The following is a 56,020-nucleotide window of genomic DNA, read 5'->3' as shown; positions in this document are numbered from 1 at the left end:
CGAAGACCTGGGGCAGGCCTTCCAGATCGCCGACGACCTTGGCGACCTCTTCCTCGACGCGCAGGTGGCGGGCAAGGACTGCGGCCAGGACGCGGGCAAGGCCACCTATGCGGCGATCTTCGGGCCCGAGGCGGCGGTGGCGCGCTGCCGGATGCTGCTCGCCGCGGTCGACGGCGGGCTCGATCTCGCGCGCATCGACCGGGCGGTGTTCGCACCGATGATCGACCGGCTGTTCGCGCCGGTGCTGCAGCGGGCCTCGGCGCCGACCGCCGCGCCCCCGGCGCATCCCGCGGCGCTTGGACCCCTCGGGGGCCTCGGGGCATGAGCTGGATCGCGGGCCTCGCCGTCGCGGTCGCCACCGTCGCGCTGATGGAGGCCGTCGCCTGGTGGACCCACAAGTACATCATGCACGGATGGGGCTGGGGTTGGCACAAGTCGCACCACGAGCCCCACACCGGCAAGTTCGAGCTGAACGACCTTTATGCCGTGGTCTTCGCCGCCATCGCCATCGCCCTGTTCTGGGTCGGACAGGACCACCCGCTGGCGACCTGGCTCGGGATCGGGGTCACCGGCTACGGCCTGCTGTACTTCGTGGCGCATGACGGGCTCGTCCACAAGCGCTGGCCCTTCACCTACATCCCCCGGCGCGGCTATCTCAAGCGGCTGTACCAGGCGCACCGGCTGCACCACGCGGTCGAGGGCCGCGATGGCTGCGTGAGCTTCGGCTTCATCTACGCCCCGCCGGTCCGGTCGCTGGCGGCCGAGCTGGACCGCGCGCGCGCCGCCGGGCGCAAGGTGCGCGCCCCCGGCCGGGACTAGTCCCCGCGCGGCTCAAGCCGGGCGCTGGTAGAGATTGCCGCGCGGCCGCCCGCCGGCCCCCGCGGCCCGCGCGCGCAGCACGTCCCCGACCGCAAGCGCGATCAGCGCGGCCTTCTCGCCGCCGCTGGTCGAGATCCGGCGGTCCCAGCCCGCGGGCCCGGCCGCGCGCAGCTTCTGCCCGATGGCGCGGTAGATCCGCCGCGCGGCGGCGATCGCCAGCGCGGGTCGCGCCGGCAGCACGGCGATGCCCGCCAGCGCGCTGTCGTAATAGTCGTCGGCCAGGTCCAGCAGCCGCAGCGCCACCCTGTGCAGCGCGGCGCGCTGGTCCGGATCGTCGGGCGCGGGCACGGCGATCCCCTCGGCGGCCAGCAGGTCGCGCGGCAGGTAGACACGGCCCGCGCGCGCGTCGTCGACCACGTCGCGGGCGATGTTCGTCAGCTGGAACGCCAGCCCCAGGTCCGAGGCCCGGTCAAGCGTCGCGGGATCGCCCGCCCCCATGATGCGCGCCATCATCACCCCGACGACGCCCGCGACGTGATAGCAGTAGTCCAGAAGGTCGGGCAGGGTCGCGGGCGCGGTTCCGGCCGCATCCATGGCGAACCCGTCCAGCAGCGCCTCGGGGTGGCGCGCGGGAATGTCGTGCCGGCGCGCGACCCGCCGCAGCGCCTCGAACGGGGCGGCGACGGGGGCGTCGCCGGCCAGCGCCGCGCGCGTCTCGTCGCGCAGGGCCGCGAGGCGCGCGGCCTGTCCCTCGCGATAGCGCGGGTCCTGGCCGTGGCCCAGCACCTGCCCGTCGATCACGTCGTCGCAATGCCGGCACCAGGCATACAGCATGACGCAGTCCGCGCGCATCGCCGGGGCGAAGATCCGCGCCGCCTGCGCGAAGCTTTGCGAGCCCTTCGCGATGCTCTCGCCGCTTTCGGCGACGATGCGGTCGGCGCTCATGCCGGCACCGCGGCCGCCGCCGCGATCATCAGCCCCGCCGTCGCCTCGGCCGAGCCGACGACGCCGGGAATGCCCGCGCCCGGATGGGTGCCGGCACCGACGATGTACATGTTCGACAGCCGGTCGTCGCGGTTGTGCGGGCGGAACCAGGCGCTTTGCCTCAGGATCGGCTCGATCGAGAAGGCCGAGCCGAGATGGGCGTTCAGCTCGTCGCGGAAGTCGTGCGGGGTGAAGTGGCGCACCGTCACCAGGTCGCGGCGCAGCCCCGGCATGTAGCGCGCCTCGAGATAGTCGAGGATCCGGTCGCGATAGGCGGGGCCCGCCGTGTCCCAGTCGATGTCGGCCGTGCCCAGATGCGGCACCGGCGAGAGGACGTAATAGGCGCTGTGTCCCGGCGGCGCGAGGCTGGGGTCGGTGACCGAGGGCGCGTGCAGGTACAGCGAGAAGTCGTCGGCAAGGCCGTCGGCAGTGAAGATCTCGTGGATCAGCTCGCGATAGCGCGGGCCGAACAGCACCATGTGGTGGCGCAGGTCGCGCCGCTCGCCCTTCAGGCCGAAGTAGATCACGAACAACGACATCGAATGGCGCTTGGCCGCCAGCCGGTCACCGCGCGGCGCGTCGCCCAGAAGCTTGCGGTAGGTGTGCACGACGTCGGCGTTGCTGGCCACCATGTCGAACGGGTGGCGCGCCCCCATCGCCCGGATCGCGGTCACGCGCCGGCCCTCGGTCTCGATCCCCTCGACCGGCGCCGAGAGGTGCAGCGTGCCGCCCAGTTCGCGCAACAGCGCGACCATGCCGCGGATCAGCGCGCCGGTGCCGCCGCGCGCGAACCAGACGCCGCCCTGCCGTTCGAGCGCGTGGATCAGCGCGTAGATCGACGAGGTGGCGAAGGGATTGCCGCCGACCAGCAGGCTGTGGAAGCTGAAGGCCTGCCGCAGGTGGTCGTCGCGGATGTAGTCGGCGACCTTGGCATGGACCGAGCGCCAGCTTTGCAGGCGCATCAGTTGCGGCGCCGCGCGCATCATCGAGGCGAAGGACAGGAACGGCACCGTGCCAAGCTTTTCATAGCCTTCGCGGTAGACGCTGCGCGAATAGGCGAGGAAGCGGCGATAACCCTCGACATCGGCGGGCGAAATCGCGCGGATCTGGCGGTCGATCTCGTCCTGGTCGTCGGCATAGTCGAAGACGGTGCCGTCCTCCCAGCACAGCCGGTAGAACGGGGTGACCGGCATCAGATCGACATGCTCCTCGATCCGCCGGCCCGACAGCGCCCAGAGCTTGCGCAGGCAGTCGGGATCGGTGATCACCGTGGGCCCGGCGTCGAAGGTGAAGCCCGCATCCTCGTAGACATAGGCCCGCCCGCCCGGCTTGTCGCGCTTTTCGAAGACCGTCGTGGCGATGCCCGCGCTTTGCAGCCGGATCGCGAGCGCGAGACCGCCGAGGCCCGCGCCGATCACGGCGGCGGTGCGGGGGGATGCGGCGGGGTCCTGGGTCGTGTCACGCATCGGGGGCCGGGGCCTTTCGCTCGGGTGTCCGTGGCGGGCGCGGCTCGGGCAGGCAGGTCAGCGCCCGGATCACGGGCACCGGCGGCTTGCCGACGAGGATCCGCGCCCGGTCCTGCCAGGTGGTACGTCCGGCGTAGAACCTTTGGATCAGCGGCTCGGGCAGGCGGTAGAACCGCTCCAGCACCCGCCAGCGCTCGCCCGGCCGCGCGGCGCGGAACAGCATCCGCGACAGCAGCCGATAGAACGCCTGCTCGCGCGCCGCCGCCAGCGCCTCGTCGCGCAGCGCGCGCGCGAGCGCCGGCGCCCCGTCCTGCCAGTGCGCCGCGACCGTCTCGGCGCTGCGGACGGCTTCGGGCAGCGAATAGCCCGTCACCGGGTGGAATCGCGCCGCGCGCATGCCGATCAGCGGCAGGTCGTCCGGCTGGCGCGCCCAGAAGGCCGCGGCGTCGAAGCCCATCGCGATCGGCAGCACGCCCGTCTCCTCGCGCGCGATCCGGGCCTGCCAGCCGCGGGCCGCGATCTCGGCCAGAAGCCCGGCCTGCAGGTCCGCAGGCGCCAGATCGGCGCCGTCGGCATAGCGCGTGTCCTCGATCAGCAGCCGGGTCTCGGTGAAGGGCAGCAGGTAGAGAAAGCGATAGCCATCCTGCTGCGGCACGGTCGCGTCCATGATCACCGGCCGGGTGATGCCATGCGGCGTCTCGGTCTCGATCTCGAGCCCGAGGAACTTCTGGAAGCCCAGCACCAGCGCCGGGTCCGGCGCGAAGCCGCGCGCGTCGATCGCGATCTGCGCGGCGATCCGGCGACCGTTGGTGAGGGTGACGCCGGTCGGGTCGATCGCGGCCACCTCTGCCCGAAGCCGGTTGCCGGCCCCGGTCAGCGCGGTGCCGAGGCTTTCGGGCGTGACGGAGGCATAGCCGGTCGCCAGCACGCGGTGCAGGCCGGGAAAGCGCACCTCTTGCGAGGGCCAGCGCCGGGCGACGGCGGGGGCAAGCCAGTCGCGGGCGGGGTCGGGAATGTCGCTGTCGTGGAAGGACCAGGTGTGTGCGGCCAGCGGGCGGACGGCGGGATCGATCATCAGCACCCGCGCCACGCCCTTCAGCCGCAGCGCCACCAGCGACGCGGCCAACCCGCCCCCGGCGATGATGATGTCCGCCCTGGTGAAGTCGATCATTCCCCGCACATAGCGGTGACGGGACCGAAGGCCATGGCTGCGCGGGATTATTTCCGCGCGCCGCGCGCGTCTTCGGTCGCCTCCGCGATGGCGGCGTCGATGGCGGCCAGCGCGCCGGGCAGCCCCGGCCAGCCGGTCGCGGCGTCGCGAAAGGCGCGGGCCCGCGCGCGAAAGCCCGGGTCGGCCAGCAGCCGGGCGGTCGCGGCCCGCAGCGCCGCCGCCCCGCGGCGGTGGCGGGGCAGGGCGATGCCGGTGCCGCTGCGCGCGATCCGCATCGCGACGCCGGGCTGGTCGAAGGCCAGCGGCAGCGCCAGCATCGGCACGCCGTGGCGCAGGCATTCGAGCGCGGTGTTCAGCCCGGCATGGGTGACGCAGAGATCGGCGCGCGCCAGCACCGCCTCTTGCGGAACGAAGCGGCGCACCCAGTCGGCCGCCTCGCCAAGCGCGGCCCCGCCCTCGGGCGCGCCGCCGGTCGAGACCAGCACCTGCGCCCCGGCCGCCCGGGCCGCGCGCGCGGCGCGCAGCAGAAGCCGGCGCCGGCCGCCGAACAGCGTGCCGAGCGAGACGTAGACGAGCGGGCGCGCCGGGTCCGGGCGGATGTCGTCGGGCAGCGGCGGCAACGGTCCGGGCGGGCGCAGCGGCCCCAGAAGGTGCAGCCGCCCGCCCGAGACCGGGCGGGGCGGCTCGAAGCCGGGGATGGTCTGGGCCAGCGTCGGCCGCGGCGGCAGGCAGGCTTCGAGCGTGTCCCAGGCGCCGTCGGAATGGCGTCGGATCACCCGGCGGTGCGGCCACAGCAGCAGCCGCGCGACCATCGCGCCGCCCCGCGCGCGCCGCACCCCGTCGGGGCCGGGATCGTGCGGCCAGTCGAGGAAGGGCAGCGGCAGGCCCGGTTCGGGCTCGAGCGGCAGCGCCGCGGCGACCGCGACCAGCGGCAGCCCGAGCCGGCGCGCGATCAGCGCGCCCGCGGGCTCCATCTGGTCGGCGATCACCAGGTCGAGATCGCGGGCAAGGGCGGTGCCGGCGCGGTACAGGCGGTCGGTGCGCTCGGCCCCGGACAGGATCTGGCCCAGAAACGGCAGCCGCCGCCCGAAGGCCCGCCCCCCGGGCACCGCGCGCCGCGGCGTGGGGCCGGGCAGCGCGACCCCGGGCTCGAGCAGGAATTCGGGGTGGTGGCCGCGGTCGCGCAGGCCCTGGGCCAGCGCCTCGAAGACCGCGAGGTGACTGGGCAGCGCCGGGCACACCAGACCGATGCGCCATCCGCGGACCAGGCCCGGGGTGGTCACTCGACCCGCTGCCAGGTGCCGGCGGTCCGGCAGAACACCATGATGCAGCCGCCGACCTCGAGCCGGTCGGGGCCGGTCAGCCGCAGCCGCGCGCGATAGCTGCGCCCGCTTTCGGGATCGGTGATCGTGCCCTCGGGATAGCTGCCGCCGCCGTCGCCGCGCAGGTCGCGCAGGATCTCGGCGCCAAGGTCGGGGCCGCGGGTCTCGCGCCCGGCGGCGTCGAAGGTGCGGGTGACGGTGCCGCAAAGCCGGTCGGCGCAGGGGGTGATCGTCACCTCGCCGAAGCCGCCGTCGCGGCCGGCCTGGGTGCGCCAGACCCCCGCCAGCGGATCGGCGAGGCCGGGCAGCGGCGCGATCAGCGCGACGAGAAGAAGGGGCCAGGCGCGGTGCATGGCCGACAGCTTAGGCCGGGCCGGTCGCGCGGCAAGGCCGCCGCCGGCGGCTTTGGCGGCGCCCGGCGGGCGGGGCGCGCCTGCCCGCGACCCTTGGGCAACAACCGGCCCGGAAATGCCGGGCGGCCGTTTTGTAACTTTCCGCGGCGTCCCGGGGCGGTTAACTGGCCCCGAGCGCGGCCCGGCCCGGCCGCCTGCCCGGGAACCTGCCCATGACCAGCCCTTCCGTGTCCCGTTCCAAGGGACAGACGCCCATTGCCGGAGATGCCGGCGCGATCTTCGATCTTGCGCCGGTCTCGATGTGGCTTGAGGATTTCAGCGCGGTGAAGGCGCAGTTCGACGCCTGGCGGGCCGAGGGCGTGACCAACCTGCGCGCCCATCTCATGGCCGACCCGCGACGGGTGGCGCAGTGTTCGTCGCGGATCCGGGTGCTGCGGGTCAACGACCGCACGCTCGAGCTGTTCGAGGCCGAGAGCGAGGCGCATCTGGTGGCCAATCTCGACCGGGTGTTCCGCGACGACATGCTGCTGACCCACATCGGCGAGCTGTGCCAGCTGTGGGACGGCGCGGGCGGGTTCAGCAGTGCGGCGGTGAACTACACGCTGGGCGGCCGGCGGCTGGACATCCAGCTGCGGGCGACGGTGCTGCCGGGGCACGAGACCGACCTGTCGCGCGTGCTGCTGACCGCCGAGGACGTGACCGCGCGCGAGGAGGCGCTGCGGGGCGAGCTTCTCAACCGCCAGTATGCCGAGGGGCTGTTCGAACATTCGCCGGTCTCGCTGTGGGTCGAGGATTTCAGCCGGATCCGCGAGATGCTGGAGGATCTGCGCTTCCAGGGCATCACCGACCTGCGGGTCTTCACCGACGTGCATCCCGAATTCGTGCTGGAATGCATGTCCGAGATCCGGGTGATCGAGGTGAACCGCGCGACGCTCGACATGTTCTGCGCGCCCGATGCGCCGACGCTGCTCGAGAACCTTCAGCACGTGTTCCGCGACGGGATGCAGGCGCATTTCCGCGAACAGCTGATCGAGCTGTGGAACGGCCGGCTGGTGCACAGCCGCGAGGTGCTGAACTACGCGCTCGACGGGACCGACCGCAACGCGATCATGCAGTTCTCGGTGATCCCGGGACGCGAGGCGGACTGGTCGCGGGTGCTGGTGTCGCTGACCGACATCACCGCGCGCAAGAAGGCCGAGGCCTATCTGGTCTACCTGGGCAAGCACGACGTGCTGACCGGGCTTTATAACCGGGGCCATTACATCGACATGCTGAACCGGCTGACGCGGCAGCGGATCAGCCCGGTTTCGGCCGTGGTGCTGGACATCAACGGGCTGAAGGCGGTGAACGACGACTGGGGCCACGACGCGGGCGACGCGCTGCTGCGCCGGATCGGCGAGGTGCTGAAGGAGGCCGCGGGCGAGCGCTGGCACGCGGCGCGGGTCGGCGGCGACGAGTTCGTGCTGCTGATGCCGCGCGCCGACGCGGCCGAGACCGCGACGACGCTGGCCGCGATCGCGCAGCTGGTCGAGGTCAACAACCAGTTCTACTCGGGCATGCCGATGTCGCTGTCGATGGCGGCCTCGACGCAGGGGCAGGGCGAGGCGCTCGAGGCGATGATGCGCCGCGCGGACCAGGCGATGTATGCGCAGAAGCGCGACCACTACGCCCGCGCGGCGGTTGGCGGCTGACGCGGCCCAGGGGGCTGCGCAGGTCAGGGGCCCGCGCAGTATTGCGACGGCGCGGTCGCGGCCTGGCCGGCTTCGGCCATGTAGGCGCGGAAGCCCAGCGCGTCGATGTGGATCACGCGGTAGCAGGGATTGCCCCCGGTCCAGTCCGGGGTCGCGGCGTCGACATCGGTGACGAAGCGGTGCGCGCAGGCTTGGCCCGAGCTGTAGGCGAGGCCGTCGGGCGTCATGCCCGTCATCGGAACGTGGATGTGGCCGAACACCACCTGACGCACGCCGGGCGCATGGGCGGCAAGGGCCGCGCGCATCCGCCCGTTGTCGTGCAGGCCGATGTCGCGGAAATGGCGGATGCCGTCGGGCAGCGGCGGGTGATGGACGAAGACCGTGACCGGCTGGTCGCCGGCGCCGGCCAGCGCATCGGCCAGGAAGGCCATGCGGTCGGCTCCGAAGATCCCGCCGACGACGCCCTTCTCGTGCGTGTCGAGGAAGATCAGCCGGCCCTGCGCGGTGTCGATCGCGCTTTGGACATACCCCGCGGCGTCGCAGGGATGGTCGGGGAATGCCGCGCGGAAGTTCGGGCGATGGTCGTGGTTGCCCAGCAGCAGCCGCACCGGCGCCGTGACGGGGCGCAGGATCTCGCGCAGCAGCGCATAGGCCTCGGGCTCGCCGTCGTTGCACAGATCGCCGGTGATCACGACAAGGTCGGCATCGGCGTGCCGGGCGGTGATGTCGGCGATCGCGCCGCGCAGCTGACGCTCGGGGTCGATGCCGTGGGCGGTGCGGCCCGAGGGCACGAGATGGGTGTCGGTGATCTGGATGATCTTCATGTCTGTCCTCGCAAGACGATGCGGGGGACCGGCGGCCCCCCGCATCCCGTGACCCGGAGGGGTCTTACTGCATCAGCGCGTTGGTCTCGCGGACCAGCTGGGCGAGCCCGTCCTCGGGCGTGACCTCGCCGCGCATCACCGTGCCGATGATGTCGCGCTGGGTGCGCCAGATCCGCACCGAGTCACCGCCCGGGTAGCCGGCCCAGGGCAGCGAGCGGTCGGCCTGTTTCGACGCCGTCTCGACATTCGGGTGATCGGCGTAATAGGGCGCGAGATAGGCCGCGCCGGTCGCGTTCTTGTTGGTGGGCAGGTAGCCGGTGATGCGCACGATCACGTCCTGCGCCTCGGGCCCGGTGATCCACTTGAGGTAGGCCCAGGCGGCGTCCTGCTTGGCCGGGTCCTGCGTCAGCATCACGGCCGAGTTGCCGCCCGTCGGCACGCCGCCCTTCGCCTTGTCGTCGAGCGGGAAGGTCGCGGTGGCCAGCGGGAAGCGATCGCCCACCAGCCCCTCGATCGTCTGCACATGCGCCGGGGTCGAGACCATGAACCCGGTCTTGCCGGCGCCGAACTGCTGGCGAGCCTGGTCCCAGTCCAGCGTCGGCGCGCCGGCCTCCTCGGCCATCTGGCGGATCATCTTCATCGCGTTCAGGCCGATCTCGTTGTCGAAGGCGACCTTGCCCGTCGCCGCGTCGACGAGCGTGCCGCCCTGTTCGAAGATCAGCGCCTGCCACAGCCAGTCGTCGGGCCATCCCGAGATGTCATAGGCCATGCCGGCGATGTCGGGGTGCATCGCGTGGATCTTGGCGCCCAGCGCGATCAGTGCCGGCATCGTGTCGGGCATGTTCGCGGGATCGCCGCCGGCCTCGGTCACGAGATCGGCGTTGATGTAGAGGATCGGCGACGAGGCGTTGACCGGCAGGCCCCATTGCCGGCCGTCGATCTGGCCCAGCGCGGCCATGTTCGGCGTGTAGTTCGCATCGAGGAACGCCTGCCCGCCGTCCTTCTCGATGAAGGGGCCGAGATCGGTGATCTGGCCGCGCGGCTCCAGCGTGTGGACAAGCTCGGCCGTCAGGTTGTAGCCCGAGAAGTAGACGTCCGGCAGCTCGCCCGTCACCGCGGCGCGCAGCACCTGGGCCTGGCCCTCGGTGTAGTTGGCGGCGGGCGCGAGGAAGTTGATCTTCACGCCCGGGTTGGCCTTCTCGAACGCCTCGGCCAGCGGCTGGTGGAATTTGGTGAAGCCCGGCATGTTGTAAAGGACGTTCAGCGTGACGTCCGCGGCGAAGGCCGGGGCCGACAGCGCGGTCAGCGACAGGCCGGCGGCAAGGCCGGCCAGGATCGTGCGGCGGTTGGGGTGCATCGTGATCTCCGGAAACGGGGGGAAGGGGGACGGCGTCACTTGACGCCGGTCATGGTGATGCCCGCGACGAACTGCTTGCGGGCGGCAAGGAAGCACAGGACGATCGGGGCGGTGATCAGCGTGGCGCCGGCCATGAGCGCCCCGTAGTTCGCGCCGGTCTCGGCATCCGAGAAGAACAGCATCCCCAGCGGCGGCGGCGCGAGCTCGGTCCTCGTGACCACGATCATCGGCCAGTAGAGGTCGTTCCAGTGCGCCACGACCGAGAAGACCGCGAAGGCCGCGAGCGAGGGGAGCGAGCCGCGCAGCACCAGCCGCCAGCAGATTTCGAGTTCCGAGAAGCCGTCGAGCCGCGCGGCCTCGATGATCTCGTCGGGATAGGAGCGGAACGACTGGTGGAAGAGGAAGATCGCGAAGACCGACAGCAGGAACGGCGCCATCATCGCGAAATAGGTGTTGAGAAGCTGCGCCTTGGCGAGGCCGACGAACAGCGGCAGCGCCAGCGCCTGCATCGGCACGCAGAGCGCGGCGATCACCAGCGACAGCATCAGCCGCCGCCCCGGAAAGCGCAGCTTGGCCAGCGCATAGGCCGCCGGGACCGCCGTCAGCACCTGCACGATCAGGATGCCGCCGCAGACGATCACGCCGTTGAGCATGAACCGCGCCATCGGCACCGAGGTCGCGGCCTGGGTGAAATTCTCGATCCCCGCGAAGTGCTTCGGGACCGGCCAGAGCGATATGTCGAAGATCTCGGACGGCGAGCGGATCGCGGTCAGGATCATCCAGTAGAACGGCAGCAGCATGACCAGGGCGCCAAGGCCCAGCACAAGGTGGGGCAGCCAGCGGCGGGGCGAGAGGGCCGACATCAGTAGTGCACCTTCTTTTCCAGGTGCAGCGTCTGCCCGATCGACAGGACCAGCACGATCGCGAGGAAGATCAGCGTCAGCGCCGCGGCATAGCCGGTGTTGGAATAGTCGAAGCCCTCGAGATAGAGCGCATAGAGCAGCGTCTCGGACCCGGCGCGGCCCTTGGTCAGGACGGCCACCGTCTCGAACACCTTGAAGGCCGAGATCGAGGTGGTGACGGCCACGAACATCGTCGTCGGGCCCAGCATCGGCCAGGTGACCGTCAGGAAGCGGTCGACCGGGTGACGCGCGCCGTCAAGGCGCGCGGCCTCGGTCAGGTCCTTCGGGATCGCGGTCAGGCCGGCCAGGAACAGCACCATGTTGAAGCCGATGATCTGCCAGGTGCCGATCAGCGCCAGCGTCGGGATCAGCAGCGCGGGCGTTCCAAGGAACGACACCGGCGCCGCCCCCAGCCAGGTGATCGCGGCATTCACCGGCCCAAGGGTGGGGTGCAGCAGGAATTGCCAGACCGTCGCCATCGCGACCAGCGTGGCGGTGACGGGCAGGAAATACGCGATCTCCCACAGGGCGCGGCTGCGGCGGGTGCCGTGAACCAGCAGGGCCGCTCCCAGCGACAGGAAGATGCCGCAGGGGATGACGATCGCGGCATAAAGCGCGGTATTGCCAAGCGCGCGCAGGAAGACCGGGTCGCGGAAGGCCGCGGCGAAGTTCTTCAGGCCGACGAAGCTCCAGCGGAGCGCGCCCAGCTGGTAGTCGGTGACCGAGAAGCCGGCGAGCATCACCAGCGGCAGCAGGTAGATCACCACCAGCAGGACCGCGGCCGGCGCGGCAAAGGCCAGACCGCGGCGGATCATGCGCCGGGCCCGGGCGTCTCGCCGCGGTGCGGCATGGGGAATGGCGGCGGGAAATGCTGCGGTCATGCTGCGACCCCGGCGGCGCTGCGCAGCATTTTTCTGCACCCATCGGCATCGAAGAGATGCGCATGCTGCGCGGCGAAACCCAGCCTGACCCGCGCGCCGGCCGCCGGCGCGGGGCCGGCCGAGACCGGCTGGCGCAGGGTCGCGGTCAGGTCGGTGGCCGCGAGGATCGCGCAGGTGACAAAGCGGTCCGCGCCATGGGTCTCGCTGCGCAGGACCCGCGCGTCGAAGCCCGGCGCATCGCTTGCGGCAGCGATGCGCAGATCCTCGGCCCGCAGTCCCAGCGTCGCCGGACCCGGGCCCGGCGCGCGCAGCATCAGCGCCTGGCCGAAGGCCGAGAGATCGCCGCCGGCATCGGCCTCGACCGGGATCAGGTTGATCGTGGGCGCGCCGATGAAGCGGGCGACGGTGAGGTTGACGGGGGCGCGGTACAGCTCGTCCGGCGTGCCAAGCTGCTCGATCCGGCCGTCCGACATCAGCGCGATCCGGTCCGACATCGTCATCGCCTCGACCTGATCATGGGTGACATAGACGAAGGTGGCGCCCAGCCGCCGGTGCAGCGCGGCAAGCTCGTCGCGCATGTGCGCGCGCAGCTTGGCATCCAGGTTCGACAGCGGCTCGTCCATCAGGAAGGCCGCCGGCTGGCGCACCAGCGCCCGCGCCAGCGCCACCCGCTGCCGCTGGCCGCCCGACAGCTGCGCCGGCCGCCGGTCGAGCAGCGTCGCGATCTGCAGGGTCTCGGCCGCCTCTTCGACCGCGGCCGCGATGCGCGCGCGCAGGGCAGGCGGCGTCAGCAGCCGCCCGATCAGCGGCAGCCGCTGCGCCAGCCGCAGCTCGCGCATCCGCAGCGGGGTGGCGATGTTCTCGCGCACCGTCATGTGCGGGTAGAGCGCGTAGGACTGGAACACCATCGCGAGGTTCCGGTCGGTCGGATCGACCCCGGTCACGTCGGTGCCGCCGATCGCGACCTGGCCGCGGTCGGCGGTCTCGAGCCCGGCGATGATGCGCAGAAGCGTGGACTTGCCACAGCCCGACATGCCGACCAGCGACAGGAACTCGCCGGGCCGGATCGCGAGGTCGATGCCCTTGAGGACCTCGGTCGAGCCGAAGCCCTTGCCGATTCCGGACAGGGTCAGGGAATGTGGCGCCATCGATCGCTCCGTCGTCTCGTTCTGGCCGGAGCGTTTGCCCGCGAATGATCTCGGGCAGATCACGGTTTCCAGAAGGTTTCATGACGGGCGGGACGGCGCGGTCGCCCGCGCCGGGCGGGCGCCGTCGCGCGGACTGGACAAGACGCGGCGACTGCGGCGCCGTCAGCTGCGGCGCGGTACGCAGGGGGGCGGATCCGGGCAGGCGCCCGGACCGCACTGCCCCCGCCGGCGAGGGGGCGCCGGCCGTCAGACGTTTTCGGAAATCGCGATCTCGAACGGGACGATGTGCTGGATCGGCGGCCCGCCGGGGTGTTCCAGCGCGTCGACCATGGCCGAGACGGTGCGGTCGACCAGCCCCAGCGCCGGATGCGACAGCACCACGTCGACGGTGCCGTCCAGCAGCGCCGGGCGGATCGCGTCCGTCAGCTCGGTCCCGATCACCACCACATCCCGGCGGTCGCGCTTGCGGATCGCGGCGATGACGCCGTCGAGCCCGCCGCCGGCCACCATCAGCCCGGCAAGCTTCGGTTCGGCCGCCAGCAGCTCCAGCGTCAGCTGATAGGCGCGCTTGTCCTCTTCCATCGTGTGGCGGCTCGGCAGCACCTCGTGCGGCGCGCCGCTGTCGGCGAGGTACTGGCGAAAGCTCATCTCGTGCGCCTGCTGGCACAGGTAGCGGCCCGATCCGACCAGCATGCCGACGCGCCCGCCCTCGGGCCGCAGGCGCTGCATGAACCAGCCCGCCGTGCGGCCAAGCTGCCAGTCGCTCGCGCCGAGGAACCCGGTGCGCTGCGGGGCCGAGATGTCCGACATCAGCGAGAACACCGGCACGCCGGCCCGCGTCAGGTCCGACACGGCGAGGTTGACCAGCGGGTGGTCGACGAGGACCGCGGCGATCGCGTGGACCTCGCGCCCGAGCGCGCGCAGCGCCACGGCCGCCTCCTCGGGGTCGATGCTCTCGAGATAGCGCAGCACCGCGCGCCCGCGCATCAGCGACGAGGCCGCGGTCGCGCGCGACAGCCCTTCGCCGAGCTGGGCGTAGAGATTGCGCTCGCGCGCGTTCAGAAGGAAGCCCAGCGTGCGTTCCGGCGCATCCTCGGTCAGCTTGCCCCGGATCGCGCCGGTGGCGTGAAAGCCGATCCTCTCGGCGGTCTCGAGGACGTGTTCGACCGTCAGCCGCTTCACCGGACCGCGGCCGCTGAGAATCCTGTCGATGGTCGAGACGCTGACACCGGCGGCTTCCGCAAGGTCGGAGATGGTCTTTCGGCGTGCCATGAGGTCCTGATACGGTCAAATTGAGTGAACGACTGACGTATAATGACATGATCCGCCACTCGCCGTCGTGCGAGCTATTGCCGCATCCGGCCGGACCTCCTAACCGGATCGCATGCAGTGCCATACCGGATCAGTTTCGTGTTTGAGGCGGGCCGTTCCGGCCGGGCATCTTGCTGACCGCCACTCGACCTCGGCGCCGCCCTGAGCGGCCCCCGCGTCCCGGCAGACCACCACCACCCAATCCTCCCCTCCCCGATATCCAGACTGCGGTGCCGCCGCGGACCGATGGCGCATGCCCGGTTGCCGGCGGCTCCCTCTCCAGAAGGACCTCCCCATGAACCGAAGAGAGGCGCTCTTTTCGCTTGGCGCCGCGGCGACGGCGAGCGCGACGCTCGTCACCGCCGGCAAGGCCCAGGCCGAAGTGATCAAGGGCATTCCGGCCGCGACCGGGATCAGCCCCGATCACCTTCCCTCGCCCGTGCGCCGCGGCGGCGGCTTCCAGGTGCTGACGCGCGACACCGACCGCCAGACGCTGGCGGCGGTGTTCGACCGGCTGATCCCGTCGGATGCCAACGGCCCCTCGGCCACCGAGGCCGGCTGCATCGACTTCCTCGACGCGCAGCTCGCAGGCCCGTTCGGTTCGGGCGCGGCGCTGTATCTGGAAGGCCCGCTGAACCAGGAAAATGACGAGGCGATGATGGGTCAGCCTCAATTTCTTGCAACGCCGCGCGAGCGCTATGAAAGCGGTCTCGCGGCGCTGGAGGCCTATGCGCAGTCGACCGACGGCGTCGCCTTCGCGATCCTCTCGCCGAACCGGATCGACGAGATCCTGACCGGCCTCGAGGCCGGCGAGATCGAGCTGCCCGACGGCGTGAACGGCCAGGCCTTCTTCGAGCTGATGCTGCAGAACGCCCGCGAGGGCTATCTGGCCGACCCGCTCTATGGCGGCAACAAGGACATGGCCGGCTGGAAGATGATGGGCTTTCCGGGCGCGCGCTACGACTTCCGTCCCTACATCGAGCGCCGCGGCGAGGATCTGGGCCTGACCCCCGTCAGCCTGATCCCGAACGACTGACCCATAGGAGTATCTGACATGACAATCGAACGCCCGAGGGCGGATGTGGTCATCGTGGGTCTGGGCTGGGCCGGATCGGTGATGGCCGAGGAACTGACGCGCGCCGGCCTCGAGGTCGTCGCGATCGAGCGCGGCAAGTGGCGCGACACCTCGACGGACTTCCCGCCGGCGATCGCCGCGGACGAACTGCGCTGGCACACGCGCCGCGGCATGCTGCAGCCGATGAGCGTCGAGACGACGACCTTCCGCAACCGCGTCGGCCAGACCGCCGCGCCGGTGCGCAGCTGGTCGGCCTTCCAGTACGGCTGGGAAGTCGGCGGGGCCGGCACCCACTGGGCCGGCATGTCCTGGCGCTTCCTGCCCTGGGACTTCCAGGCCGCGACGATGACGCGCGAACGCTATGGCGCGGCCAAGCTCGAGGGCCTGCAGGTGCAGGACTGGGGCGTGACCTACGAGGAGATGGAGCCCTATTACGACCGCTTCGAGCGGATCGCGGGCACCTCGGGCGCGGCCGGCAACCTGAACGGCGAGAGCCGCGCGGCGGGCAACATCTTCGAGGGGCCGCGCAAGCGCGACTATCCGACGCCGCCGCTGAAGGACACCCACTGGATGGCGACCTACCGCCAGACCGTGAGCGACATGGGCTATCACCCGTTCACGGTGCCCGCGGGCAACCTGAGCCAGGCCTATGTCAACCCGCTCGGCGTCGCGATGGGGCCCTGCACCTACTGCGGCTTCTGCGACTTCCACGGCTGCGGCAACTTCTCGAAATCCTCGCCGCAGGCTTGCATCCTGCCGGTGCTGATGCGGCGTCCGAACTTCACCGTCCTGACCGAGACCGAGGTGCTGCACGCCGTCAAGCATGACGACGGCAAGACCGCCAAGGGCGTGAAGTTCGTCACCAAGGATGGCGAAGAGGGCTTCCAGCCCGCCGACGTCGTCTGCATCACCGCCTACCAGATGGACAACGTCCGCCAGATGCTGCTGGGCGGGATCGGCACCCCCTACGACCCGCGCACGGGCGAGGGCACCGTGGGGCGCAACTACTCGTACCAGACCTGCTCGTCCGTGACCGGGTTCTTCCCGGGCCAGAAGATGAACCCGTTCATCGGCGCCGGCGCGCTGGCGGTGCAGATCGACGACTTCAACGGCGACAACTTCGACCACTCCGACCTCGACTTCATCGGCGGCGCGGGGATCATGGGCTTCTCGACCAACGGACGGCCGATCCAGAACATGAACGGTCTGCGCAAGGGCACCAAGCGCTGGGGCTCGGAGTGGAAGTCCGCGATCGGGCGCGACTACCAGGAAGCGGCGACGATCTTCTGCCAGGGCACGTCGATGCCGGTGCGCGACGCCTACATCGACCTCGATCCGACCTACAAGGATCGCCACGGCCAGCCGCTGATGCGCCTGACCTTCGACTGGAACCGCAACGACATCGCGATGACCAAGTTCACCACCGACCGGGCGCTGGAGATCATGCGCGAGGCCGGCGGCGAGGACATCATGATCGACAACCAGTCCGAGAAAAGCTGGAACCCCTACATGCAGCACTCGAGCCACACGATCGGTGGCGCGGTGATGGGGGCCGATCCGACCACCTCGGCGCTGAACCCGTTCCTGCAAAGCTGGGAGGTGCACAACGTCTTCGTCGTCGGCGCCTCGGCCTTCCCGAACAACGGTGGCTACAACCCGACCCTGACCGTGGGCGCCCTGGCCGTGCGGGCGGCGCAGGCGATCCACCAGACCTACGTGAACAACCCCGGCGCGCTGGTGGAGGGCTGAGACCATGGCCAACTGGAACAAGATCGGGCTCGGCCTTGGCGCCGTGGCCATCGTCGCCGTCGCGGCGGCGGGCACCTGGGCCTATACCACGCTCAACACCGGGCGCTCGGGCGTGGCCGATGACAAGGTCGCCCTCGCCGACCTAAGCGATGCCGATCCCGAGGCGGTCGCCCGCGGCGAATACGTGATGCGCAGCGGCGACTGCGTCGCCTGCCACACCGGCCAGGGCGCGGGCAATGCCGGCGCCTTCGCCGGCGGCTACGAGATCCACACGCCCTTCGGGACGCTCGTGGCCTCGAACATCACCCCCGACCGCGACACCGGCATCGGGTCGTGGACCGAGCGCGACTTCTTCGACGCGCTCCGCCACGGCCGGGGCGGGGACGGCATGCTCTACCCGGCGATGCCCTACACCGCCTATGCCAAGCTCAGCGATCAGGACATGCACGACCTGTGGGCCTACATGTCCACGGTCACGCCGGTGAAGAACGCGGTCGACGAGACCGCCGGCATGCCCTTCCCCTATAACATCCGGCTCGCCATGGCCGGGTGGAACATGCTGTTCTTCGACAACTCCGGCTTCGAACCCGTCGCCGGCGAGACCGAGGAATGGAACCGCGGCAAGTACCTTGTCGACGGGGCCGGCCACTGCTCGTCCTGCCACACCTCGCGCAACGGGCTGGGGGCGGAGATCGCCGCCACCTACCTGCAGGGCGCGGTGATCGACGGCTGGTTCGCGCCGGAACTCACCTCGAACCCGCACGTGGGTCTCGGCGGAAGCTCGGCCGAGGACGTGGCGCGCTATCTGACCACCGGCTCGGACGGCGTGGCCTTCGCCGCCGGCCCGATGGCCGAGGCCGTCGAGAACTCGACCCAGTACCTGACGCCGGAAGATGCCAAGGCGATCGGCACCTACCTCGTGTCGCTGCCCGGGTCGTCCAATCGCAAGCCGCAGCCAATGGGCGACGGCCCGGCGATGCAGCAGGCGGCGCTGGCCTACGAGGTCAACTGCTCGGCCTGCCACGGCCTGCAGGGCGAGGGGATCGAGGCGCTGGCCCCGGCCTTCGCCGGAAATCACGCGATCCAGTCCGACAACGTGACCTCGATCGCGGCGGCGGTGCTGCGCGGCGCCCGCGCCGTGCACACCGAGACGCTGCCGACCGCGGGCGGGATGCCGGCCTTCGGCTGGAAGTTCGACGACGCGCAGGTCGCGGGGCTTCTGGACTACATCCGCAACAGCTGGGGCAATGCCGCCGCCCCGGTGAATGCCGCGGACGTGGCCCGGATCCGCGCCGAGATGGGCGTCGACGCGAAGATCGCGACGAACTGATCCGCGCCCGGAGCCGAAAACAGGGATGCCGCCGCGAGCGATCGCGGCGGCATCTTCCGTTTCAGGGCCCCCTTCGCGCCGGCATCCTGCCCCCGGGAGGAACTGGGCAGGATGCCGGCAGGGCTGACGCCGGGGAGGGCTCGGCGGTCAGAGGTGGCGAACGTGGTCGGCGGCGACGAAGCGCCACTTGCGCAGCGGGCCGGCCATCACGTTCAGATAGTACATCTCGAACCCATGCGGGGCGCCGCAGGGATGGTGGCCGCGCGGCACGCAGACCACGTCGCCGTCATGCACCGCCATCGTCTCGTTCAGCTGCAGATCGTCGGTATAGACGCGCTGGATGCCGAAGCCGTCGGCGGGGTTCAGGCGGTGATAGTAGGTCTCCTCGAGATAGGTGATCCGCGGGAAGTCGTCCTCGTCATGGCGGTGGCTCGGGTAGGACGACCAGTTGCCGGCCGGGGTGAAGACCTCGGTCACCAGCAGGCTGTCGCAGTAATCCTCGTTTTCCATGGCGATGTTGTTGATGAAGCGGGTGTTCGGCCCCTCTCCGCGCTGGGTCAGGGTGATGCCCTCGGGTCCGATCCGGCGGGGCGCGTGGCCGCCGTGGCCGGGGGCCGAGCAGACGGCGATCGTGCAGTCGGTCGTCGCCGTCGCCTGCCAGTCGCTGCCGTCGGGCAGATACAGGCAATGCGGCGGCGTCTTCTCGAACACCGACATCCGGTCGCCGAGCACGCCCCAGTCCTGCCCGGCACCGGTGAGCGCGGCCTTGCCCTCGACCATCACCAGGATCACCTCGCGCGCCCCGGTCGTCTCGGCCACCGTCTCGCCCGCGCGCAGGCGATAGAGCGAGAAGCCGACGAAGCGCCAGCCGGCCGAGGCGGGGGTGATCTCGTGCACCTTGCCATGGGTGCCGAAGGGGCGGTGAAGAAGCGGGCTCATCGAAGCCTCCTGCAAGTGTCGTCCGGGGGCGGCGGCGAGGTCTGCCCCGCCGCCGCCGGTCGGTTGAAGACGGTCAGTTGAAGACGCGCTGGGTCGCGTGCATCGCGCCGTAGCGGGCGCGCGCGGCCTCGAGCCGGTCGGGCCCGCCCACCTGCGGCACCGCCACGTCCCACCAGTGCCCGCCCGCGTCGGTGCCCGGCACCGCGGTGGTGTCGATCACGATGACCGAGGGGATGTCGCGCGACCGCGCCGCCACGATCTTGGCCTCGAGATCGGCGATGTCGGTGGCCTTCTCGGCATGGGCCCCCATCGAGCCGGCATGGGCGACGAAGTCGATCTCGGGCTGCACCTCGACGAGGCTGTCCTTGTACATGTTGTTGAACTCGGCGCCGCCGCATTCGATCTGCAGCCGGTTGATGCAGCCGTAGCCGCGGTTGTCGGTCAGCACGATGGTGAAGGGCACGCGCCGCATCACCGCCGTCGCCAGTTCCGAGTTCGCCATCATGTAGCTGCCGTCGCCGACGAAGCAGATCACCTCTTTCTCGGGGGCGGCAAGCTTGATGCCCATCGCGCCCGCGACCTCGTAGCCCATGCAGGAGAAGCCGTATTCCATGTGGTAGCCGCCCCGGGCCGCCTGCCACAGCACCTGCAGCGCCCCCGGCATGGTGCCGGCCGCGCACATCGCGACGCTCGCCTCGGTCGAGACGCGCTGCACCGCGCCGATCACCTGCGCGTCGGTCGGCAGACCCTTCATCCCCGGACGGGCGGTCACCGCGCGCACGCGGTCGTGCCAGCCGTCGCGCGCGGCGGCGTCATGCCAGTCGAAGCGCAGATCGCCCAAGGCCGCGCCAAGCTTCTCCAGCACCACCTTCGCGTCGCCCACGCAGGGGATCGCGCCGTGCTTCATCGCGTCGTAGCCCGCGAGGTTGACCGAGATCAGCTTGCGGTCGGCGGCGGCGAAGACCGTCCAGCTGCCGGTGGTGAAATCCTGGAACCGGGTGCCGACGCCCAGGATCAGGTCGGCCTCGGCCGCCAGCCCGTTCGCGCAGGCCGAGCCGGTGACGCCGGGCGAGCCGAAGTTCAGCGGATCGGTCCACGACAGCCCGCCCTTGCCGGCCTGCGTTTCCACGAAGGGGATGTTGTGGCGGGTGGCGAAGGCCTGCAGCACGTCCTCGGCGCCCGAGTAGAGCACGCCGCCGCCCGAGACGATCAGCGGGCGTTTCGCGGCCCGGATCGCGGCCACAAGGTCGTCCAGTTCGCGCGGGTCGGGCTCGGGGCGGCGGATGCGCCAGACCTTGGGCTCGAAGAAGGCCTCTGGATAGTCGAAGGCCTCGGCCTGCACGTCCTGGCAGAAGGCGAGGCAGACGGGCCCGCAATTCGCCGGGTCGGTCATCGTGGCCATGGCGCGCGGCAGGCAGGTCAGCAGGTGTTCCGGCCGGGTGATGCGGTCGAAATAGCGCACCACCGGGCGGAAGCAGTCGTTGGCGCTGATCGTGCCGTCGTCGAAATCCTCGATCTGCTGCAGCACCGGGTCGGGGCGGCGGTTGGCGAAGACATCGCCGCAGATCATCAGGAGCGGCAGGCGGTTCACATGCGCAAGCGCCGCCGCCGTCACCAGGTTGGTGGACCCCGGCCCGATCGACGAGGTCACCGCATGGGCGCGGGTGCGCTTCTTCGTCTTGGCATAGGCGATGGCGGCATGGGCCATGGTCTGCTCGTTCTGGCCGCGCCAGGTCGGCAGCACGTCCTGGTAGCGGTGCAGCGCCTCGCCCACGCCCGCCACGTTGCCATGCCCGAAGATGGCCCAGACGCCCTCGATGAAGCGCTCGCCCTCTTCGGTCATCTGCACCGAGAGCCATTTCACCATCGCCTGAGCGGCCGTCAGCCGGATCGTTGCGGTCATCGTCTTCCTCCCGGACCCCGCGGGGCCCCAATCAACTGTCGTCGTTCAGGCGGCGGCACGGGCGGCGCTGGCGCGCGCCCCGTCCCAGACCGCGCAGAGCCGGGCAAACCGCTCGGCCATCTGCGCGACCGCGGCCTCGTCGGTCATCGCGCCCGCCATCCAGGCCCGCGCCGCATCGCCGAAGATCGTGCGGCCCACGGCAAAGCCGCGCACCAGCGGCTGGCGGGCGGCCAGCGCGAAGCTTTCGGCCAGCTCCGCCTCGGGCGCGTCGAGGCCCAGGACCACGATCCCGCGGGTGTTGGGGTCGTTCTCCTCGATCGCGGCGACGGCGGCGGCCCAGGCGGCCTCGGTGCGGAACGGTTCGAGCTTCCACCAGTCGGGATAGATGCCGGCCGCATAGAACTGCCGGATCAGGGTCGCGGTGGTGGTCTCGTCGACCGGGCCCACCTTCGAGGGGATGATTTCCAGCAGGAATTCTAGGTTGTTGCGCCGCGCGGCGGTCCAAAGTTGCAGCACCTTCGCCTCTTGCGCGGCGCGGGTCTCGGCGTCGTCGTCGGGGTGGCAGAAGACCAGAAGCTTCACCACATCCTCGCGCGCCCATTCCTTCAGCGACCCGCAGTCGGAGCCAAGCTCGGGTTCCAGCGCGATCGGGCGCGAGCCCGGCCATTCCGTCGGCCGCCCGATCCAGAGGCCCGAGCCCGAGGCCGCATGCAGCGCCGCGCGGCCGATGCGGTTGTCGCACAGGATCCCATAGCCGGGCCGGCCGCCCTGGACCTTCAGCGCCGCCTCGAGGCAGAGCGACTTGAACGCGCCACCCTTGGCCAGCGTGTACCCCGGCATCTCCTCCAGCTGCAGGCGGTGGTCGAAGGCGAAGGTGCGCAGCGTCGTCCAGTCGCCGCCATGCGAGAAGGTGCGGTTCGAGACCCAGTGCACCTGCTCAAGTTCGGGGTCGTTGCGCAGGTCGGGGCGCTGCACGCCGCGGGCGAAGAAGAACTTCAGTTCCTCCCAGCTGGGATAGGCGGGGGTGCAGCCGTGACGGCTGACCGCGAAGGCACCGCAGGCATTGGCGTATTTCAGCGCGACCGGCCAGGCCTCGCCATCAAGCCAGCCCTTCAGCAGGCCCGACATGAAGCCGTCGCCCGCGCCCAGCACGTTGAAGACCTCGATCGGGAAGCCGGGGCCGGTCTGGCCGTCGTCGAGGCTGTCCGGGATCGCGCCCTCGAAGGCCACGGCGCCCATCGGGCCGCGCTTGCACACCAGCGTCGCGCCCGAAACGGCGCGCACCGCGCGCAGCGCCGCGATCGTGTCGGTCGAGCCGCCGGCGATGTGGAACTCCTCTTCGGTGCCGACGATCAGGTCGAAGAGCGGCAGCGTCTCTTGCAGCGAAGCGGTGACGCGGGCGCTTTCGACGAAGCGGCTCTCGCCGTCGCCATGGCCGGCGACGCCCCAGAGGTTCGGGCGGTAGTCGATGTCGAGCGCGGTCTGCCCGCCCGAGGCCTTCGCGATCGCGAGCGCCTTCAGCACGGCCGCGCGGGGGCCGGGGTGGCTGAGGTGGGTGCCGGTGGCCACGACGGCGCGGGCCGAGGCGACGAAGCCCTCGTCGATGTCGGCCTCGCACAGCGCCATGTCGGCGCAATTCTCGCGGTAGAAGATCAGCGGGAACTGCGACTGATCACGGATGCCCAGGATCACCAGCGCGGTCAGCCGCTCGGGGTCGGTCGTCACGCCGCGCACGTCGACGCCGTGGCGCACCAGCTCCTCGCGGATGAAGCGGCCCATGTGCTCGTCGCCGACGCGGGTGATCAGCGCCGACTTCATCCCCAGCCGCGCGGTGCCGCAGGCCATGTTGGTGGGCGAGCCGCCGATGTACTTGTCGAACGATCCCATGTCCTCGAGCCGGCCGCCGATCTGCGCGCCGTAAAGGTCGACGCCCGCGCGGCCGATGGTGATCACGTCCAGTGTCTTCGTCATGGGATCCTCCCCGGGGTCTTCGGCTTGCCGGCCCGATCCGGGCGGCGGGTCAGTGGTCAGGCGGTGGCGGCGTTGACCGTCTCGAAGGTCAGGCTGCGGTGGAACTGCTCGTGGAAGGCGATGAAGGCCGTGGTGTGCGCCTGCTCCATGTGGACGGCATGCGCGGCCTCGTCGCGCCAGCTCTCGACGAAGACCAGCCGGTCGGGATCGTCGGTGCAGGTGTAGAAGTCGTAGGCGAGGCAGCCCGGCTCGGCCCGGGTCGCGGCCTGCGCCGCGGGCGCGCGCTCGAGGATGCGGGCGCGGGTGCCGGGCTGGCAGTCGATGGTGATGATGAACTTGTACATCTCAGGCCTCCTCGATCTCGGTCAGCGCGACGCGGCGGCGCTCGGTGGCGCTGATCCGCGCGGCGTCCAGCACGGCAAGCGTCGCGATCGCCTCGTCGGTGGTCACGGGCGGGGGGGTGCCGTCGCGCAGCGCGGCGGCGAAGCCCTCGTAATAGGCGTGGTAGGCCCCGGCCTCGGACGGCACGCGGATCCGGCCGTCGGCGGTCGAGAGCGTGCCCCAGCAGGTCTCGGGTTCGCGGCCCCAGCCGGCGGGGTCGTCGGCGGGCCGCGCCCCGGCGAAGATCGCCTGCGCCTGCACGTCGCTCGATTGCGCGACGTAGGACCCGGCCGCGCCGTAGAGCCGCAGTTCCCGGCAGTGCAGGCGGTTGAGCTTGCTGGCCGCGATATGGCTGTGCGCGCCCGAGGCATGCAGGATCGTCAGGGTGAAGCCCGCATCCGTCCGCCCCTCGGGCAGATCCACCATGTCGAGCTGCGCATCGACCGACACCGCCGGCCCCATCAGCCACAGCGCCTGGTCGACGACATGCGCGCCGAGGTCGCGCAGGAGCCCCCCGGTCGGCCCGGCCTCGAGCGTCGCCGGATCGTCGAAGTCCATCCGGCTGTGCAGCCGCCAGGGGGTGCCCGCCGCGCCCGCGTCCATCAGCCGGCGCAGGGTGCGGATGTCCGCGTCCCAGCGCCGGTTGTGATAGACGCCAAGCAGGACGCCCGCTTCCGCCGCCGCCGCCGCCAGCGACCGCCCGGCGGCGGCCGAGGGGGCGAAGGGCTTGTCGGCGATCACCGCCACGCCCGCCGCCAGCGCCTCGCGCACCAGCGCGTCACGGGTCTGCGGCGGGGTGGTGATCGTCACCGCGTCGCAGGTCCCTGCGGCCAGCATCTCGGTCAGGCTGGAAAAGACCGCGGTGCCGGGCAGGTCGGCGCGGACCGCGGCCACGGTCGCGGGGGCCCGCGCGACGACGCCTGCCAGCGTCACCCCGCGCGCGGCCTGGATGAACGGCACGTGGAAATGCCGCCCTCCCGTCCCGTAACCGACGACCCCGATGCGCATCCCCCGACCCCCTTCAGCGAATGATCGTCGCCTTGAGGGCGTCGATCGAGGACTGGATGCCGGCCTCGGTGGACATGGTGAAATCCTCCATCTCCAGCGAAACCCAGCCGTCGTAGCCCATCATGCCCACGACCGAGAAGAACTCCTTCCACCACTGCAGGTCGTGGCCGGCGCCGACGGCGACGTAGTTCCAGGACCGGTTGGCGACGTCGGTGACCTCCTTCAGTTCCAGCAGGCCGTTGACGTCGGCGAGGCCGCGTTCGATCCGCGTGTCCTTGCCGTGGACATGGTGGATGGCGGGGCCGAGCGCGCGGGCGACCGCGATCGGGCAGGCGCCCTTCCAGAACAGGTGCGAGGGGTCGAGGTTCATGCCGACCATCGGGCCGACCTCGTTGCGCAGCCGGAACAGCGTTTCCGGGTTCCAGACCAGCATGGCCGAGAAGTTTTCCAACGCGATCTTCTCGACGCCCGAAGCGGTCGCATGGGCCACGAGGTCGTGCCACAGCGGGAAGGCGCGGTCTTCCCACTGGTAGCGGTCGCGCTCGGGCATCTCGGCGGGCCAGGACTTGGTGTAGACCAGCCAGTTCGGCACCGTGTCGCCGGGCGCGGCCTCGGGCAGGCCCGACATGGTGACGATCTTGGTCACGCCGATCTCGCCGGCAAGGCGGATCGTGTCCTCCATCTCCTTGCGGTGGCGCGTGCCCATCGCGCCCGGGTCCAGCGGGTTGGCCGAGCAGTTCAGTGCCGCGATCTTGAGGCCCCGGGCCTCGATCTCGGCCAAGCGCGACTTGAGAAGCGCCTTGTCGGCCAGCAGCGTCTCGGCCCGGAAATGCGGGGCCGGCGACCAGCCGCCGCCGGTCATCTCGATGCCCTCGACGCCGAGCGCCACGCATTTGTCGAGCATCTCGGTGAAGGGCAGGGCGCCCATCACGTCGGTGCAGATCGAAAGTTTCATCGTCCCGGTCTCCGATCAGGCGGCCTTGCGGACCGGCGCGGCGTAAAGCGCCGGCTTGTCGCGCATGGCGATGGGTTCACGCGCGCCGCTGGCGACCGCGCGCAGTGCCGCGTCGCCCACGAGCGTCGCGGCATAGCCGTCCCAGGTGGACGGTCCGGTCGCGGTGCCGGCGCCCGCCGCGACGATCCATTCGCGGAATTCTTGGTCGTAGGCCTCGATGAAGCGCTCGCGCCAGTCCTCGGGGATCGCCTGGCGGATGCCATGGGCGTCGGTCACGACGGTCGCGGGGCGGTTCGGCAGCGCGGCGATGCCCTTCTCGCACGAGGCCTCGCCGCGGATGTCGTAGCCGTAGGCGATATTGACCGAGATCTCGACATCGACGATCGCGCCGCCGGCCATGTGCAGCATCACCAGATGCGGGTCGCGCAGCTCGCCACCCTGACGCGACCGGCGCGGCAGGCGGACTTCCACGGCGGCGATCTCGTCGTCGAGAAGCCAGCGCGAGATGTCCGCGTCATGCACCAGCGTGTCGTTGAGCGGCATGTCCGAGGTGTAGAGCCCCGCGGGCACGCTCGCGTTGCGGTGCACCGACTTGTAGATCAGCGGTGCCCCCAGCGTGCCGCCGTCCAGCACCGCCTTCAGCCGGCGATAGTCGGCATCGAAGCGGCGCATGAAGCCCACCTGCACCAGCCGCCGCCCGAAGGCGACCTCGGCGTCGATCACGCGCAGCGCGGCCTCGGCCGAGGTGACCAGCGGCTTCTCGCAGAACACCGGCTTGCCGGCGGCGATGCAGTCCAGCAGCTGTTCCTCGTGCGCGGGGCCCCACGAGCAGATCACCACCGCGTCCACCTTGTCCGAGCGGATCAGCTCGGCCGGGGTGGCGAAGACCGTCGCGCCCTTCGGAGCGGCGGCGGTGGCACGGGCGGCGTCGATGTCGGTCACGCCCGTGACGGCGACGCCCGACAGCACCTGCGTCAGGCGGCGGATGTGGTCCTGACCGATCATGCCGGTCCCGATTACTCCGACGTTCAAAGTCATGTGTCCGACCTCACTTGAAATGCTTGTCGAGATAGCGCTGGATCTCCGAGCGCATGAACTTGCCCGAGGCGTCCATCCGGTCTTCCCAGGCGAAGACGCAGGCGGTCATGATCCCGTCGAAGCCGATCTCGGCGAGGGTGCCGAAGAAGTCGTCCCACGGGACCTCGCCCTGGCCGATGTCGAGATGCTGGTGGATGCGGGCCTGGGTGCCGGGCGGGTTCAGGATGTAGCGCAGGCCCGAGCTGGCCTTGTGGTTGAACGTGTCGGCCACGTGGACATGGGCCAGCACGTCGGCGCATTCGCGCAGCATCGCCTTGGTGTCGTCGCCGAAGTAGTAGGTGTGCGGCGCGCAGTACAGGAACTTGACGTTCTTCGAGTTCACCGTGCGGATGATGTCGACCGCCGGCTGCAGCTGCTCGACCCAGTCCTCGGGGTGGGGCTCGATGTGCAGCATGATGCCCTCGCGCTCGACGATCGGCACCAGCTCTTCCATCGAGCGCCACCAGGCGTCCTCGCAGGTCTCGATCATGCTGCCGGTGTGGCAGCAGTAGCAGCCGCCCTTGTCCGGGTGCGGGCCGCGGCCGAATTCCGAGTTCATCGTGTCGACGCCCAGTTCGACCGCGATCTCGATCGCGCGCTTCCAGTGGCGCACGGCCGCCTGGCGCTCGGCCTCGTCGTTCGAGGCCCAGCGGTACATCGGCAAGAGCGACGAGATGCCCACGTTGGCGTCCGACAGCGCCTTCTTGAAGCTCTTCACCCGTTCGGGGAAGACGCGCGGCGCCTTGAACCATTCGAGGAAGTCGGCGCGGGGGCTGAGCTCGATCCACTCGTAGCCAAGCTCGGCCACCTTCGAGGGCAGCTGTTCAAGGCTCAGGTGTCGGTGCATGAACGGGTCGAGTGCGATCTTCATGGTCTTTGGTCCTCCTCCCGGAAGGATGCGTCGTCCGGTCCGGTGGCCGCGCGGGGCGCACCGGGGGTCTGTCTTCGGCGGTGGCGACCGTCAGGCGACGGTGGCGCGCGAGGCCGATTGCGGCGGGTGGCCGTCGTGGGTCTGCATGTAGCCCTCCATCGCGGCATCGAGATCGGCGAGCGCCTCGCCACCGGCCATGAGGTCGGTGATCTCCTCGCGGCTCTTCTCGCCGCGGCGGAAGTTGGCGGCGACGGCCCCGCGGATCAGCACCGCGAACTGGTCGCCCACGGCCATCGCATGGGTCACCTGGTGGGTGATGAAGATCACCGCGATGCCGCGCTTCTTGGCCTCGAGCACGATGCGCAGCACGTGGCTGGCCTGCTTGACGCCAAGCGCCGCCGTCGGCTCGTCGAGGATCAGCACGCGCGCACCGAAGTGCACCGCGCGGGCGATCGCCAGCGACTGGCGCTCGCCGCCCGAAAGGCCGCCGATCAGCCGGTCGCCGTCGTCGATCCGGGTGATGCCGAATTCCTGCACCGCGCGCACCGCGGTCTCGTTCGCGGTCTTGCGGTCGAAGACCTTGAAGGGGCCGATGCGCTTGGTCGGCTCGCAGCCGACGAAGAAGCTGCGCCCGATGGTCATCAGCGGGAAGGTGCCGCCGAACTGGTGCACCGTGGCGATGCCGCGGTCGGCCGCGTCCTTGGGCTTGGCGAAGGCCACGGCCTCGCCATCCATCAGCATCGCGCCGGAGGTCGGCCTGTGCACGCCGGCGAGCGTCTTGATCAGCGTCGACTTGCCGGCGCCGTTGTCGCCCAGCAGGCACAGCACTTCGCCGGCGCGGACCGAAAGGTTGATGTCGTGCAGAACGTCGATCGGCCCGAAGGACTTGTTGACGTTGCGAAGTTCCAGAACCGGTGCGGTCATGGGATGATCCTCACGCTTTGGAAGGGCGCTTGCGGCGCGGTGCGTAATCCAGCGCCAGCGAGCGGAAGCTGTTGTTCATCAGCACGGCGAACAGAAGCGTGGCGCCGATGATCAGGCTCGACCAGTTGCGGTCGATCTGGGTGAAGTAGATGCCCTGGCTCACGATGGCGAAGGTCAGGGTGCCGACGAAGATCCCGGTGATGGATCCGAAGCCGCCGGTCAGCAGCACACCCCCCACCACCACCGAGACGATGGCGTTGAAGATGTAGTTCATCCCGCCCGAGACCTGGGCCGAGTTGAACAGGATCGCGCCGCACATCCCCACGAAGGTCGCCGCCGTGGCCGACAGGACGAACAGCCAGATCGTCATCTTCGTGGTGGGGATCCCGGCGTTGCGGGCGCTGACCTTGTCGCCGCCCATGGCGAACAGCCAGTTGCCGAAGCGCGAGTGGTGCACGACAGCCCAGGCGATGACGGTGATCGCCAGCCACCAGATGATGATCACCTGGAACGAGCCGCCGATCAGTTGGCCGAAGATCGTCTTGGCCCAGACCGGCGCCGCGAGCGGCACCGAGGCCTTGCCCGTGAGCAGCACCGAAGCCGACAGCACGATCCCCTGCATCGCGACCAGCGTCGCCAGCGTGATGATCAGCGAGGGCACCGAGGTGCGCACGGTCAGGATCCCGTTCACCAGCCCGACGCAGACGCCGAGGCCGAGGGTGGCGAGGATGCCGATCTCGATCGGCAGGCCGTAGTGGCCCGACAGGATCGAGATCGTCATCGACCCGGCCGGGATCATCGCGCCGATCGAGATGTCGAGTTCGCCCGCGATCATCAGCAGCCCGACCGGGATCGCGACGATGCCGAGGTTGGCGGCGAAGTTCACCCAGCTGGCGGCGCCGAACAGCGTGCCGAGGTCGACGCCACCGAAGACCACGAAGAACGCCACCACCGCGACCAGGCTGAACAGGGCCCCGGCCTCGGGGCGCCTGAGAATGCTTCCGACGAGGAGGTCGTACATCGTCTCAGCCTTTCTTCTTGGTGTAGGACAGCGCGAGCTGGCGGAAGGTGTCGTTCATCAGCACCGCCAGCAGCAGCAGCGCCCCGATGATGACCGAGCCGAGGTTCGGGTCGAAGCTGGTGAAGTAGATGCCCTGGTTGACCATCGCGAAGGTGATGGTGCCCAGCACGATCCCCGCCACCGACCCGAAGCCGCCGGTCAGCAGCACCCCGCCGATGACCACGCACATGATCGAGTTGAAGATGAAGGCCTGCCCGCCCTGGACCTGCGCGCTCTGGTAGACCATCGCCTGGCTGATGCCGACGAAGGCCGCGGCCCCGCCCGAGAGCATGAACAGCTTGACCGTCAGCGGCGCGGTCGGGATGCCGGCGTTGCGGGCGCTGACCTTGTCGCCGCCCATGGCATAGATCCAGTTGCCGAAGGGGGTGAAGTGCAGCAGGAACCCGATCACCAGCGCAAAGCCCAGCCACCAGAAGATGGTCACCTGGAACATGCCGCCGATGAAGGTGCCCATCGCCGCCTTCCAGAACGGTCCCGGCACCACGTTGGTCGAGGTCGAGCCGGTCAGCGCCACCGACAGGCCCAGCGTCAGGCCCATCACCGCGAACATCGTCGCGATGGTCACGATCAGCGACGGCAGCCCGGTGCGCAGCACCAGCGCCGCGTTCACCGCGCCCACGGCCAGGCCCACGCCCAGCGCGGCGGCGATGCCGACGATCTCGGGCAGGCCGTAATAGCCGCACAGGATCGCGAAGGTGAGCGAGGCCGCGGGGATCACCGCGCCGACCGACAGGTCCAGCTCGCCGGCGATCATCAGCAGGCCGATCGGGATCGCGACGATGCCGATCTCCGCCGCGACGTTGAGCCAGCTCGCGAAGCCCGCGGGCGAGACGAAGATCGCGCCCGAGGCGATGGTGAACAGGCAGAACACTGCCAGAAGCCCGAGGACCGAGCCCGTTTCCGGGCGGCGGATCAGCGCCCCCAGCGACCGGGCCGGGGCGGGGCTGCCGCCGTTCGCGACGGCGGGTTGGGTAGGTGTGACGGCGACCATGCGTCCTCCCTGAAGCAGCGTTTCGCGTGTGGTGTGTCGTGGGGATCGCCCGCGCCGCCGCGGGGCGGGCGATCCGGTCACGCCAGGCCGGTGCGGCTCAGCGCGTGCCGGCCTTCACGCCGGCGATCGTGGCATCGACGTTGGAGCTGTCGATGATGCCGGGGCCGGTCAGGATCTCGCGCGTCGGCACGCTCAGACCGTGATTGACGCGCGCGTTCAGGATCGACACCGCGAGATAGCCCTGCAGGTAGCCCTGCTGGTCGACGGCGCAGGCCATCGTGCCGTCCTTGATGGCGTTCAGCACGGTCTCGTTGAAGTTGATGCCGCAGACGGCGACCTTGCCGGTCTTGCCGGCCTGCTGGATCCCCGACAGCGCCGACACCGAGTCGCCGTCGCCGACCGCGAAGATCGCGGTGATCTCGGGGTGTTGCAGCAGGTGCGCCCGCACCGCCTGCGCCACCGCCGTGGCCGAGCCGAACGAGGTCGCCGGCAGCGGCAGGACCGAACCCTCGCCGCCCGCGGCGGTGATGCCCTCGACGAAGCCCGCGCAGAACTGCTCGACATTGGCGGCGCCGGGCAGGGTGTTGACGCAGACGCCCTTGGTGTTGCCAAGCTTGGCCAGATGCTCGCCGCCCGCGGCGCCGGCCTTGCGGTCGTCCGACCCGACGTAGTTCATCGCGCCCAGCCGGTCCGCCGCGGCCAGACCGCCGGCGTTGTAGATCACCAGCGGGATGTTCTTGGCGACCACGGCCTGGAAGGCGGGGTCCATCGCCTCGGGCACCCAGTCGGGGCCGACGATGGCGTCTGCGCCCTGGTCGATCGCCTGGCGGATCAGCTCGGCCGCGTCGACGCCCAGGTTGTCGTAGTTCTGCGGCCCCAGCCAGGTGACCGATCCGCCCTGCGCCTCGGCGACCATGCCGGCATCCTCGGCGCCGCGCTTGACGATCGACCAGAAGGGATCGTCCGGCTTGCCGCCGATCACGAAGATGTTCGCGGCCATCGCGCTGCCGGCGGCCCACGCCCCGACAAGCGCCACCATCGCGGTGGTGGCGAGCCTGCTCTTGATCGTCATATCCGTTTCCTCCTCCGCATCCCCGCTCCCACAGGGATGCCTCACGCAACATCTGCTACCGAATCCGGGAGGGTTTTGAAATCTCCGCGAAGATGGATCGTTGCAATTGTCTCAAAGAATGTCATTCATGATGACACGGCGAGGAGGAGGAACCCCGACATGAATCGACCCACGATCTCGGATCTCGCGGCAGAGGCGGGGGTCTCGGTTTCGACCGTGAACCGGATCCTCGGGGGCGGCGCCTCGGTCCGCGGGGCGACGATCCAGCGCGTGCAGGCGGCGGCCGAAAAGATTGGTTTCTATGGAGTCGGCGCCATCGAGGACCGGCTGCGCAAGACGACGCCCCACTATCGCCTCGGCTTCCTGCTGCAGCAGTCGAGCCGCGAGCTTTACCAGCTGTTCGCGCGCAAGATCGTCGAGGCGAGCCGGGCGCGGAAGGACGAGGTGATCGAGCCGCTGGTGGATTTCGTCGACCTGCTGACCCCCGAGAACATCGCCGCGCGGCTGCGCGCGCTGGGCCGCGAATGCGACGCGGTGGCGGTGATCGCCGCGGATCATCCCGTCATCGGCAACGCGATTCGCGACCTGCACGAGGCGCGCACGCCGGTCGTGACCTACATCACCGACCAGTCGGCCCCCGAGCGGGCGGCCTTCGTCGGCATGAACAACTGGAAGATGGGCCGCACCGCCGCCTATCTCGTGACGCGGATGACGCACGGGCCGGGGCGGGTCGCGGTGTTTCTCGGCAATTTCCGGTACCTCTGCCAGGACGTCGCCGATGCCAGTTTCCGCGCCTATGTCCGCGAACACGCGCCGCATCTGATCGTCGAGGAGGCGCGCCCGACCAACGAGGAGGCGAGCGAGGCCTACCGCATGGTCAAGGACCTGGCGGCACGGCATGAGGACCTCGCGGCGATCCTGATCTTCGGCGGCGGCATCTCGGGCGTGCTGCGCGCGCTGCGCGAGATCCCCGAGGCGCGGCGGCGCGAGATCCGGGTGATCTGCCGCGACATCGGCCCCGAGACCCGCAAGGGCCTGTCCGAGGGGCTGATCACCGCGGCGCTGTGCCATCCGCTGGACGCGACCTCGGCGCTGCTGGTGCAGACGATGATCGACGTCCTGCGCGCCGAGGGGCCTGCGGCGACCCTGCAGCGGATCCTGCCGTTCGAGATCGTGACGCCCGAGAGCGTCTGACCGGCCCGCCGGCGCGCAGTTCTTCCACTGTCGAGGCCACAATCGCGACCGAGGCGGCAGCCTGCGGATTGCCGGAAGCGGGTCGCCACTTGGCTGGCGACCTGCGCGTCGGCCATGTCCCGACGAAGCCCGGCATCTCGGCGCTGGCGCCCGCCCAGCTGCGGTGCACGCCGTCCAGTACTGTCATCATCAGGTTGTTCGGTCTCGGGCCCCGGTGGCGCACGAGGCAATCGACGACGGATAGCAGCCCTCGGCGCTGCCGGTGCCGTCAGGCTGGTGGCCGCTGGCGCAGGCCGCGTCCTACGGCAGCCCGCCGCCCTCGACATCGTCGCAGCTGCGGCGGGCCGGATCGCCGTCAGGCAAGGCGGTGCGGGCGCTGCACACGCCTGCCAGCACGCGGGTCGGCGTCATGAGGCATCGGCCGCTCGGGGACGACGAAGCCCTCGGTGTCGAAGGGCGGGGCCCGGGGTTCGTTCGGATCGGGGACGGTGCGATTGCCACGGTCGAATTGACGCTGGTGTTCAAGCGCAAGGTCTCGAGGATCTTCCAGCGCGGCCGCATCGCGGATCGCCTCGAAGCTGTCGATGCCTGCATCCGTGAACGCGGCCTCGAGCGCGTCGATGGCCTGCGCCGAAGGGGGCCCGCGCATCGTTGGAATGTCGCCGATGCCAACGCGGAGCCACCTCCCGGTCCGACCTGCCACGCGGCGCGACAATCCGATTGCGGGATACCGAGAGCGATCTCATGCGTTTGTCAGAGAAGGCCGGCCCTTCTGCGCGCACGGGCGACGGCGAAGACCGGCGATTTCCCGCCGAGACCCAGCCCCGGGCGCCCGACCGGTCGACGCAGACGGCACAGGGCGATATGTGCGCAAGCGCACATGCGCGCGATTGCCTGACGGCGGGGAGGGCCGGACGAGAGATGCAGGACAAGGGCTTCGTCACCTTGGAAGACGTCGCGGGCGCGACCGGCCTGTCGCGGGCACAGGTCAGCCGGGCCCTGCGCGGCGATCCGGGCGTGAAGGAAAGCACCCGCCAGATCGTGCGCGAGGCCGCCGACCGCCTTGGCTATGTCCCCAACCTCGCCGCGCGGCACCTCGCCTCGGCCCAGGGCACGAATGTCGGCATCCTGATCGGCGAGCCGCTGAACCCGTTCCAGATCCGCATGGCCCACGCGCTCGACGCGGCGCTGGCGCGGGTCGGGCTGGAGGCGACTCTGTCGCTCAGGGCCCAGACCGACGAGGATGCGGTCTCCGAGGCCGAGCGGCTGCGCGGACTGCGCATCGCCGGACTGATCATGGTCGCCACCCCGCGGCGTCCCGCCGCCATCGCCCAGATCGCGCAGCGCCAACCCTGCGTCTACGTCGGCGAGCATGTCGAGATCGCGCGCCTGAGCACCATCGGCGCGCGCAATGCCGACGGCGCCCGGCAGGCGGTCGAACACCTGATCGCCCGGGGTCACCGGCGGATCGCGCACATCACCGGCGGCATCGCCCCGGGCTCGGCCGAGCGGCAGCGCGGCTATCTCGCGGCGATGGCGGTGGCGGGACTTGCCCCGATCGAGGTCGAGGGCGACCACGATTTCGCCTGCGGCCGGGGCGCGGTCGACGCGCTGCTGGCCCTGACGCCGCGGCCGACGGCGATCTTCGCCGACAACGACTTCTCTGCCTTCGGCGCGATCAACCGGCTTGCGGAATGCGGCCTGAGGATCCCCGAGGACATGTCGATCGTCGGCTTCGACGACGTGCCGTTCGCCAGCGGCAGCCACCTTGCGCTGACGACGATCCGCCAGTCCTGCCAGCCGCAGGCCGACGCCGCCGTCCTGGCGCTGCGCGCGCGCATGGCCAACCCGTCGGCGCCCTACAGCAGCCGGCTGCTGCCCGTCGAGCTGGTCGAGCGGCGCAGCGTCGCGGCACCGCGCCCGGACTGAACCGAGGACCCGAAGGCAGGAGGCAGGGGCAGGGGCAGGGCGCCCGCCGGGCTGATCGCCGACGGCCGTCAGGCCCGGGACGCGAGGCCCTGCCAGTCCGACACCGCGACCTGCCGCAGAAGCGGCAGCAGCAGCCGCTGCCCGGCCGTCGTCTCCTCGCCGGCGCGGGTCATCATCCCCACCGGCCCGGCGGTCGCGGCCATGTCGAAGGGCAGGGCGGCCAGCCTCCCCGCCGCCAGATGCGCCGCCACCAGCCCGCGCGGAACGATCCAGACCGCGTCGCCCCCCAGCACGTGCATCAGCCCGAAGCTGGGCGCCGCCGTCTCGATCCGGTCGGGCGGCAGCGGCACGCCGGCGCCGACCAGAAGCCGCCGCACCGCCGGGCGGATCGCGTCCTCCTGCGGCGGATAGACCACGGGCCAGTCGACCAGCCGCTGCAGGTCGGATGACGACAGCAGCGGATGCCCGGCGCGGGTCACGCAGGCGATCTCCTCGGTGCAGAGCTGGGTGAAACTCAGGTCGCCCATCTGCTCGGGCTCGGCCAGCCTGCCGACCAGCAGGTCCAGCTCTCCGGTCCGAAGCCGGCGATGCAGCTCGTCATGCGGGCCCTCGACCAGTTCGAGGCGCAGGTCGGGCTTGGCCCGCGCCAGCGCGGCCACCAGCCCGGGGCCAAGCCCCGCGGCGGCCGAGGGCTGCATCCCGATCCGCACCCGCAGACCCGTCTCGCGCGCGAACCCGCCAAGGCCGGAGATCCCGCGGTCGAGCGCCCCGAGGCTCGCCTCGGCGAAGCTGAAGAAGAACGCGCCCTCGGCGGTCGGCGTCACCCCGCCGCGGTCGCGCGACAGCAGCCGGGCGCCCAGGATGTCCTCAAGCTCGGCCAGCGTGCGCGAGATCGCGGGCTGCGTCAGCCGCAGCTGTTCGGCCGCGCGCTTGAGGCTTTGCTGCCGGGTGATCGCCACGAAGGCCTGCAGGTGCCGAAGCTTGATCCGCGCGTCCATGATTGCCGATTTCGATAACTAACATTCCAAATAACTCATTTCAGTTTTCAATTTCAATATGTGAAGCTCGGGATCGAGGAGAGCATGGGGGGAAGCATGCGCACACAGGTCGCCATCATCGGCGGCGGTCCGTCGGGGCTGCTGCTTGGACAGCTGCTGCACCGCCGCGGCATCGACGCCGTGGTGCTGGAACGCAAGACCCGCGACTACGTGCTGGGCCGCATCCGCGCCGGCGTGCTGGAACAGGGGCTGGTGAAGCTGTTGGAGGAAGCCGGCGTCGCGGACCGGCTGCATGCCGAGGGGCACGAGCATGACGGAACGCTCGTCGTCTACAACGGCACCAGCTTCCGCGTCGACTTTCGCGAACAGACCGGATCGGCCGTGGTGGTCTACGGCCAGACCGAGGTCACGCGCGACCTTTACGACGCCCGCCAAGCCGCTGGACTGCGGACGGAATTCGAGGTCGAGGATGTCGTGATCCACGGCGCCGACACCGCCGCGCCGTATGTCACCTACATCCGCGACGGGGCCGAACGGCGCATCGACTGCGATTTTATCGCCGGCTGCGACGGCTTCCACGGCGTGTCGCGCAAGTCGATCCCCGAACACCTGCGCCGGGAATACGAGAAGGTCTATCCCTTCGGCTGGCTCGGCATCCTGTCCGAGACGCCGCCGGTCGCGGACGAGCTGATCTATGCCAATTCCGAGCGTGGCTTCGCGCTGTGCTCGATGCGCAACGACCACCTGAGCCGCTACTACATCCAGTGCCCGATGACCGACCGCGTCGAGGACTGGAGCGACGAGGCGTTCTGGGCAGAGCTGAAGCGCCGCCTGCCGCCCGAGGTGGCCGACCGGCTGGTCACCGGCCCCTCGATCGAGAAGTCGATCGCGCCGCTGCGGTCCTTCGTGACCGAGCCGATGCGCTGGGGGCGGCTGTTCCTGTGCGGCGATGCCGCCCACATCGTGCCGCCGACCGGGGCCAAGGGGCTAAATACCGCTGCCTCCGACGTAAATTACCTGTACCGCGCGCTGGCCGAGTATTACGACAGTGGCAGCGAGGCGGGGATCGACGCCTATTCCGAGCGGGCGCTGGCGCGGATCTGGAAGGCCGAGCGGTTCTCGTGGTGGTTCAGCGGGCTGATGCACCGCTTCCCGGACCAGAGCCCGTTCGACGTGAAGATGCAGGCGGCCGACCTGGGCTTCCTGAAGGACAGCGAGGCGCAGAAGCGCGCCTTTGCCGAGAATTACGTGGGGCTGCCCTACTGAGGTCCCGCGGGGCCTCGGGGAGGGGCCCGCAACACAAGGTCTGCTGAGGAGGAAAGACCCGTGAAGATGCCGTTCAAGACCACCGTCGCGACGCTCGCGCTGGCCGCGGGCACGATGATCGCCGGCCTGACCGCCGCCGCCGCGCAGGAGGTGACGCTGCGCGTCCACCACTTCCTGTCGGCCGAGGCGCCGATCCAGAAGGGCGTGCTGGAGCCCTGGAAACAGATGGTCGAGGAGAAATCGGGCGGCCGCATCGCCGTGCAGATCTTCCCGGCGATGCAGCTGGGCGGCAAGCCGCCGCAGCTGTTCGATCAGGCCCGCGACGGGATCGTCGACGTCTCGTGGACGCTGCTCGGCTACACCCCCGGCCGCTTCCCGATCTCGGAAGTGTTCGAGCTGCCGTTCGTCGCGGGCTCGGCCACCGCCACCACCGAGGCGCTGCAGCAGTTCCAGGCCAAGTACCTGACCGAGGAACTTGCGCAGGTGCACCCGCTGCTGATCCACGCGCCCTCGGCCTACAAGATCCACACCCGCGACAAGCTGGTGGAAACGCTCGCCGACCTGTCGGGGATGAAGATCCGCGCCCCGTCGCGCACGATGACCGACGGGCTGAACGCGCTCGGCGCCGTCGCCGTCGGCATGCCGGTGCCCGAGGTGCCGCAGGCGATGACCACCGGCGTGATCGGCGGCGCGGTGATCCCGTGGGAGGTCTTCGGCTCGCTCCGGCTGGAATCGCTGGCGAAGTACCACACCGAGATCGGCGTCGAGGACGGCGGCCTGTCGACCTCGGTCATGGCGCTGGTGATGAACCAGGCCAAGTACGACAGCCTGCCCGACGACCTGCGCGCCGTGATCGACGAGACCACCGGCGCGACCCTCGCCGCGATCGCGGGCCCGGCGTTCGACGCGGCCGAGACCGCGCAGCGTGACGCCGCCATCGCCGCTGGCGGCACCGTCGCCGTGATCCCCGAGGCCGAGCTTGGCGAATGGCACGCGGCGTCGCAGCCGGTGATCGATGCCTGGGTGAAGTCGATGGACGACAAGGGCCTGGACGGCAAGGCGATCCTCGAGGACGCCCGCGCGATGATCACCGCGGCCGGTCAGGGCTGACGGCGGGCAGGGCGTAAGGCAGGCAGGGCTGAAGGCAGGATACGGGACCACAATGACGAACGACCTTCCCGACCAGACCGAAGGGGGCGCCCCGCGCGCCCCCCGCTGGCTGGCGCTGCCAGTGCGCGTCTTCGCCGGGATCGGCGGCGCGGTCCTGCTGGCGATGATGCTGATGACCGTCGCCAGCGTGGTCCTGCGCGGCACACTCGGGCGCCCGATCGCGGGCGATTTCGAACTTGTGGAGCTGGCCAGCGCGATCGTGATCTTCTGCTTCCTGCCGATCTGCCAGATGGAGGGCGGCAACGTGGTGGTCGACTTCTTCACCACCAGCGCCTCGGCCCGGGTGCAGCACCTGCTCGAGGCGCTCGGCGACCTTCTGTACCTCGCGCTCGCGGCGCTGCTGCTGTGGCGCAGCTGGCATGGCGCGGTCGAGATGCGGATGTACGACGAACAGACCATGGTCCTGCGCCTGCCGGTCTGGTGGAGCTTTGCCATCATCCTGCCGGCGATGGCGCTTCTGGTCGCGACCTGCACCGCGACGCTGGCGCATCACCTGCGCGCCGCGGTCCGGGGAGAGCGGGCATGACCGGCATCGCCGCCGGGCTGACGGGATTTGCGGTGCTTCTGGCGCTGATGGCGATCCGGGTGCCGATCGGGGTGGCGATGCTGGGCGTCGGCATCGGCGGCTACGGCCTGTACACCGGGGTGACGCCGCTGCTCGCGTTCCTCAAGACCTCGACCTACTACCAGTTCTCGACCTATTCGCTGTCGGTGATCCCGCTGTTCGTGCTGATGGGCGAGTTCGCGACCAAGGCGGGGCTCAGCCGGGCGCTGTTCCGCACCGCCGCGGCCTTCCTCGGCCACCGGCCGGGCGGACTTGCCATGGCCTCGATCGGGGGCTGCGCGGCCTTCGGGGCGATCTGCGGCTCGTCGCTGGCCACAGCGGCCACCATGGCGCAGGTCGCGCTGCCGGAGATGCGGCGCTACAACTACTCGGGCGCTCTGTCCACGGGCTCGCTCGCGGCGGGCGGCACGCTCGGGATCCTGATCCCGCCCTCGGTGATCCTCGTGCTTTACGCGCTGATGGCCGAGCAGAACATCGCCAAGATGTTCATGGCGGCGATCGTGCCGGGGGTGCTGGCCGCCATCGGCTACATGATCGCGGTCGCGGTCTTCGTGCGGCGCAACCCCGGCGCCGGGCCAGCGGCACCGCGCGCCTCGTGGGCGGAGAAACTGGCCGCCCTGCGCGAGACCTGGTCGATCATCCTGATCTTCGGCCTCGTGATCACCGGCATGTACCGCGGCTGGTTCACCCCGACCGAGGCCGCGGCGATCGGCGCCTTCGGCACGCTGGTGCTGGCGGTGCTGCATGGCGGGATGCGGCTTTCGGGGCTGGTCGAGTGCATCCGCGGAACGGCCCGGACCACCGGCATGATCTTCCTGATCCTGCTCGGGGCCGAGACGTTCAACGCCTTCCTCGCCCAGACCCAGACGCCGATGCTGGCGGCGAACATGATCTCGACCTCGGGGCTGTCGCCGATGCTGGTGCTGCTGGCGATGCTGCTTTTGTACATGCTGCTTGGCTGCGTCATGGACTCGATGTCGATGCTGCTGCTGACGATCCCGATCTTCTATCCGATCATCGGCGGGCTGGATTTCGGCATGCCGCGCGAGGACACGCTGATCTGGTTCGGCATCCTTGCGGTCGTCGTGGTCGAGGTCGGGCTGATCACGCCGCCGGTGGGGATGAACGTCTTCGTCATCAACGGCATGGCCCGGGACGTGCGCATGGCCGAAAGCTTCCGCGGCGTGATGCCCTTCCTCGTCAGCGACATCATCCGGATCGCACTGCTGATCCTGTTCCCGGTGGTGACGCTGGGGGTGGTCCGCCTGCTCGGCTGACCGTCGACGCCGCGCCGGCGGGGCCGTCCCCGCTGGCGCAGCACCCGCCTCTCCGATAGGTCCGTCGGCAACGGCGCCCGCCGGGCGACAGGCGATTGTCCTCCGGCTTGGTGACCAAGGTCACAGACTGCAACGCCCGCTTCAGGTAGAACGGGCCTGTCAGTCGCATCCGGGGACGGATGCCAAATCGGAGGTCTGGACATGGGCTGCAACGTTGGCGGGATCGACCGCGCCCTGCGCATCGTGCTTGGCGCGGGGCTGCTGGCACTTGCGCTGGGGGGCATGCTGCCTGCGGGCACGGTCGGCGTCGTCGCGGGGATCATCGGCCTTGTCCTCTTGGCGACGGGCCTGTTCAGGTTCTGCCCCGCCTACCTGCCCTTCGGCCTGCGGACCTGCCGGAAATGAGCGTCGCGACCGGGTTCACGCCGCTGGCCTCTGCGCTGGGCGGTGCGCTGATCGGGCTGGCGGCGGTGCTGCTGATGGCGCTGCACGGGCGCATCCTTGGCGCGACCGGGATCCTGTCGGGGCTGATGCGCGGCGGCGACGGCGCCGACTGGCGGCTGCGCGCGGCGCTGGTCGCGGGCATGATCGCGGCCCCCGTCGCGATTGCGGCGCTGACCGGCTGGCACCCGGACATCACGATTCCGGTCGGGCGCGGCGCCATCGTCATCGGCGGGCTGATCGTCGGCATCGGCGTCAGCTTCGGCGGCGGCTGCACATCGGGGCACGGCGTCTGCGGCAATGCCCGGCTGTCGCGCCGCTCGATGATCGCGACACTGTGCTTCATGGCCACCGCCTTCGTCACGGTCTACGTGACGCGTCACCTGATCGGAGCCTGACATGCGCCTGCTGACCGCCCTGCTGATCGGCCTTGTGTTCGGAAGCGGCATCGCCGTGTCGGGGATGATCGACCCGGCGAAGGTGTTGAATTTCTTCGACATCGCCGGGCAATGGGACCCGAGCCTTGCCTTCGTGATGGCCGGGGCGCTTGCCGTGGCGATTCCGGGCTACCGCATCGTGCTCGCGCGCCGCGCCCCGGCCTACGCGCCGCGCTTCCAGCTGCCCGAGACCCGGCGCATCGACCCGGCGCTGGTCGGCGGCTCGGCGCTTTTCGGCATCGGCTGGGGCATCGCCGGCTTCTGCCCCGGTGCGGCGCTTCCCGCGCTGGGCACCGGCATCCCCGATGTCGTGCTGTTCGTCGCGGCGCTGCTGGCCGGCATCCTCGCGGCACGCGGGCTCAAGCGCCTGCCGCGCCTCTCTCCCACGCCTCCCTCCGCCTGAACAGGAGTATCCTGCTGTGACCCAGTCCTATGCCACCGATCACGCCCAGAAACCCGAGGTCACCGGCTTCTTCGATCCGGCGACCAACACGATCTCCTACGTCGTGAAGGATCCGGGCTCGCCGTCCTGCGCGATCGTCGACAGCGTCATGGACATGGACTATGCGGCAGGTCGCATCACCTACGACCATGCCGACCGGATGATCGCCTTCGTGCGCGACCACGGCCTGACGCTGGAATGGCTGATCGAGACGCATGTCCATGCCGATCACCTGTCGGCCGCGCCCTACATCCAGGGCGTGCTGGGGGGCAGGCTTGGCATCGGGCGCAACATCACCCTCGTGCAGGAGACTTTCGGCAAGATCTTCAACGAGGGGACCGAGTTCCAGCGCGACGGCTCGCAGTTCGACCGGCTGTTCGACGACGGCGACCGCTACCGGATCGGCACGCTGGACTGCGTGGCGATGCACACGCCGGGGCACACGCCGGCCTGCATGACCCATGTCATGGGCGACGCGGCCTTCGTCGGCGACACGCTGTTCATGCCCGACGGCGGCTCGGCCCGGGCGGATTTCCCCGGCGGCGACGCGGGCGAACTTTACGACTCGATCCAGAAGGTGCTCGCGCTGCCGGGCGACACCCGGCTGTTCATGTGCCACGACTACGGCCCGAACGGCCGCGACATCCGGTGGGAGACGACGGTGGCCGAGGAGAAGGCGCACAACATCCACGTCGGCGGCGGCCGGACCAAGGACGAGTTCGTGAAGTTCCGCACCGAGCGCGACGCCCAGCTGGCGATGCCGAAGCTGATCATCCCCTCGTTGCAGGTGAACATGCGCGGCGGAGAGCTTCCGCCCGCCGACGAGACCGGAAAGCGGTTCCTGAAGGTGCCGCTGAACGGGCTGTGACCGGCAGGCCGCGACGCCCCGTCATGCCGGTGCGCCGGATCGGTCCGCGTCCCGTGCGCCGGGGGAGCGGACGGGCGCCGGGCCCGCCTCTCGCGATCCCACTCAGGCGACCGGGCGTCATGCACGACGCGACCCTCCCGCCGGGCCTATGCTGACGCCCAGACCGCAACCGGAGACAGGCCCATGTACGACGCGCTGCATTACGCTCTCGGGGGCCTGTCGGGCGGGCTGGTCGGGCTGACGCTTGGCCTTGTCGGGGGCGGCGGCTCGATCCTCGCGGTGCCGCTGATGGTCTATGTCGTCGGCGTGAGCGACCCGCATGTGGCGATCGGCACCTCGGCGCTGGCGGTCGCGGTCAATGCGGCGACAAGCCTCAGCCACCATGCCCGGGCCCATACCGTCAAGTGGCGCTGCGGCGCGATCTACGCCGGGGCGGGGGTGGTGGGGGCGCTGCTCGGCTCGACGATCGGCAAGGCGATCGACGGGCACAGGCTGCTGTCACTTTTCGCGCTGCTGATGCTGGTCGTCGGTGCGCTGATGCTGAAGAACCGCAAGGCCGAGGGGATCCCGGGTGCGCAGTGTTCGCGCGAGAATGCGGCGCAGGTCGTGGGCTTCGGCCTCGGGACCGGCACGTTCTCGGGCTTTTTCGGCATCGGCGGGGGCTTCCTGATCGTGCCCGGGCTGATGGCCTCGACCCACATGCCGATGATCAATGCCGTCGGCACCAGCCTCGTCGCCGTGACCGCCTTCGGGCTGACGACGGCGCTGAACTACGCGGCGTCGGGGCTGGTCGCCTGGGGCATCGCGCTTGTCTTCATCGCGGGCGGCATCGCCGGCGGGCTTGTCGGCACTTCCGCCGCGCGGCGGCTGTCCGGGGCCGGCACGCTCACCACTGTCTTCGCCTGCCTGATCTTCGTCGTCGCCGCCTACATGCTGGCAAAGAGCTGGAACGCGGGCTAGGGCCGGACGGCGGAGATCGAGGAACCCGGTGGAGCGATGACGACCGCGCCGCCAGCGCTCGATCCGGGCCTGTCGGCAAGCGTCAGGTGGCTGTCGCGCCGCTTCATTCAGGATATCCTTTCGGTTTGCAACATCCTGTCACAGATCGAAAGTCGGAGTTCAGGGTAGCGCGTACCCGTGTGTGGTTTCACGCTGAAGGGCGACTTGGTCGCTGGCGAGGTTAGGGCAGGGCGGTGTCACCTTCCATGAGTTTGTCGCGGAAGACCTCGGCGGGTGTTCGATAGCCGAGGCACTTTCTCGGCGTCGCGTTCAGCTGTTGACAGATCGCGTTGACCTGCCGGGTAGTGAGCGTCTTCGGATCGACCTCGCGCGGCAGCCAACGGCGGACCCGGCCGTTGGTGTTCTCGACCGTGCCTTTCTGCCAGGGCGCCTGCGGGTCACAGAACCAGGTCGCGACGCCAAGGCCGGCCTGCAGATAGGGCCAGGCCAGGAACTCCAGCCCCCGGTCGAAGGTGATCGAGCGGCGGGCATGGGCCGGCAGCGGCGAGAGGCTGCCGATCAGCCCGTCCATCACCGGGCGCGAGCGGCGATCGGCATTCTTCATCAGCACGGTGAACCGGCTGACGCGCTCGACCAGCGAGGTCAGGTTGGTGCCGCCGAACTCCTTGCGGAACTGAATCAGATCGCATTCCCATGACCCGAAGACGGTCCGCGCCGTGACCTCGGCCGGGCGGTGCCGGATGGAGATTTCGTCAGCAAACCTAATACGTTGGGGCTTGCGCCGGCCTCGGCCGCGGCGCTTGCGGCGGTGGTCGGGGAGGTGGCGCCAGAGCGCGATCGCCTGACCGTCCTTCGAATAGACGTATTGATAGATCGTCTCGTGGCTGACGCGCTGCGGCGCCTGTTCGACCTTCAGGCGGCCGGCGATCTGTTCGGGTGTCCAGCCCGCATGCAACCGGTCCACGACCGCGGTGCGCAGCGCGGGATCGCGGATCAGCTTGCGCTGATTGGCACGCCGGGCCTCGGCCATCGCCTGCGCATTGGCAGCGTAATAGCCGGAGATGTGGCGCAACTCGGCATCATGGAAATGGTTGCGCCGCAGCTCGCGGAAGATCGTCGAGCGGTGACGGCCAAGCCGCGCTGCGATCTCGGTCGCAGGCACCTTTGCCTCACGCCAGCGCGCGATCTTGCGCCGCTCGTCGAGGCCGATATGCAGGTAAGGGGCTGGCATGCGAACTCCTCCTTTGTGCAAGACATTGATCTTACGACAAAGTCGCAGTTCCAACTTGAATCCACCCGACTGCACTGAGTGTAAACGCAAAGCTGAAACGTCACCTTAGCTGCAAAGCGAAACTGTCACCGGAGCGATGTCGGGAGCGGCTGGACAGGCCGTAGATCCCCATCAATCGCAGGTCTGTCCAGCCGCGGCGGCGGAGGTTCCGGTGAGTTTGCGACGGCGCGGCGGTGTCCGGTCGAGGCTCGTGCGGCCGGTTTTCTTGTATCCGTTCTTCGCGCTCGACGGCGGCACGCGCACATCGCGGACGGCTTTTTCCTGCTCGGTCTTGATATAGGTCAGCACCTCCGCGAGCCGCTTGTTCTCGGTGATCGCGGCATGGGTCACGCGTTGCTGGTGCGGATCGAAAAGGCGGAAGGGAAGGGCCATGCCCTTGTGACGCACCTGCAGCCGTCCATCCGCAAATTCGTAGAGATCGACATAGGTCCCGGCCGCGGCGCGGGCCAGGTCGTTGTCCTCGAGGAGAAGCTTCTTGCGATCGTAGGTGATCGTCAGGGTCTTCGCGAGCAGGCGCTGGTCGCGCAGGCACAGCACCTCGCGCAGCGCATCCGGGGCGAGGTTCAGCGGTCGATGAAGGTTTGTGGTCTGCGCAGGCACCTGGGCGAAGCGGGCGTTGTGACGCGCGATGAACCCGTGCAGGAACGCATTGGCCGCATCCATGTCCGAGATCCCGGCAAGCCTGAGTTCCTTCACCAGTCGGTCCTGCAACGTGCGGTTGGCGCGCTCGACCCGACCCTTGGCCTGGCTGGAATTGGCGCAGAGGATCTCGATGTTCAATTCGGCCAGTGCCCGCCCGAACTGGGTCATCCCATTGGAATGCATATTGGGTTTGGGAACCCGGAACACCGTGTGCTTGTCTGAGTAGAAGGCCACAGGGCGGCCATGCGTGGCCAGATAGCGCTCGAGCGCCCCGAAATAGCTGAAGGTGCTTTCCGAGGGCACGAACTCGAGATGCATCAACCGGCTCGTCGCATCATCGATGAAGACCAGAAGCGTGCAGGGAGCGGCGCGATCTTCGAACCACCGATGTTCGGATCCGTCGATCTGGATCAACTCACCGATGCAGGCCCGGCGCAGACGCGGCTGATGCAGGCAGTGACGATGCTTGCGCGAAACCCAAAGGCCCGCCGCGATCATCCATTTGCGCAAGGTCTCGCGCGAGACAGTCAGGCCATGATCCTCGGCCAGCTTCTCGGCCGCGAGCGTCGGCCCGAAATCCGCATAGCTCTCCCGGACGAGCGTCAGCGCATAGTCGCGCCGCGCGTCATGAATGCGATTGCTCGCAGCGCGACCGCGAGACTGGTGACGAACAGCACAGGCGCCGAGCCGCCGGTACCGCTGAAGCAATCGGAACATCTGCCGACGACTGACCGCGAGAATGCCGGCGCCCGCATCCACGCTCAACCGTCCATGCTCGACCTCGACAAGGATCTCGATCCGCCGCAGCTCGCGCTCGCTCATCACAATCCATCCCATGATCGCTCTCCCTCGATCCCAACCGGGAAAAGGAGAGTGACACTTTCGCTTTGCTCATGGGTGACAATATCGCTTTGCGACTACACTGAGTGTGACTGCCAATCCTGATTATGTATTTACAATTTAGTTTATAGAGGGCTTTGTAGTGCGACCGAGCGTCCATGCGCCACAAGCGGTTGCGCCTCGATCCCAGGTCAGGTCCCCAGAAGCTCGCGCGCTGCGGCCTCGATCTGCGCGCTGGGATCCGGCCAGCGCGCCGGGGCACCGGCGGAGTGCCCGAAGGGGGACAGGATCGGCCGCAGCTCGGCACCGGGGACGCAGGCGACCTCGATCGCGTTCTCCTCGAGCGTGAAATAGCGATCGGTGTCGCAGGGCATCACGATCGCCCGGGCCCGCACGGAGGCGAGCGCCGAGTGCCAGGCGGCGGCTGGCACCCCAAGGTCCGCCGACGCCCAGGTGTCGAGCATCGCGATCAGGTCGGCGGCCTCCCAGCCGAGGTGATCGCGCTCCCAGTCCAGCAGCAGCGCCTCGAGACTGTCGAAGCCCGCGGCGCGCCACATCTCGTCGCGGAAGAACCGGGGCGAATAGGCCCAGCCGCAATAGGCCCGCCCGAAGGCGCGCAGCCCGGCCTCGGGCGCGGTGGCATAGGCGCCGCCCTGCCAGCCGGGCTCCATCGTCAGGGCTGCGCGGATGCCCTCGAGAAAGACGCGGTTCTGCGGCCAGCAGCGCGCCGCACCGCACACCGGCAGGATCGCCTTGACCCTGTCGGGCCACATGGCCGCCCAGTGCCAGGCCTGCAGCGCGCCCATCGACCAGCCCTGCACCAGGGCGAAGCCGCGGATGCCGAGGGCCTCGGCCAGCAGCGCCTGCGCCCGGATGTTGTCGGCGATGGTGACCAGCGGCCAGGCGGCGCGGGCGGCCGGCGTCGGGGCGTGACTTGGCGAGGTCGAGCGGCCGTTGCCGAACATGTCGACGGCGACGATGAAATGCCGGCCGGGATCAAGCGCCCGGCCCGGGCCGATCAGCGCGTCATAGCTGTCCGATGTGCCGGTGTAATGCGACGGCAGCAGGATCGCGTTGCGCCCGTCGGGCGCCAGCTGGCCCCAGCTTCTGTGCGACAGCCAGGGCTCGATCGGGAAGGATCCGCCCGCCGGCACGAAGCCGGCGAGGGGAAACCTGCGGGGCGAGGCGCGCTCCATCGTCAGAACAGGTGGCTGTAGCGCTCGATCTCCCAGGCGCTGACCGTGAGGTGGTATTCCTGCCATTCCTCGGACTTGTAGCGGATGAACTCGTCGCGCAGCTCGCGCCCGAGCACCTCTTCGACCAGCGGATCGGCGGCGAAGGCTGCCACCGCCTCCTGCAGGGTCTGCGGCAGGAAATCGATGCCGCGCGCCGCCCGCTCCGCCTCGGACATGGTGTAGAGGTTGTCCTCGTTGGGCGCGCCCGGGTCGATGCGGTTGCGGATCCCGTCAAGCCCGGCCGCCAGCGCCAGCGCCGCCGCCAGGTAGGGATTGACCGCGCCGTCGGCGTTGCGGCTTTCGCAGCGCCCGCCGCCGGCCGGCACCCGGACCGAGTTGGTGCGGTTGTTCGATCCGTAGGAGTTGAACACCGGCGCCCAGGAGAAGGTCGCCATGCCGCCCTGGCGGACGAGCCGCTTGTAGCTGTTGACCGTCGGTGCGAAGGCCGCGCAGAGCGCGCGCCCGTGCTTGAGGATCCCGCCGATGAAGTGATAGCCGGTTTCGGTCAGCCCCAGACCGCGCGGGTCATCGGCCGGATCGCAGGCGAAGAGATTGGCCCCCGTCTGCAGGTCGCTCAGCGACATGTTGAAATGGGCCCCGTTGCCGGTGCGGTCGGCGAAGGGCTTGGGCATCATCGTGGCGATCAGCCCCTCGTCCGCCGCATAGCGCTTGGCCATCATCCGGAAGAAGGTCACCCGGTCGCAGGTCTCGAGCGCGTCGGCGAAGCGGAAGTCGAACTCGAACTGACCGTTCGCATCCTCGTGGTCGAACGAGTACAGATCCCAGCCCAGCGCGTCGATGGTCTCGGCCATGCGGTCGAGCCAGCGGAAGTTGTCCATGAAGCTGCGCAGGTCGTAGCAGGGCTTGGTCAGCACGTCATCGGCGGTCGGCGTCTCGAGCCGGCCGTCCTCGGTCTTGCGCAGCAGGAAGATCTCGCACTCGACCCCGAGGTTGAAGCCGAAGCCCATCTTCGCGGCCTCGGCCAGCTGGGTCTTCAGCGCGACACGGGTGTTGAGCGCATAGGGCGCGCCCCGGAACTCGTTGTCCGAGGGGAACCACGCCACCTTCGGCTCCCACGGCAGCTGGATCCAGCGGTCCAGATCGGGAACCGAGGTCAGCTCGTCGTCGTTCGGCGCCTGACCCAGCCCGTCCAGCGCATAGCCCGTATAGCGTTCGGAGCCATGCGCCATGTGGGCAAGGTGCGGCAGCGGCACCACCTTGCCCTTGGGCACGCCGTGGATGTCCACGTAGGCGCCCATGCAATACTTGACCCCGCGCTCTTCCAGCTTGGCACGGAGCGCCTCGATCTCTGCGTCAGACATTCGGATGATCCTCGGTTCCGTCCCGGCTTCAGGCGGCGATGCGGAGTTCGACGACGCGGCTCTGGTCGGCCCAGGTCTCGTAGCCGGTCAGTTTCAGCGCCATCTCGCCCTCGATCACCTCGCCGATGTACGAGATCGGCAGCGGCTCTTCGGTGGTGTCTTCGCCGTAGTTGATGCAGAACTGCTGGCGCGGCGAGTAGAAGCAGACCGCGCCCGCGACCTTGCCGTATTTCGCGATCCGCTCCCGGCCCACGTCCTGGGTCAGGTACTTGTTCTCCCACGGCGCGACGAGCGGCAGGGTGAAGAAGATCAGGTCGCCGTTCAGCTTGGCATGCTGCAGCATCGACTTCATCGGCAGCTTTTCGCGGAACTGGGCGCACAGCTGCGGCGCCTTGTCCTCCCAGATCTCCATCCGGCAAATGTCGGTGCCGTCAACGCTCAGGACGAGTTGCATGTCTATCTCCGGATCTCAGGCGGTTTTCTGCTTGCGGAAGGCGGCGCCGAGGCCCCAGGGCAGGATGTAATCCACCCACATGTGCAGCCGGTTGGCATAGCCCAGCGCGGCATGCGACAGCCGCGCAAGGTCCTCGGTCGTGGTGCAGAGCTTGGAGGCGTCGACATAGAGCCGCCCCATCTCGGCCGCCGACGGCAGCGACACGAAGTCGAAGAACGCCGCCTTGTAGCCGATGATCTGGTCGATGATCGCCTGCAGCGTCTTGAGGTCCGCGTCGGTATCCTCGCAGACGCGGATGATGCCCCAGAGCATCTCGTCGGCATAGGTGCGCGCCTCGCCCTCGGCGAAGATGATCGTGGACAGGTACTGCCCCCGTGCGCCGGTGTTGCGCGGCACGATGCCCTTGCCCAAGTCCGTCACGTCGGGCGGGCTTTCCATCCAGATCTTCTCGCGCTCGGCCTCGAACCGGGCGATCGCCTCTTCCAGGGTCATGGTTCTCTCCTGTTGCCGGCTCTCTCCTGCGGACGGGGAGCCTGTCAGGATCATTGTCGGTGTTGATTGATTGTTCAAATTTAATTTTGACCGCCCGCCGCTGGCGATCCGGGGCGGCAAGACGCCGATCAAGCCCTCACATGCAAAGTCACGAGGAAAATATCGGGAAAATCCGGCCGGGTCGAAGCGCGTCCGCACGGCGGCGCACCCCGTTCCGGCACGGGGAGCTGAACAGAATCTTCAAGCCAAACATCAATTTTGCCGGGTAAATCACGGCGATTCGCGGGCCCAGCCAGACAGAACCGGCCTGCTTGGGATGCAGATGCGTGGAAATGGCGCCAAAAGATTCCGCAGATGCGCGAAGTTCAGGACCAAGCCCGGAAACGGCCCGGTTTGCCATTCCCCCATGGGGCGATGTGCCGCCAGAAATTGAACACACAATCAAACAGGGTCGGCCCAACCTGCCCGTCGCCCGTCCGCCGGACGGGTTCCAACATGGAGACGATGATGAAGCTGCACCTCCCCGCCGGCCTCCTCGGACCGGCCAGCCTGATCGCCGCGAGCCTCGTGCTTGCCGCCCCGGCCTCGGCCGAGGGCTTCCCGCCCCGCACGCCGATCCCCGCGCTGGACGCGGTCCCCGAAATCGCGGCGATGCTGCCGGCCGCGATCCAGGAGAGCAAGACGATCAGGCTGGTGACCGACGCCAACTACCCGCCCTGCCAGTGGCACGACGCCGACGGCACGATGGTCGGCTACGAGGTCGACATCTGGGACTCGCTCGCCCAGGTGCTCGGCGTGACCCTCGATGTCGAATCCATCGACTTCGCGGGGCTGATCCCCGGCGTGCAGGGCGGCCGCTACGACATGTCGATGGAATGCATCACCGACCGTCCGCAGCGCGAGGAGGTGGTGAGCTTCGTCAACCACTCGCTGACCTACGGCAACGCCGCCTACTACCTTGCCTCGAACAGCGCGATCGTGGCCGACGACCCGAAATCGCTGTGCGGTCTGAAGACCGCCGGCCAGAGCGGCACCGACTTCCTCAGCCGGCTGGCGACCTTCGGCAAGTGGTGCACCGATCAGGGCCTGAAGGACCTGCAGATCAGCGAGTACCCGCAGCAGTCGGCCGTCCTGCTGGCGCTGTTCTCGGGCCGGATCGACTGGGCGCTGTCGGATGCCTCGGCGGTGGAAGAGGTGCGCGCGAACAACCCGGTCGAGATCGGCACCATCGTCGACCCGACCGAAGAGCGCCACTACCTCGGCATCGTCGTCGCCAAGGAGAACACCGAACTGCAGCAGGCGCTGCAGGCCGCGCTCGAATACATGAAGAAGCAGGGGACCTATGACGCGATCTTCGCGAAATGGGATCTGGAACATGCCGCGCTGAGCGAGTTCGGCATCAACATGACCACGACCAAGCCGCTGTCGCAGTGATCCTGCCTTTGGGCCCGCCGGTACGCCGGCGGGCCTTTCCGCTTCCGGACTGGACCCCATGACCGAGATGTTCGACCCCCGCCGCGCACCGACGCGAAGCCTGCGCGACACGCTCCTGCAGGCGATCTCGCCGCGCCGGGCACTGCCCGCCGTCATCGGGCTCGGGCTGCTGCTGACGGTGCTCGAGAATGTCGCGACCAACCCGCGCTTCCAGTGGGACGTCGTCGGGCAGTACCTGTTCGCGCCCACCGTGCTCAACGGCTTTGCGACCACGCTGTGGCTGACGGCGGTCACCATGGCGATCGGCGTCATCCTCGGCATCCTGCTCGCGCTGATGCTGACGCAGGGCGGCACCACGGCGAAGACCTTCGCCGGCGGCTACATCTGGTTCTTCCGCGGCACGCCCGTGCTGGTGCAGCTGATCTTCTGGTACAACCTCGCCGCGCTCTACCCGCGCTACGCGATCGGCATCCCCTTCACCGGCATCACCTTCGCCGAAGGCTCGTTCAACGATCTGGTGACACCCTACACCGCCGCGATCCTCGGGCTGGGCCTGAACGAGGGCGCCTACATGGCCGAGATCGTGCGCGCCGGGCTCGACAGCGTCGAACGCGGCCAGCGCGACGCGGCCAAGGCGCTTGGCTTCAGCCGCATCAGGACCCTGCGCCTCATCATCCTGCCGCAGGCGATGCGCTTCATCGTGCCCCCCACCGGCAACCAGACCATCGGCATGCTCAAGGGCACCTCGATCGTCTCGATCGTCGCGCTCTGGGACCTGCTCTACTCGGTGCAGACGATCTATTCGCGCACGTTCCAGACCATACCGATGCTGATCGTCGCCTCGATCTGGTACCTCGTGGCGACCAGTGTCCTGACGCTGATCCAGAGCCGGATCGAGCGGCACTACAACCGCGGCTACCGCCCGCGCAGCACCGACGCCGAAGCGCCGCGCTGATCGCCGGAAAGGACAGACCCTTGGAATTCGGTATCTTCAACCTGATGTCCTATCGCAACCACCCGGCCGGCGTGCCGGGGGTGATCGCGGACACGCGCGAGATGGTGCGGCTGGCCGAGGACGTGGGCGTCGACGTCGCCTGGTTCGCCGAGCATCACTTCACCAACTACTCGATCTCGGTATCGCCGCTGATGATGGCCGCCCACATGGCCGGCGCCACCAGCCGCATCCGGCTGGGCACGGCGGTGATCGTGCTGCCGCTCTATCAGCCGCTGCGCGTCGCCCAGGAGATCGCGCTGGTCGACCAGCTGTCCGGCGGGCGGCTGGTGCTGGGGGTCGGCACCGGCTACCAGCCGTTCGAATTCGACCGCCTCGGGGTCGAGGTCGGCCGGCGCAACGAGATCTTCCTTCAGCACTGGGACCTGCTCGAGGCGGCGCTGACCACGGGCGAGATCGCGGGCGACACCGCCGCGCGCGCGGGCCTGCCCGAGACGCCGGTCCTGCTGCGCCCGGTGCAGCGCCCGCTGCCGCCGCTGTTCGTCACCGGCGGCGATCCGCGGATCCTTGGCCGGCTCGGCCCGCTGGGGGCGACGCCCTTCATCACCGCGGGCTGGCGCGGCACGCCGGCGCTGGTGCAGATGGCGGCGAAGGCGCGCGCCGACTGGACGGCGGCCGGGCTGGACGGCGCCGCCCGGCTTGGGGTGCAGCAGTATGTCTGCGTCACCGACAGCCCCGAAGAGGCGCTGATCGCCGCCGACTGCGCCCGCTTCGTCGGCCGGATGGCAAGCGGGCTGCGCGCGACCGAGATCGCGCGCCGCGGCCCGATGATCGACGCGCCTCCCCTGCCCGATGAACCGCCGCTGGAGACCTTCCGCGACAATGTCATCATCGGCCCTGCCGATCACGTCATCGAGCGGATCCTGGACGAATGCACCCGGATGCGCCCGACGCATTACAACTGCTTCTTCCAGTTCGGCGAACTGCCGATGAGCATCGCGCGCCGCTCGCTCGAGACCTTCGGCGACCGCGTGCTGCCGGTGCTGCGCCGCGCGCTCGCCGACGCGGCCGTCACCGCCTGACCCCTTCAGAAGCCTGCCCCCGGAGCCGCCATGACAGACGCCCTGCCCCACACCGCCGGCATCGACCGCCTTGCCGAGCCCCCGATCGCCGAGATCGAGGCCCGCGTCCACGGCGGCCGCGGCCAGACGCTCGCGGATTCCGAGACGCTGCCCCCCGAGGCCTACACCTCGCAGGCCTTCTTCGAGCGCGAGCGCGAGATGATCTTCCGGCGCGGGTGGATGGCACTTGGCCACGTGGCGCAGATCCCCGAGGTGGGCGACTACTTCACCATCGACCTGCTGGGCGAGCCGATGGTGGTCGTGCGCGCCGCGGACCGGATCCGGGTGCTGTCGCGCGTGTGCCTGCACCGCTGGGCGCCGGTGGTCTCGGGCAAGGGCAACGCCAAGATGTTCTCCTGCCCGTTCCACCGCTGGGCCTACGACCTGACCGGCCAGCTGCGCAGCGCGCCCTTCATGGACCAGGCCGCGGGCTTCGATCCCAAGGCCTGCAAGCTGCCGGAATTCCGCGCCGAGGTCGTGCTGGGGACAATCTACGTGAATCTATCGGGCGATGCCGAGCCGCTGGCGCCGCGGATGGACGGGCTGGCGCGGGAATATTCCAACATCCCGCTCGACGATCTGGTGATCGGCTTCTCGGTCGAATTCCCCTGCCCGTTCAACTGGAAGATCGCGGTCGAGACCTTCATGGAATGCTATCACCACATCGGGGCGCATTCGAAGACGCTGCAGCCGCATTCGCCGGGCGGCGACAGCTACGGCGTCTTCAAGGAAGACCCCGAGCAGGGCTGGATCGTGGCGCGCCACCCGCTGCGCGCGGATCTTGGGCATGAACACGCGCTGACCCCGGGCCTGCCGGTGTTCGAGGACTGGACCGAGGAGCAGATCCGCATCGGCAGTCTCTACCACGTCTTCCCCAACCACCTCGTCGGCACCTCGGCCAACGCGATGCGCTGGACCGCGGTCCTGCCGATCTCGGCGACCGAAAGCTGGTGGATCCGCCACTACCTGGTGCACCGCGACGCGCTCAAGGATCCGGGCTTTGCCGAGCTGATGGCGCGCCTGAAGACCAGCGGCGACGTGATCGCCAAGGAAGACCTGGACGTCAACACGTTGCAGCAGCGCGGCGCGGCCTCGCGCCTCGCCCGCCCGGGGCGGCTCAGCCACCTGGAACTCCCGGTCTGGCAGCTGGCCGACTGGGTGCGCGACGGCATCGGCGGCGGTCGCTTCTGAGCGCGCCAGCGAAAGGAACCACGATGGACTACGTCAAACTCGGCGCGAGCGGGCTCGAGGTGTCACGCCTCTGCCTCGGGTGCATGAGCTATGCCGCCGGCCCGACCGCCTCGCACGGCTGGCTCTTCGACAAGGCGCAATCGAAGCCCTTCTTCCGCAAGGCGCTCGACCTCGGGATCAACTTCTTCGACACCGCCAACGCCTATTCCGCCGGCGCGAGCGAGGAGACGCTGGGCGAGGTCCTGCTGCGCGAGGTCCGGCGCGAGGACGTGGTGATCCTGACCAAGGTCTTCAACCGGATGCGTCCCGGCCCGAACGGGGCCGGGCTGTCGCGCAAGGTGATCATGGCCGAGATCGACGCCAGCCTGCGCCGGCTCGGCACCGATCACGTCGATGTCTACATGATCCACCGTTGGGATCCGACGACGCCGCTCGAAGAGACGCTCGAGGCGCTCAATGACGTGGTGAAGGCGGGCAAGGCGCGCTATCTGGGCGCCTCTTCGATGTGGGCATGGCAATTGTGCCGCGCGATCGAAACCCAGAAGGCCAACGGCTGGGCGCGGTTCATCGCGATGCAGAACCACATGAACCTGCTCTACCGCGAGGAAGAGCGCGAGATGCTGCCCTATTGCCGCGAGGCCGGTGTCGGCGTGATCCCCTGGAGCCCGCTGGCGCGCGGCCGGCTGTCGCGGCCGGTCGGCGCGGGCAGCGACCGCGCCGCGACCGACGGCTACACGCCGCAGCTTTACCGCACCGAGGAAGCCTGCGAGGCCGAAATCCTTGGCCAGGTCGCGCAGATCGCCGCCGCCCGCGGCGTCTCGCAGGCCGAGGTGGCGATGAGCTGGCTGCTGTCGCGGCTCGGGATCGCCGCCCCCGTGATGGGCGCGACCCGGCCCGAGCATCTCGAGGCCGCGGCCCGCGCCCTCGACCTGACGCTGACCCCGGACGAGATCGCCGCGCTCGAGGCGCCCTACCGCCCGCGGCCGGTGATCGGCTTCGCCTGATCGCATGGCCCGCCGCACCGTGCCCCTGCCCAAGGACGACCCCGACATCATCGTCGCGGGATCCGGCGGCGCGGCCCTCGCCGGGGCCCTGCGCGCGGCCCGGGGCGGGGCGCGCGTCCTGCTGCTCGAGGCGACGGACTGCCTTGGGGGCACGACGGCGATGTCGGGGGCCGGCACCTGGATTCCGGCCAACGCCCGCGCCCGTGCGGCCGGGATCGCGGATGATGCCGACCGCGCGCTCGCCTATATCCGCGCGGCCAGCCCGGACGGCTGGCAAGGGTCCGAGGATCCGCTGTGGCAGGCCTTCGTCGCCGAGGCGCCGCGCATGATCGACTTCCTCGAACGCCACAGCGCCCTGCGCTTCGCCCTGGCCGACGATCCCGACCCCTGGCCTGCGGCGCCGGGCGCCCTGCCACGGGGCCGCATGCTGTCGCCGCGGCCGCTTCGCGCCCGGGTGCCGGGGTTCCGCCTGCAGCCGGCGCATGTGCCGCATGTCCTGACCTATCAGGAGCTGAAGTCCCGCGATCCCTGGCACCACCCGCTGCGCACGATCGCGGCGCTGGCGCCGCGACTGGCCTGGCGGCTGGCGACCGGGCGGCGCGCGCAGGGCAGCGCGCTGATCGCGGGGCTGGCACGGGCCGCGCTGGCCGCGGGGGTCGAGATCCGCACCGGCTGGCGCGTCACCGGCCTCGACCGCGCGGCGGGCGGGGCGGTCCGCGGCGTCTTCGCCGAGGGGCCCGATGGCGGGCGGCGGCGGATCGGGGCCGCGGCGGGCGTGCTGCTGGCGACGGGCGGGTTCGAACGCGACCTGTCGCGCAGGTCGCGCCACTTCGCGGGCCCGGTCGATCTGGTCGCCTCGTCGCCCGGCAATCTCGGCTGTGCCGCCCGCATCGCCGAGGAGATCGGCGCCGAGCTTGCGCACATGTCCGAGGCGAATGT

54 protein-coding genes (2 of these 54 only partly in view) are annotated in these 56,020 nt (G+C 69.7%); 23 read left to right on the top strand and 31 right to left on the bottom strand.

What is annotated here, in order from left to right:
- Both V8J39_RS12825 and V8J39_RS12820 read left to right on the top strand, forming a co-directional pair.
- Positions 1–325, top strand: the final stretch of a protein-coding gene (locus V8J39_RS12825; protein ID WP_336461314.1) for a polyprenyl synthetase family protein. The gene continues 716 nt to the left of window position 1, outside the view; only the last 325 of its 1,041 coding nucleotides appear in the window; its start codon lies beyond the left edge, outside the window; its stop codon occupies positions 323–325.
- Positions 322–819 carry a hypothetical protein gene (locus V8J39_RS12820; protein WP_336461313.1) on the top strand — a complete coding sequence of 166 codons (498 nt, stop codon included), beginning with the start codon at positions 322–324 and terminating at the stop codon, positions 817–819. Before V8J39_RS12825 ends, V8J39_RS12820 begins: the two co-directional genes overlap by 4 nt.
- Positions 820–831: 12 nt before the next feature.
- Here V8J39_RS12820 and V8J39_RS12815 read toward each other — a convergent pair whose 3' ends face one another.
- The 5 genes from V8J39_RS12815 to V8J39_RS12795 are packed head-to-tail and all read right to left on the bottom strand — an operon-like array spanning position 832 to position 6,115.
- On the bottom strand, positions 832–1,764 hold the full coding sequence (locus tag V8J39_RS12815; protein WP_336461312.1) for a phytoene/squalene synthase family protein: 933 nt from the start codon (positions 1,762–1,764) through the stop codon (positions 832–834).
- Complete coding sequence (locus tag V8J39_RS12810; RefSeq protein WP_336461311.1) at positions 1,761–3,269, bottom strand: phytoene desaturase; 1,509 nt, start codon at positions 3,267–3,269, stop codon at positions 1,761–1,763. Before V8J39_RS12810 ends, V8J39_RS12815 begins: the two co-directional genes overlap by 4 nt.
- Positions 3,262–4,440, bottom strand: a complete 1,179-nt coding sequence (gene crtY / locus V8J39_RS12805) for a lycopene beta-cyclase CrtY (RefSeq protein ID WP_336461310.1) — start codon at positions 4,438–4,440, stop codon at positions 3,262–3,264. The genes V8J39_RS12810 and crtY overlap by 8 nt, the downstream gene beginning before the upstream one ends.
- A 47-nt stretch (positions 4,441–4,487) precedes the next feature.
- Entirely contained in the window at positions 4,488–5,723 is a 1,236-nt protein-coding gene (locus V8J39_RS12800; protein WP_336461309.1) for a glycosyltransferase, read from the bottom strand.
- Positions 5,720–6,115, bottom strand: coding sequence for a DUF2147 domain-containing protein (locus tag V8J39_RS12795; RefSeq protein ID WP_336461308.1), 396 nt, complete (start codon positions 6,113–6,115; stop codon positions 5,720–5,722). The genes V8J39_RS12800 and V8J39_RS12795 overlap by 4 nt, the downstream gene beginning before the upstream one ends.
- A gap of 212 nt (positions 6,116–6,327) precedes the next feature.
- On the opposite strand from V8J39_RS12795, the gene V8J39_RS12790 reads away from it, so the two are divergent.
- Positions 6,328–7,806 carry a sensor domain-containing diguanylate cyclase gene (locus V8J39_RS12790; protein ID WP_336461307.1) on the top strand — a complete coding sequence of 493 codons (1,479 nt, stop codon included), beginning with the start codon at positions 6,328–6,330 and terminating at the stop codon, positions 7,804–7,806.
- Between the two features lie 23 nt (positions 7,807–7,829).
- Here the strand turns inward: V8J39_RS12790 and V8J39_RS12785 are convergent, their stop codons facing one another.
- From V8J39_RS12785 to V8J39_RS12760, 6 genes are all read right to left on the bottom strand, one after another.
- Positions 7,830–8,630, bottom strand: coding sequence for a phosphodiesterase (locus V8J39_RS12785; RefSeq protein ID WP_336461306.1), 801 nt, complete (start codon positions 8,628–8,630; stop codon positions 7,830–7,832).
- Between the two features lie 64 nt (positions 8,631–8,694).
- Complete coding sequence (locus V8J39_RS12780; RefSeq protein ID WP_336461305.1) at positions 8,695–9,987, bottom strand: ABC transporter substrate-binding protein; 1,293 nt, start codon at positions 9,985–9,987, stop codon at positions 8,695–8,697.
- A 35-nt stretch (positions 9,988–10,022) separates the two neighbouring features.
- On the bottom strand, positions 10,023–10,850 hold the full coding sequence (locus tag V8J39_RS12775) for a carbohydrate ABC transporter permease (RefSeq protein ID WP_336461304.1): 828 nt from the start codon (positions 10,848–10,850) through the stop codon (positions 10,023–10,025).
- A complete protein-coding gene (locus tag V8J39_RS12770) occupies positions 10,850–11,770 on the bottom strand; it encodes a carbohydrate ABC transporter permease (protein WP_336461303.1) in 921 nt (306 codons plus the stop codon). The genes V8J39_RS12775 and V8J39_RS12770 overlap by 1 nt, the downstream gene beginning before the upstream one ends.
- Entirely contained in the window at positions 11,767–12,918 is a 1,152-nt protein-coding gene (locus V8J39_RS12765; protein WP_336461302.1) for an ABC transporter ATP-binding protein, read from the bottom strand. The genes V8J39_RS12770 and V8J39_RS12765 overlap by 4 nt, the downstream gene beginning before the upstream one ends.
- A 246-nt stretch (positions 12,919–13,164) precedes the next feature.
- Entirely contained in the window at positions 13,165–14,190 is a 1,026-nt protein-coding gene (locus V8J39_RS12760; RefSeq protein ID WP_336461301.1) for a substrate-binding domain-containing protein, read from the bottom strand.
- Positions 14,191–14,524: 334 nt separating this feature from the next.
- On the opposite strand from V8J39_RS12760, the gene V8J39_RS12755 reads away from it, so the two are divergent.
- The 3 genes from V8J39_RS12755 to V8J39_RS12745 are packed head-to-tail and all read left to right on the top strand — an operon-like array spanning position 14,525 to position 18,383.
- Complete coding sequence (locus V8J39_RS12755; RefSeq protein WP_336461300.1) at positions 14,525–15,265, top strand: gluconate 2-dehydrogenase subunit 3 family protein; 741 nt, start codon at positions 14,525–14,527, stop codon at positions 15,263–15,265.
- Positions 15,266–15,283: 18 nt separating this feature from the next.
- Positions 15,284–17,053: a GMC family oxidoreductase gene (locus V8J39_RS12750; protein WP_336461299.1), complete on the top strand. Its 1,770-nt coding sequence runs from the start codon at positions 15,284–15,286 to the stop codon at positions 17,051–17,053.
- A 4-nt stretch (positions 17,054–17,057) separates the two neighbouring features.
- Entirely contained in the window at positions 17,058–18,383 is a 1,326-nt protein-coding gene (locus V8J39_RS12745) for a c-type cytochrome (protein ID WP_336461298.1), read from the top strand.
- Between the two features lie 147 nt (positions 18,384–18,530).
- On the opposite strand, the gene iolB is transcribed toward V8J39_RS12745, so the two are convergent.
- The 12 genes from iolB to V8J39_RS12685 all read right to left on the bottom strand — a co-directional run bounded on the left by iolB (position 18,531) and on the right by V8J39_RS12685 (position 31,556).
- Positions 18,531–19,322, bottom strand: coding sequence for a 5-deoxy-glucuronate isomerase (gene iolB / locus V8J39_RS12740; RefSeq protein WP_336461297.1), 792 nt, complete (start codon positions 19,320–19,322; stop codon positions 18,531–18,533).
- Positions 19,323–19,395: 73 nt separating this feature from the next.
- A complete protein-coding gene (iolD, locus tag V8J39_RS12735) occupies positions 19,396–21,225 on the bottom strand; it encodes a 3D-(3,5/4)-trihydroxycyclohexane-1,2-dione acylhydrolase (decyclizing) (protein ID WP_336461296.1) in 1,830 nt (609 codons plus the stop codon).
- A gap of 45 nt (positions 21,226–21,270) precedes the next feature.
- On the bottom strand, positions 21,271–23,196 hold the full coding sequence (locus tag V8J39_RS12730; RefSeq protein ID WP_336461295.1) for a bifunctional 5-dehydro-2-deoxygluconokinase/5-dehydro-2-deoxyphosphogluconate aldolase: 1,926 nt from the start codon (positions 23,194–23,196) through the stop codon (positions 21,271–21,273).
- A 56-nt stretch (positions 23,197–23,252) separates the two neighbouring features.
- Positions 23,253–23,540 carry a putative quinol monooxygenase gene (locus tag V8J39_RS12725; protein ID WP_336461294.1) on the bottom strand — a complete coding sequence of 96 codons (288 nt, stop codon included), beginning with the start codon at positions 23,538–23,540 and terminating at the stop codon, positions 23,253–23,255.
- 1 nt (position 23,541) lies between these two features.
- The gene (locus V8J39_RS12720) at positions 23,542–24,585 is read right to left on the bottom strand and encodes a Gfo/Idh/MocA family protein (RefSeq protein WP_336461293.1); all 1,044 of its coding nucleotides are present in this window, start codon (positions 24,583–24,585) and stop codon (positions 23,542–23,544) included.
- A gap of 13 nt (positions 24,586–24,598) precedes the next feature.
- Positions 24,599–25,540: a sugar phosphate isomerase/epimerase family protein gene (locus V8J39_RS12715; RefSeq protein WP_336461292.1), complete on the bottom strand. Its 942-nt coding sequence runs from the start codon at positions 25,538–25,540 to the stop codon at positions 24,599–24,601.
- 15 nt (positions 25,541–25,555) lie between these two features.
- Entirely contained in the window at positions 25,556–26,578 is a 1,023-nt protein-coding gene (locus V8J39_RS12710) for a Gfo/Idh/MocA family oxidoreductase (protein WP_336461291.1), read from the bottom strand.
- Between the two features lie 10 nt (positions 26,579–26,588).
- Positions 26,589–27,488: a sugar phosphate isomerase/epimerase family protein gene (locus tag V8J39_RS12705; protein WP_336461290.1), complete on the bottom strand. Its 900-nt coding sequence runs from the start codon at positions 27,486–27,488 to the stop codon at positions 26,589–26,591.
- A gap of 90 nt (positions 27,489–27,578) precedes the next feature.
- Complete coding sequence (locus tag V8J39_RS12700; protein ID WP_336461289.1) at positions 27,579–28,412, bottom strand: ATP-binding cassette domain-containing protein; 834 nt, start codon at positions 28,410–28,412, stop codon at positions 27,579–27,581.
- Positions 28,413–28,422: 10 nt separating this feature from the next.
- Complete coding sequence (locus tag V8J39_RS12695) at positions 28,423–29,433, bottom strand: ABC transporter permease (protein WP_336461288.1); 1,011 nt, start codon at positions 29,431–29,433, stop codon at positions 28,423–28,425.
- A 4-nt stretch (positions 29,434–29,437) separates the two neighbouring features.
- A complete protein-coding gene (locus tag V8J39_RS12690) occupies positions 29,438–30,484 on the bottom strand; it encodes an ABC transporter permease (RefSeq protein WP_336461287.1) in 1,047 nt (348 codons plus the stop codon).
- Positions 30,485–30,581: 97 nt separating this feature from the next.
- The gene (locus V8J39_RS12685; RefSeq protein WP_336461286.1) at positions 30,582–31,556 is read right to left on the bottom strand and encodes a sugar ABC transporter substrate-binding protein; all 975 of its coding nucleotides are present in this window, start codon (positions 31,554–31,556) and stop codon (positions 30,582–30,584) included.
- 159 nt (positions 31,557–31,715) lie between these two features.
- On the opposite strand from V8J39_RS12685, the gene V8J39_RS12680 reads away from it, so the two are divergent.
- Positions 31,716–32,750: a LacI family DNA-binding transcriptional regulator gene (locus tag V8J39_RS12680; RefSeq protein WP_336461285.1), complete on the top strand. Its 1,035-nt coding sequence runs from the start codon at positions 31,716–31,718 to the stop codon at positions 32,748–32,750.
- A gap of 355 nt (positions 32,751–33,105) precedes the next feature.
- Here the strand turns inward: V8J39_RS12680 and V8J39_RS12675 are convergent, their stop codons facing one another.
- On the bottom strand, positions 33,106–33,399 hold the full coding sequence (locus tag V8J39_RS12675) for a hypothetical protein (RefSeq protein ID WP_336461284.1): 294 nt from the start codon (positions 33,397–33,399) through the stop codon (positions 33,106–33,108).
- Between the two features lie 272 nt (positions 33,400–33,671).
- On the opposite strand from V8J39_RS12675, the gene V8J39_RS12670 reads away from it, so the two are divergent.
- Positions 33,672–34,679, top strand: coding sequence for a LacI family DNA-binding transcriptional regulator (locus V8J39_RS12670; RefSeq protein WP_336461283.1), 1,008 nt, complete (start codon positions 33,672–33,674; stop codon positions 34,677–34,679).
- A gap of 68 nt (positions 34,680–34,747) precedes the next feature.
- On the opposite strand, the gene pcaQ is transcribed toward V8J39_RS12670, so the two are convergent.
- A complete protein-coding gene (gene pcaQ / locus V8J39_RS12665; RefSeq protein WP_336461282.1) occupies positions 34,748–35,677 on the bottom strand; it encodes a pca operon transcription factor PcaQ in 930 nt (309 codons plus the stop codon).
- Between the two features lie 96 nt (positions 35,678–35,773).
- Between pcaQ and pobA the strand changes: the two genes are divergently transcribed.
- From pobA to V8J39_RS12620, 9 genes are all read left to right on the top strand, one after another.
- A complete protein-coding gene (gene pobA / locus V8J39_RS12660; protein WP_336461281.1) occupies positions 35,774–36,943 on the top strand; it encodes a 4-hydroxybenzoate 3-monooxygenase in 1,170 nt (389 codons plus the stop codon).
- A 66-nt stretch (positions 36,944–37,009) separates the two neighbouring features.
- Entirely contained in the window at positions 37,010–38,053 is a 1,044-nt protein-coding gene (locus V8J39_RS12655; protein WP_336461609.1) for a TRAP transporter substrate-binding protein, read from the top strand.
- Positions 38,054–38,105: 52 nt separating this feature from the next.
- On the top strand, positions 38,106–38,639 hold the full coding sequence (locus V8J39_RS12650) for a TRAP transporter small permease (RefSeq protein WP_336461280.1): 534 nt from the start codon (positions 38,106–38,108) through the stop codon (positions 38,637–38,639).
- Entirely contained in the window at positions 38,636–39,955 is a 1,320-nt protein-coding gene (locus V8J39_RS12645; protein WP_336461279.1) for a TRAP transporter large permease, read from the top strand. Before V8J39_RS12650 ends, V8J39_RS12645 begins: the two co-directional genes overlap by 4 nt.
- A gap of 201 nt (positions 39,956–40,156) precedes the next feature.
- Positions 40,157–40,360 carry a YgaP family membrane protein gene (locus V8J39_RS12640; RefSeq protein WP_336461278.1) on the top strand — a complete coding sequence of 68 codons (204 nt, stop codon included), beginning with the start codon at positions 40,157–40,159 and terminating at the stop codon, positions 40,358–40,360.
- The gene (locus V8J39_RS12635) at positions 40,357–40,794 is read left to right on the top strand and encodes a YeeE/YedE family protein (protein WP_336461277.1); all 438 of its coding nucleotides are present in this window, start codon (positions 40,357–40,359) and stop codon (positions 40,792–40,794) included. Before V8J39_RS12640 ends, V8J39_RS12635 begins: the two co-directional genes overlap by 4 nt.
- A 1-nt stretch (position 40,795) precedes the next feature.
- Positions 40,796–41,236 carry a DUF6691 family protein gene (locus V8J39_RS12630; protein ID WP_336461276.1) on the top strand — a complete coding sequence of 147 codons (441 nt, stop codon included), beginning with the start codon at positions 40,796–40,798 and terminating at the stop codon, positions 41,234–41,236.
- A 16-nt stretch (positions 41,237–41,252) separates the two neighbouring features.
- A complete protein-coding gene (locus V8J39_RS12625; protein WP_336461275.1) occupies positions 41,253–42,143 on the top strand; it encodes an MBL fold metallo-hydrolase in 891 nt (296 codons plus the stop codon).
- Positions 42,144–42,326: 183 nt separating this feature from the next.
- Positions 42,327–43,103, top strand: a complete 777-nt coding sequence (locus V8J39_RS12620) for a sulfite exporter TauE/SafE family protein (RefSeq protein WP_336461274.1) — start codon at positions 42,327–42,329, stop codon at positions 43,101–43,103.
- Positions 43,104–43,323: 220 nt separating this feature from the next.
- On the opposite strand, the gene V8J39_RS12615 is transcribed toward V8J39_RS12620, so the two are convergent.
- The 6 genes from V8J39_RS12615 to V8J39_RS12590 form a co-directional block, all read right to left on the bottom strand.
- A complete protein-coding gene (locus tag V8J39_RS12615; RefSeq protein ID WP_336461608.1) occupies positions 43,324–44,334 on the bottom strand; it encodes an IS30 family transposase in 1,011 nt (336 codons plus the stop codon).
- A 171-nt stretch (positions 44,335–44,505) separates the two neighbouring features.
- Positions 44,506–45,873: an ISNCY family transposase gene (locus V8J39_RS12610; protein WP_336461273.1), complete on the bottom strand. Its 1,368-nt coding sequence runs from the start codon at positions 45,871–45,873 to the stop codon at positions 44,506–44,508.
- A 194-nt stretch (positions 45,874–46,067) separates the two neighbouring features.
- On the bottom strand, positions 46,068–47,072 hold the full coding sequence (locus V8J39_RS12605; RefSeq protein ID WP_336461272.1) for an alpha/beta fold hydrolase: 1,005 nt from the start codon (positions 47,070–47,072) through the stop codon (positions 46,068–46,070).
- A gap of 2 nt (positions 47,073–47,074) precedes the next feature.
- Entirely contained in the window at positions 47,075–48,433 is a 1,359-nt protein-coding gene (gene glnT, locus V8J39_RS12600) for a type III glutamate--ammonia ligase (protein ID WP_336461271.1), read from the bottom strand.
- Between the two features lie 28 nt (positions 48,434–48,461).
- Positions 48,462–48,887, bottom strand: a complete 426-nt coding sequence (locus tag V8J39_RS12595; RefSeq protein ID WP_336461270.1) for a DUF3830 family protein — start codon at positions 48,885–48,887, stop codon at positions 48,462–48,464.
- Between the two features lie 15 nt (positions 48,888–48,902).
- Positions 48,903–49,379 (bottom strand): hypothetical protein, encoded by a 477-nt coding sequence (locus tag V8J39_RS12590; RefSeq protein ID WP_336461269.1) that lies wholly within the window; start codon positions 49,377–49,379, stop codon positions 48,903–48,905.
- A gap of 507 nt (positions 49,380–49,886) precedes the next feature.
- Between V8J39_RS12590 and V8J39_RS12585 the strand changes: the two genes are divergently transcribed.
- The 6 genes in view from V8J39_RS12585 to V8J39_RS12560 are tightly spaced (at most 58 nt apart) and all read left to right on the top strand, a layout consistent with a single transcriptional unit that may run on beyond the window.
- Entirely contained in the window at positions 49,887–50,813 is a 927-nt protein-coding gene (locus V8J39_RS12585; RefSeq protein ID WP_336461268.1) for an ABC transporter substrate-binding protein, read from the top strand.
- 58 nt (positions 50,814–50,871) lie between these two features.
- On the top strand, positions 50,872–51,768 hold the full coding sequence (locus tag V8J39_RS12580; RefSeq protein ID WP_336461267.1) for an amino acid ABC transporter permease: 897 nt from the start codon (positions 50,872–50,874) through the stop codon (positions 51,766–51,768).
- A 20-nt stretch (positions 51,769–51,788) separates the two neighbouring features.
- Positions 51,789–52,847 carry an LLM class flavin-dependent oxidoreductase gene (locus tag V8J39_RS12575; protein ID WP_336461266.1) on the top strand — a complete coding sequence of 353 codons (1,059 nt, stop codon included), beginning with the start codon at positions 51,789–51,791 and terminating at the stop codon, positions 52,845–52,847.
- Positions 52,848–52,877: 30 nt separating this feature from the next.
- A complete protein-coding gene (locus tag V8J39_RS12570) occupies positions 52,878–54,077 on the top strand; it encodes an aromatic ring-hydroxylating oxygenase subunit alpha (protein ID WP_336461265.1) in 1,200 nt (399 codons plus the stop codon).
- A gap of 23 nt (positions 54,078–54,100) precedes the next feature.
- The gene (locus tag V8J39_RS12565; protein ID WP_336461264.1) at positions 54,101–55,081 is read left to right on the top strand and encodes an aldo/keto reductase; all 981 of its coding nucleotides are present in this window, start codon (positions 54,101–54,103) and stop codon (positions 55,079–55,081) included.
- Positions 55,082–55,085: 4 nt separating this feature from the next.
- Positions 55,086–56,020, top strand: partial view of an FAD-dependent oxidoreductase gene (locus tag V8J39_RS12560; protein WP_336461263.1) — the 5' portion only. It continues 712 nt past the right edge of the window; 935 of the gene's 1,647 nt are visible here — the first part of the coding sequence; it begins with the start codon at positions 55,086–55,088; its stop codon lies beyond the right edge, outside the window.

Source organism: Frigidibacter sp. MR17.24 (assembly GCF_037095655.1).
Taxonomy (GTDB): domain Bacteria; phylum Pseudomonadota; class Alphaproteobacteria; order Rhodobacterales; family Rhodobacteraceae; genus Frigidibacter.
Note: the sequence above shows the minus strand (reverse complement) of the source record. Positions and strands in the feature narration are given on the sequence as shown.

Coding starts and splice junctions, on each gene's coding strand:
- V8J39_RS12610 (WP_336461273.1), bottom strand. CDS start 45,873: ATGGGATGGATTGTGATGAGCGAGCGCGAGCTGCGGCGGATCGAGATC.
- V8J39_RS12700 (WP_336461289.1), bottom strand. CDS start 28,412: ATGACCGCACCGGTTCTGGAACTTCGCAACGTCAACAAGTCCTTCGGG.
- V8J39_RS12730 (WP_336461295.1), bottom strand. CDS start 23,196: ATGACGAAGACACTGGACGTGATCACCATCGGCCGCGCGGGCGTCGAC.
- V8J39_RS12755 (WP_336461300.1), top strand. CDS start 14,525: ATGAACCGAAGAGAGGCGCTCTTTTCGCTTGGCGCCGCGGCGACGGCG.
- V8J39_RS12590 (WP_336461269.1), bottom strand. CDS start 49,379: ATGACCCTGGAAGAGGCGATCGCCCGGTTCGAGGCCGAGCGCGAGAAG.
- V8J39_RS12815 (WP_336461312.1), bottom strand. CDS start 1,764: ATGAGCGCCGACCGCATCGTCGCCGAAAGCGGCGAGAGCATCGCGAAG.
- V8J39_RS12620 (WP_336461274.1), top strand. CDS start 42,327: ATGTACGACGCGCTGCATTACGCTCTCGGGGGCCTGTCGGGCGGGCTG.
- V8J39_RS12715 (WP_336461292.1), bottom strand. CDS start 25,540: ATGAAACTTTCGATCTGCACCGACGTGATGGGCGCCCTGCCCTTCACC.
- V8J39_RS12775 (WP_336461304.1), bottom strand. CDS start 10,850: ATGTCGGCCCTCTCGCCCCGCCGCTGGCTGCCCCACCTTGTGCTGGGC.
- V8J39_RS12710 (WP_336461291.1), bottom strand. CDS start 26,578: ATGACTTTGAACGTCGGAGTAATCGGGACCGGCATGATCGGTCAGGAC.
- V8J39_RS12635 (WP_336461277.1), top strand. CDS start 40,357: ATGAGCGTCGCGACCGGGTTCACGCCGCTGGCCTCTGCGCTGGGCGGT.
- V8J39_RS12565 (WP_336461264.1), top strand. CDS start 54,101: ATGGACTACGTCAAACTCGGCGCGAGCGGGCTCGAGGTGTCACGCCTC.
- V8J39_RS12680 (WP_336461285.1), top strand. CDS start 31,716: ATGAATCGACCCACGATCTCGGATCTCGCGGCAGAGGCGGGGGTCTCG.
- V8J39_RS12675 (WP_336461284.1), bottom strand. CDS start 33,399: ATGCGCGGGCCCCCTTCGGCGCAGGCCATCGACGCGCTCGAGGCCGCG.
- V8J39_RS12725 (WP_336461294.1), bottom strand. CDS start 23,540: ATGTACAAGTTCATCATCACCATCGACTGCCAGCCCGGCACCCGCGCC.
- V8J39_RS12690 (WP_336461287.1), bottom strand. CDS start 30,484: ATGGTCGCCGTCACACCTACCCAACCCGCCGTCGCGAACGGCGGCAGC.
- V8J39_RS12695 (WP_336461288.1), bottom strand. CDS start 29,433: ATGTACGACCTCCTCGTCGGAAGCATTCTCAGGCGCCCCGAGGCCGGG.
- V8J39_RS12615 (WP_336461608.1), bottom strand. CDS start 44,334: ATGCCAGCCCCTTACCTGCATATCGGCCTCGACGAGCGGCGCAAGATC.
- V8J39_RS12595 (WP_336461270.1), bottom strand. CDS start 48,887: ATGCAACTCGTCCTGAGCGTTGACGGCACCGACATTTGCCGGATGGAG.
- V8J39_RS12745 (WP_336461298.1), top strand. CDS start 17,058: ATGGCCAACTGGAACAAGATCGGGCTCGGCCTTGGCGCCGTGGCCATC.
- V8J39_RS12795 (WP_336461308.1), bottom strand. CDS start 6,115: ATGCACCGCGCCTGGCCCCTTCTTCTCGTCGCGCTGATCGCGCCGCTG.
- pcaQ (WP_336461282.1), bottom strand. CDS start 35,677: ATGGACGCGCGGATCAAGCTTCGGCACCTGCAGGCCTTCGTGGCGATC.
- V8J39_RS12585 (WP_336461268.1), top strand. CDS start 49,887: ATGAAGCTGCACCTCCCCGCCGGCCTCCTCGGACCGGCCAGCCTGATC.
- V8J39_RS12720 (WP_336461293.1), bottom strand. CDS start 24,585: ATGCGCATCGGGGTCGTCGGTTACGGGACGGGAGGGCGGCATTTCCAC.
- V8J39_RS12790 (WP_336461307.1), top strand. CDS start 6,328: ATGACCAGCCCTTCCGTGTCCCGTTCCAAGGGACAGACGCCCATTGCC.
- V8J39_RS12810 (WP_336461311.1), bottom strand. CDS start 3,269: ATGCGTGACACGACCCAGGACCCCGCCGCATCCCCCCGCACCGCCGCC.
- V8J39_RS12650 (WP_336461280.1), top strand. CDS start 38,106: ATGACGAACGACCTTCCCGACCAGACCGAAGGGGGCGCCCCGCGCGCC.
- V8J39_RS12570 (WP_336461265.1), top strand. CDS start 52,878: ATGACAGACGCCCTGCCCCACACCGCCGGCATCGACCGCCTTGCCGAG.
- glnT (WP_336461271.1), bottom strand. CDS start 48,433: ATGTCTGACGCAGAGATCGAGGCGCTCCGTGCCAAGCTGGAAGAGCGC.
- iolB (WP_336461297.1), bottom strand. CDS start 19,322: ATGAGCCCGCTTCTTCACCGCCCCTTCGGCACCCATGGCAAGGTGCAC.
- V8J39_RS12705 (WP_336461290.1), bottom strand. CDS start 27,488: ATGAAGATCGCACTCGACCCGTTCATGCACCGACACCTGAGCCTTGAA.
- V8J39_RS12580 (WP_336461267.1), top strand. CDS start 50,872: ATGACCGAGATGTTCGACCCCCGCCGCGCACCGACGCGAAGCCTGCGC.
- V8J39_RS12640 (WP_336461278.1), top strand. CDS start 40,157: ATGGGCTGCAACGTTGGCGGGATCGACCGCGCCCTGCGCATCGTGCTT.
- V8J39_RS12785 (WP_336461306.1), bottom strand. CDS start 8,630: ATGAAGATCATCCAGATCACCGACACCCATCTCGTGCCCTCGGGCCGC.
- V8J39_RS12765 (WP_336461302.1), bottom strand. CDS start 12,918: ATGGCGCCACATTCCCTGACCCTGTCCGGAATCGGCAAGGGCTTCGGC.
- V8J39_RS12685 (WP_336461286.1), bottom strand. CDS start 31,556: ATGACGATCAAGAGCAGGCTCGCCACCACCGCGATGGTGGCGCTTGTC.
- V8J39_RS12605 (WP_336461272.1), bottom strand. CDS start 47,072: ATGGAGCGCGCCTCGCCCCGCAGGTTTCCCCTCGCCGGCTTCGTGCCG.
- V8J39_RS12645 (WP_336461279.1), top strand. CDS start 38,636: ATGACCGGCATCGCCGCCGGGCTGACGGGATTTGCGGTGCTTCTGGCG.
- pobA (WP_336461281.1), top strand. CDS start 35,774: ATGCGCACACAGGTCGCCATCATCGGCGGCGGTCCGTCGGGGCTGCTG.
- V8J39_RS12820 (WP_336461313.1), top strand. CDS start 322: ATGAGCTGGATCGCGGGCCTCGCCGTCGCGGTCGCCACCGTCGCGCTG.
- V8J39_RS12670 (WP_336461283.1), top strand. CDS start 33,672: ATGCAGGACAAGGGCTTCGTCACCTTGGAAGACGTCGCGGGCGCGACC.
- V8J39_RS12780 (WP_336461305.1), bottom strand. CDS start 9,987: ATGCACCCCAACCGCCGCACGATCCTGGCCGGCCTTGCCGCCGGCCTG.
- V8J39_RS12750 (WP_336461299.1), top strand. CDS start 15,284: ATGACAATCGAACGCCCGAGGGCGGATGTGGTCATCGTGGGTCTGGGC.
- V8J39_RS12760 (WP_336461301.1), bottom strand. CDS start 14,190: ATGGCACGCCGAAAGACCATCTCCGACCTTGCGGAAGCCGCCGGTGTC.
- crtY (WP_336461310.1), bottom strand. CDS start 4,440: ATGATCGACTTCACCAGGGCGGACATCATCATCGCCGGGGGCGGGTTG.
- V8J39_RS12630 (WP_336461276.1), top strand. CDS start 40,796: ATGCGCCTGCTGACCGCCCTGCTGATCGGCCTTGTGTTCGGAAGCGGC.
- iolD (WP_336461296.1), bottom strand. CDS start 21,225: ATGACCGCAACGATCCGGCTGACGGCCGCTCAGGCGATGGTGAAATGG.
- V8J39_RS12655 (WP_336461609.1), top strand. CDS start 37,010: ATGCCGTTCAAGACCACCGTCGCGACGCTCGCGCTGGCCGCGGGCACG.
- V8J39_RS12770 (WP_336461303.1), bottom strand. CDS start 11,770: ATGACCGCAGCATTTCCCGCCGCCATTCCCCATGCCGCACCGCGGCGA.